We start from the raw sequence: 43197 nt of genomic DNA, 5'->3' as shown, positions 1-43197 counted from the left end.
TTTTTGCCAACGCGTTGAAATACATCATGCGACAAGACCCGGATGTCATCATGCTCGGCGAAATCCGTGATTGCGAAACCGCCACCACCGCCGTCCAGGCTGCGTTGACCGGTCACATGGTGATCAGCACGCTGCACACCAACGATGCCGTCGGTGCGGTTCAACGTCTCGCCGACCTCGGCGTGGACCACTTCAAGATTGCTGGTTCGCTACTGGGAAGTGTCGCTCAGCGGTTGCTTCGCTGCGTGTGCGAAAACTGCAAACGTGAGATACCCGCGAACCTTAATTTGCTCGACGTCCTCGACCCGGAAGGCAACGTGCCCCGCGACACGACGTTCTATCGTGGCGAAGGGTGCAAGCGTTGCCTCGGAAGCGGATTTGCCGGCCGGATGCCGATCTTTGAAATCATGCCGATCAACTCGGAGATTACCGCTGCGATCGAAGCCGGCGTTCCGCACTCCAAACTCGAGGATATGGCGCTCGCGGCAGGAATGATCCCTCTACGGCAAGCCGGAGTTGAAGCCGCGTTGGCCGGAAAGACATCTCTCGAAGAAGTCTACTTCAAGACCAGTGGTGACCGCCGGACGTCGGACTCCGACACCAAACTCGGAGGCCGTCGCGACAGCGATCCGAACGTTCAGGTCGAGTCGGCGGCCGGTTAACGCCCGCGGTCTGCGAAAGAAGACTATCCACTACTGCGTCTCTTCATCTAACTAGCTCATCTATCGATCATGACTTACTCGCCCGCCACGACGCGACACCCCGGCGTATCCCGATCGGCGACCGCAAAGCCCAATGGATTTGCGGCGTTTCTGCAGAAGCTCAACTCGATTGAGGTGGGTGGTCCGTCGCGCAAGTTAGCAAAGGGTTGCGAGCCAACTCGTATCGGCCCGGTACCACTGGCGCAGCTCCTGCGGATGTTGCTCATGCTGTTGCAAAACGGTTTGAGTCTTCCGAAGGCTCTCGGTTCACTCGCGATGGACCGGTCGAATCGAAAATACAGCAGCGTGTTGCTGAAGATGCGGGCGACCATTGTCGCCGGGGGGACCATCAGCGACGCGATGGCTCGCTACCCACGAACGTTCTCATCAATGCAGGTGCAGCAGATTCGTTTGGGGGAACGCAGCGGATCGCTCGAAACCGCGATGGCACGCGTGTGCGAGCAAATGGAGCGGAAGGTCGCGCTGCGAAAACGGATCATCAAAAAGGTCAGCTATCCGTTGCTGATTACCGTTGCCGGTTTCGGGCTGATGATTTTCATGTGCTTGGTCGTCGTTCCGGAGTTTGAAACGGTGTACAGCAGCAGCGGAGTGGATCTGCCGCCGGTTACTCGGTTCGTTACCGGAACGAGCCGCGTGTTGTTGCAGTGGGGATGGATCGCGTTGCCCCTGTTCGTCGTCATTGCCTCGTTGTGGGTTGCCGGTCGCAGACGCCCCAAAATCGCCACCGCGATGGATGCCGCACTGTTGAAAGTTCCGGTCGTCGGACCATGGCTCCGAGATGCCGCCGTTTTGCAATTCGTCGAAGCGACCGCAGCAATGGTGCAGTGCGGGTACAAGCCCGTCGATGCGATCGAGGTTTCAGCGGCATGCGTTCGCAACCGCTGTGTTCGTCAGGCCATCAATGAAATCAATCAAGGTGTTCGGCGAGGTGAAAAGCTCAGCGTCGAACTCGGCCGCTATGAGCAGTTCTTTCCCGCAACGCTGTGTCAGTTGATCGGCGTGGGTGAGCAGTCAGGCGAGTTTTCTCGTTCGCTCGAAGGTACCTGTCACCATTTGCGAGAACGGCTCGAGAGCCGGATTGATGCGACGGTCGGCATGCTCGAGCCGATTCTTACCATCTCGCTCGCGGCGTTGATCGGCGGCATGGTGCTGTCGATCTACACACCGATGTTCCACATGTTCGAAGTTCTGGAGTAGGCCACGATGCGAATCAACACAATGGCGAGTTGCCGGGCGGCGATTTGCCAGGCGGGAGCGTCCACCTCGACTCCTATCGCCGAGCGGCAGCACCGCTATCGATCGTCACGTCGTGGCATGAGTCTTCTCGAAGTGATCGCCGCGGTGATCGTGGCGTCGATGCTCGCGATCACGGGATTGATGTTTGTTCGCACTCAAGGCCAGGCCTCGGCCGAGCGGACTTGCATGGGGCACCGCTCCCGTTTGCAGCAAGACGCGGAACTGTATCAACGCGAGACGGGCAAATCACCCGACTCCAAACTCGAAGCGATCCGCAACGGAGACTACAGCGGCAATCGTTTGCCGCAATGCCCGATGCACGGCAACACCAGCACGCAAACCAACTACCGCTGGGACGGATCCAACGTGGTCTGCAAATACCATCCGGGGAGTTAACGCGTTGTTGGCGGCTTACTGTTGTGCGTAGATCTGCGCGACGTCGGCGGCCCAACTGTCCCAGTTTTCAGCGGCTGTTTCGAAGTCGACTTTCATCCAACGGATCGGAGTGTCGGGCAGAACCGCGGGTGGGAATTTGCTTTCTTTGCTGATCGGCATCTGGCTGCTCGGCCCCATGGCGAGGCGGTCTTCGGTTTGAGGCGTCATGAGATAATTCGCCAAACGGTGAGCGGCCACGGGGTGTGGTGCGTTCTTGAGAATCGCGAGAGTGTTGGGGATTCGTAATGTTCCCGGTTGGTCGGGTTGTTGATCAGGGAACACGATCTCGACCGGATAGCCGAGTTCTTTCTCAATCATCGCATCGTCGGTATCGGTCAGTCCCCAGGCAACACGGCCCGCCGATACGGCCTGGGCGACTTGCTTGTTACCTGAAAGGATCAACGCGTTGTCGGCGATTGTTTGCAGTTGTTCGAGGGCAACTTCGCGGCCGAGTCGATCACGAAGCACGGCCCAGTGAGTAGCCGTTGTGCCGAACAGCGGACGGGCCATCGCGCAGTTGTCTTTCCATTTTTCGTCTAGCAGTTCGGCGACGCTTTGCGGGAATTGCTCGGACGAGTCAATCAGTTTTGTGTTGACGATCAAGACTCGGGCTCGAGCGGCAAAGCCACACCACGTCGAATCGCTCGAAATCATGTCCCGCGGCCAATCCGTCGGGACGGGCCAATCATGCCGGGCGAGCAATCCTTCTTTCTGCAACCGGACTGTGTGCAGGATCTCGTTGTTCCAGAACAAATCGCAACGTGGTTGGTTTTGCTCGGTGAGGATCTGGTTTACCAGCCCTACCGTTTTCGTCGACTCGACATCGAACTTCCCAACGACCGATGTCTCGTAATCCACCGAGCGTTCGAAGGCCTCGAGGATCGGATAGGCGAATTCTTCATCGAGCGCCGAGTAAACAACCACATCCTCTTCCGTGCGAGGGACGCAGCCGCAGAACACGACTGTGAGTAACAACGAACACGTTATAAGCGTCGTGCCTTCAAAGCCCGTGTGAATGGTTTTGAGTCGGCGGGTGATCTGAGTCAATGAAAAAAGCATATTGTGTGTTAGGCGAGTTTTGGTCGTAGATGGGGACAGGCGTGTTCGTTATGTATTTTGCCAAGGCGGTGCGGCTTTGTTCAAGAACGCTTCGATCCCCTCGCCCGCCGATTCGGTCGTGCACGCCGTGGCGCTATCGGCTGCTGCGGCGGCGAGTTGAGTGAGCATCGTCTCGCCGATGCTTTCGTTGATCAAACGTTTGGTTGCTTGGATCGCCTGCGGTGAACCGTGTGTCGATTCCGTCGCCCATTTCTGAGCGGTTTGGATGAGTTGATTTGAATCGACGGGCGGTTGGCATAGCAGACCTGCATCGTTTGCCGCGTTCGCGGTCAACGCGTTTCCCGTGAGGCTCATTCTCGCGGACAATGACGTGCCGGCTCGGAACGAAAGCAATGCGGCCGTGATCCCGCCGACGAGACCGTGACGAACCGCACCCGCCGAGAAAGTTGCGTCGTCCGATGCGACGATCACGTCACAGGAAAGCGCAACGGCAAAGCCCGCTCCGATCGCGGGACCTCCTACCGCTGCGATCAACGGTTTGGGGAAACGCAGGAACGTTTCGCACAATTCGGAGAAGCGTCGCCAATACTCGAACCATTGCTGCAGTTGGTCCTGTTCCGGAAGAGAGCGAATTTCTTGCAATACGGACAGGTCCACACCGCTGCAGAACGTCGATCCTGACGAAGCGAGGATGACGGCGCGGACGTGCTGATTCTGATGCAACTCATCGAGGCCCTCGTGGAGATCGGCGATCAATCGAGGGCTCAACGCACCGTGCTTTTCGGGACGTTCGATGGTGAGGGTTGCTAAGGGACCATCGGTTTGGAGGGCGAGATGTTGCATGTCGAAAACGCGAAGATGGGGACTGTCTTGGAGCGAAGCGATCATTCTAACGCTTCGTTCCAAGGAACGCTTCGCGGTGTCCGGGAAACACTCCTCGAACGACTCCCACAACGCAGGGAGGTTTCGTTTTCGACGCGGCCAAATGGTGGGGCAGGACGTGGACGACCCTGTCTTTTAGCCCGCGTCGATCTGTTCGTTGAGCGTGCAGAGGTCGTACACGTAGCCGATGCCGAGCAGGCCTCCGGTGAGCAGGTAGATCACGCCGGTGACAATTTTACCCATGTAGAATCGATGGACTCCGAACACGCCGAGGAACACCAACAGCACCCACGCAACGCTATAGTCGGTGGCCGCAGGACGGTAACGTCGCTGGGCTTCCTCAGACATTGCGGGAATGAAGAAGAAGTCGATGATCCATCCGATCAGGAAGATCCCACCGGTGAAGAACCACAACGCTCCGGTGAGCGGTTTTCCGAAATAGAAGCGATGCGCACCGGTGAAACCGATCACCCAAAACAGGTATCCGAGTAACGCCGGGTGCGTCGGCTCCATGTTTCGCATCATGTCGACGTCCTGCGGATCGTCGTGAAAATATCGGGGTTGAGCGTAGGGATCAGGGTGCATGGATGAATAGGTTGCCATGAGATTCGAGAGTTTTTGCGGGTAATTCGGTTGTGTCGTCTACCCTCTAGGCGGGAAAATGGGTGAACCAGGGCGGCAGTTTTGGCATCAGTTGACGGGGAAGTTGCAGCTTGTGTGCCGATATTCACCAAAACGGTATGTTTTCGAGGCCGTTCTCTCGTTCTTATTCGTCTCTGCGGCTTTGATCTTGGCAGCCGTAACGAGGATAATCTCCGCTATTCATGCGATATGTCGAACTCCACTGCCGAAGCAACTTCTCGTTTCTCGAGGCTGCGTCGCATCCCGATGAATTGGTGCAGCGGGCAGCGGAGTTGGGGTATGCCGGATTAGCAATCACCGACCGTGAATCCATTGCGGGAGTCGTTCGAGGACACGCACCGGCCAAAGAGGCAGGATTGCAGTACATCGTCGGGACGGAAGTGCACCCGACGGATGCCCCACCGATGGTTTTGTGGCCAACGGATCGAGCGGCCTATGGACGGATGTGCCGCCTGCTGTCGATCGGCCGTATGCGATGCGAGAAAGGCAGATGCGAATTGTCGTTCGATGACATTGCCCAGTTCGCCGACGGGATTTTGGCCGGAGCGATTGTCGATCACGGGGGCGCACCAAATCGCGGGGCCGCACCAAACTCGAATGACGAGTCGCGAGGAGGCAAGAACAATCGAACACGCGCGTTTTTGCGGGGACCGTTTCGGGAGGTGTTCGGCGACCGGAACTACGTACTGGCATCGTTCCATCGAGGTGTCGATGACTGCGGGAAGGCGGCGTGGTTACGTGATCTGTCGATCGCGTGTGATGTGCCGTTGGTGGCCAGTGGTGACGTGCGATATCACACGGCACAGCGGATGCTGTTGCACGACTGCGTGACCGCGATCGCAGCAGGAGTAACAGTCGACCGGATCGCGGGCGAGCGGCTGGGCAATAGCCAACATCATCTGCGTACGCTCGACGAAATTCGTGAACTCTACCGAGAAGTACCCGATGCGGTTGCGCGAACGGTCGAGATCGCATCACGTTGCCGCTTTAGTCTCGACGATCTGCGCTACGAGTATCCGATCGAGATCGCGCCGGAAGGGATGTCGCCGATCGAGCATCTCAAACGTTTGACTTGGGAGGGTGCCCGCCAACGATGGCCCGACGGCGTGTCCGAGCGTGTGATCGAAATGCTGCGGCACGAAATCACTCTGATCGAAGAGTTGCACTACGAAGCCTACTTCCTGACTGTTTGGGACATGGTTCGTTTCGCCAGGTCTCGCAACATACTTTGCCAAGGCCGCGGGTCGGCGGCGAATTCGGCGGTGTGTTATTGTCTCGGCATCACGGCGGTGGATCCGACTCAAACGGATCTTTTGTTTGAACGGTTTATCAGTCGTGAGCGCAATGAGGCCCCCGACATCGATGTGGATTTCGAGCATCAACGTCGCGAAGAGGTGTTGCAGTATCTCTACGAAAAGTATGGCCGCGACCGGGCTGGGATGACGGCAACGGTGACGACGTATCGGGCGAAAAGTGCGATCCGTGAAGTCGGCAAGGCTCTCGGCGTCTCTCCGGATATCATTGACGCGGTTGCGAAGTTGGCGGGCAGTTTTGACCGCAACCCTGAATTGCCGGACCGATGTCGTGACGCGGGGATGGATCCGGACACGCCATTGGGCAAGCGGTTTTTGTTTCTGACGCAAACGTTGATCGGGTTTCCTCGCCATCTGTCGCAACATGTCGGCGGTATGGTCATGACAGCGGGAAATCTGTGTGAGTTGTGTGTCACCGAAAACGCGGCGATGCCGGGCCGCAGCGTGATCCAGTGGGACAAGGATGACCTGGATGAACTCGGTATTTTGAAAGTCGATGTGCTCGCGCTGGGGATGTTGTCCGCGCTGCGTCGGTGTTTTGAGTTAGTGCGAGTTCACCATGGTCGTGATCTTACCTTGTCGACTTTACCGGCGGATGATCAGCCGACGTATGACATGATCTGTGCAGCGGACACGATGGGTGTGTTCCAGATCGAAAGCCGGGCGCAGATGAGCATGCTGCCACGACTGCGTCCGCGGTGTTTTTATGATCTCGTGATCGAAGTCGCGATTGTTCGTCCGGGGCCGATTCAAGGCAACATGGTGCACCCGTTTCTAACGGCGCGGGAGAACCCGAAGGCTGCTGTTTATCCCAACGACGCGGTTCGCCGGGTTCTCGAAAAAACGTTGGGTGTTCCGATTTTTCAGGAACAAGCGATGCGTCTGGCGGTGGTCGCGGCGGGCTTCACGCCCGGCGAAGCCGATCAACTGCGACGCGCGATGGCGGCGTGGCGACGACCCGGAGTGATCGACCGGTTTCGGATCAAGTTGCTCGACGGAATGCGAGCCAACGGTATGTCCGATGATTTTGCCGAACAAGTGTTTCATCAGATCCGCGGATTCGGTGAATACGGATTTCCTGAGTCGCATGCGGCGAGTTTTGCGTTGTTGGTTTATGCGTCCTGTTATCTCAAACGTCATTACCCGGCGGCGTTTTGTGCGGCGTTGCTCGACAGTCAGCCGATGGGTTTTTATGCGCCCGCTCAATTAATTGCCGACGCGAAGAAGCATGGGGTTCGGGTTCACGGTGTGGATGTGAACCACAGCGATGTGAAAACCCGATTGGTTGAAGACCCGAATCGCCCGGGGCCTGCGATCCGGCTGGGTTTGCAGATGATTCGTGGGCTGCCCGCCGCAGTGTCGCAGCAAATCTGTCAGGTGCGAGAGGATGGTGGACCGTTCCGAGATCTAAACGATTTGACGGTGCGCGCGGGATTGTCTCGTTCCTCGATCGCGACTCTGGCTGATGCCGATGCGTTGGCTTCGATCGCCAACGACCGACGTGCCGCGGTGTGGCAGTCGCTCGCGACCGATGAGGCGAGTGCCTCGATGCCGTTGCTCGAGGGGCTGGCACCGGATAACAGTGTGCCCGACGAACTCGTTGCGATGTCGCCGATGGAGGAGGTTCACCGCGACTATCAAACCACGGGCCTCAGTTTGAAAGCGCATCCGGTTTCGTTCATACGCGATCACTTGAAGAAATTAGGATGTCGCGCCGCGAGTGATTTGCCAGACCTGCGTGACGGAAGGCACGTTCGCGTGGCCGGCATTGTGTTGATGCGGCAACGGCCCGCAACCGCGAAGGGAATCACATTCGTTACCATCGAAGACGAAACCGGGGCGATGAATCTGGTAATGTTTGCGGCGGTATGGGAACGGTTCTTCAAGATCGCGCGAGCCAGCAATGCTTGGTTGGTCGATGGAAAGTTAGAAAACCGGAAAGGTGTCATTCATGTGATTGTCGGACGAGTGGAAGATTTGAGTTCGATGATGGAAAACCTTTCCACCAAAACACGAGATTTTCGCTAGAGAAATTCATGAAGCTGATTGAACGTTATGGCTACCGAATCCTTCGCGAGGTTGTGACCGAGACGGGGTGCGAACAGATCGGTCGCGAAATCACATCGGTCTTGGACGCGAACGCGGAAGATCGCGTTGAGAATCGGGAAGGCAGCGTTGTCGGTGGTCGCAACTTGATCGAGCACGAGTCTTTGTGGATAGGTTGGATCGAGGACATCAGGATCTCGCGCATGATCCGCGAATACGTCGGCACGAACGCTTGTGTGGTGCGCGTGCTGTACTTTGATAAACCGCCTGGTCAGGGATGGGCGTTGTCTCTGCACCGGGACCGTACGATTGCGGTCCACGAACATCACGACCCGCCCGCACCGTTTGCCAAGCCGACTCGGAAGGCCGGCGTTGCCCACGTGGAGGCGACCGACGATGTGCTGTCGCGGATGCTGACGCTGCGTCTGCACCTCGATCCGATGAAGGCCGACAACGGGGCGCTGTTCGTGGTGCCACGTTCCCACGTCATCCCGTCGATTGCGTCCGATGATCGGGGAGAAGAAATGGAAATCGAAGCGATCGTAGAAGAACAGCCACAGACGATTTTTTGCCGAGCCGGAGACGTCTTTGCCATGCGTCCCTTGCTGAGCCACGGTTCTCACGCGACAGACCCCAAAACACGACTCCGTCGACGGGTCCTGCATCTCGAAATCGCCCCGGAAGACATCCTGCCGTCACCCTATCGATGGCACACCGCGAAGTTGCTTCACCTGAGCGATGCTGCCCCCGAATGAGGACAGGCGGCGTCTGACCGGCGAATCCGTCGGCTGGGGTGCGGGTGTGCACGTCATGGACGCGGCATCGGGTGAGACGTAATGACGGCGGTTTTCCTCGGTTTTTTTGGGGTACCGAGATGCTCGTCGATCGCCCGGGTGGCCTCGTTGTGGTTGTGGAGCGACAGATTTACTCGTCTGTCGAACCGGATTGGGGGCATCGCCGTACAGGTCCGGGTAAGATGGGAGCGACGTGTGTCCCGCGGTTTCCGATTCCTCCGCCGCTGAAAGGTTGACTTGCCGATGCAAGAAGATTTACTCGGCTATTTGCTTGGTGCTCTCGAGCCTGATGAGATGCGACGAGTGGAGCAGTGGTTGCGGGAGGATGCCGACGCGCGTCGGGAATTGGCGGAACTCGAGCAATTGCTCGAACGTTTAGAAGAAGCCGACGAGCCCGACGATGTTCCGCCGGCTGATCTCGTTTCACGCACTCTGGCGAATTTGCCACCACTTCCGCCGCCGGTCGATCCGGAAGACACCGCCGATGAGTTTTCGGGAAACGATGACTTTGCGGGGCTCGATGATACTGTCCGGTGGCAGACCGTGGACGAGTCTACCTACCACGCCGCCACGAACCGAAATCGTCCCGGAGGCCAGGCATCATCGGACCAGGCAGGATCGGACCAGGCAGAGTCGGACCAGGCAGAGTCGGACTACCGCGGGAAAACTGCTTACGGTGAATTGACGCTTAGCGAGTCGAACGAGAAAGGCAGAGATTCGTCTTGGACGCTTCGAGACTGGGGCGCGTCGATTACAGCGGCGGCGATCCTTGTGGCGATTTCGATTCCGCCACTTATCGAAGGTCGCTTCGCGGCACGCAAAGCAGCCTGCCAGGACCACCTGAGGCAACTCGGGGTGGCGATGACCTCCTTCGCGAATCGCAATGCTCAATCTCGTTTACCATCGGTTGCCCCGGACGGATACCAAGCGTTCGCAGGTGTTTATGCACCTCGATTGCATGAGGCCGGTTTGCTGAGCAGTCCTCTGACCACACTCTGCCCGTCGATCGATCGAGATCAACTCTTGGCGACGAGTTGGACGCCGGCTTTCTCGCCTGAGCTGAGTGAAGATGATGCCGGTGTTCCGACGATGGTCACGCTGCGAATGCTTGACGATGTGGAACGTGATCTGACGTTGGCGAGCGAAGAAGCGTTGCGAGATGAAGCGGCCACGAATCTGATGGTGCGTGCACTTGAGCGTTTGCGTTGGTTTCAAATGACCGCCGGCGGTCACTACGCGTACACCCTCGGCGTTCGTGATGGTGAGCATTTCACGTCGCCACGGTTTCAGGGCCGTTCGCAGTTTGCTGTCATGAGTGACGCGGCAATCACTCGTGCCAATGTTGCTCGCGATAATCATTCCAGCCAACCCGCCTACCGCATGACTCTCATGAGCCATGGTGGTCGCGGCATCAACGTCCTCTACGAAGACGGTCATGTTGGCTTCTTGCCGAGTGAATCACTCGACACGATCCCTGACAACCCTTTGATCAACCACGACGGATTGATCGAAGCCGGCGTCACGATTGATGATGCGACGCTCGCACCGAGTTGGCAGCCGCCTTTCATTCGGGCGAACCAACGCTGAGCGTTATCGATTCGCGGTGGTAGCACGTCCTGAATCACGCGACGCCACGGAAGCCGATTGGCTCGGCCCGGCCTGACGAAGCGCGTCGAGGACGGTCTTCTGAGAGACGAGGTCTCGCAACAGGATCGGCTTTTCAGGGCTTTGCCCAGGGTAGATCGCCAACAACGGAATCGACTTGCTCTGCAACTCTTCGAGCTTTGCTTTGATCTCTGGGTTTCGGTCGGTCCAGTCCGCGTACATCGCAACGGCATCGAGTTCGTCAACGAGTTCCGCCGTCGGTTTGGTGTCAATCGCGACCTTCAGGTTGACCAGGCAGTTCACACACCACTTCGCCGAGAAATCGACCAAGACTGTTTTGCCTTCTGACTGAAGTTCTTGCAGGCGGACTTCGTTGTACGGTTCCCAGACGATCTTCGTGTTCAATGCTTTCTGTTCTTCGGTCATTGGGCCGAGGAATTGGAAGGCGAGGATGGAGATCGCGACCGCTGCCGCAACACCGGATGTCCACGCGATGACTCGGCGTTGCAGGGTTTGCCATGAAGGGACTTTGCCGATGATCCAGCATCCGAACCACACACCGATCAAGGTGACAAACACCCATAGTTTGTCTTCGTCGTTGAACGAATAGAAGAAAAACGCAACCGTCGCCAGGAAGAGGAACGCTAGGAACTCTTTGAACGTCTCCATCCATGGTCCCGGTTTGGGCAACCAGGACATCAGGCTCGGCCAAATCCCCATGATGATGTAGGGGATCGCCATTCCGACGCCCACAACGAGAATGACCAGTGTTGATTGCAGTGGCGGCAATTGGCCACCGATGAGTGCAAAGATGCCTCCGAGGAACGGGCCACTGCACGGTGTCGACAATACCGTCGCGAACATCCCTTTGAAGAACGCACCGGTGTAGCCTTCCCGTTGTTGTAGGTCCTGGGCACCCTTGCTTGAAGCCATTCCAGGGGCCGGCAGTTCCCAGAATCCGAAATAGCTCAGTGCCATCGCGAACATCAGAACGATCAAGCCGATTCGAACCTCGAAGTGCGTGAAGAGTTCGCCCCACGCCATCGAGAACACCACCATCAGTAAAGCCAGGGCGACGTAGATCGCCATGATGCCGCCTGAATACGAGAAGTTCAAAAGGAACGCGCGTTTGCGATCCGATCCCGCTTGTTGGACAAAGCTCATCACCTTCAGTCCGACCACGGGAAGGACGCAGGGCATGAAGTTCAAGATGATGCCGCCAATGAACGCGAGTCCGAGGATGACCGGCAACGAGGTTGCTGTTTCAGCCGGTTCGCTCGCGTCGGCTGTTCCCGCGGCGTCGACGTCTGTTTGGGCCGGTTCGGCCAACGCGGGTTGGGCAACACCACCGTGATCGGAGTTGGTCCCCGCTGCGGCGAGTGAATTGGATGCTTGTTGTTGAGGTGTGCCGGTTTCCGGCAGGCTGTCTTCGGGAGCTTGGTTGGCAGCAGGCGATTCGTTTGCTGCGGGGCCAAGTGAACTCGTGGTGATTGGGGTGATCTCGTCGACCCATTTGGTATTGGCGGCGAGCGTTTTGATATCTTTCGACTTGGCTGACTTGAGCGTGATCGGCGAGGCGCGGTCTCCGTTGCTCGCGGTCGATTCGTTCGACGCGACGACGTTGATCGTTGCTTCGAACTGCAGTGCCATCGGCAAGAGACAGTTTTGTGCCGTGCAAGCCTGGTAGGCGATTCCGCCTTTCACCGTCTTGGCACCGGGTTGGGCATCGGTCGGGATTTCGAACGGCATCGTCCACACGACGTCGCCATCGTGATATTCGTTGACGAGACCGGGGATCGGTTCTTCTTTGATGATCTTAGAGGGAGTCTCGGGGGCCGCGATTCGCAGTCCAGACTTATCCGTCACGGCGAAGTTGGTCGACATCGGCTTGTCGCTGGCAACGCCCGGATAGATGTGATACTCGCTGTCAGGAATCGCGACGAAAACCAGTTTGCCCTGCGAGCCTGGCGCGACCGTGGGCGTGGTCACGTACGCCCGCCATGAGATCGCATAGTCATCGTCTTGGAACAACGGGATGTGTGATGCGTCATCCTTTGTTATTTCGCCAGCGACTTGATTGGCCAGCGTCGTCTGATCGCCTGAGTTACCTCCGAGTGCTTTCGCGATTCGCCCGGGTGTCGGTCCCGCGAGAGTCGCGGTGAGCGTTTCGTCGAGCGGTTGGCAGGCACCGCCGGTGATACATGAAAGAGCACTGATTTCGATTTCGACGGACTCCAGTGATTCCGCTGTCTGTCCCTCTTTCAGTTTCGCCTTTGCGAAGAAAGTGACTTCCCCGTCGTGTTCCTCAATCGTCAGTCCGCCGAACTCCTGAGAGACACTCTTCTTTGGAGAAGAATCGCTCTGCCAATCGCCGATCAGTTCCAACGTGTCCGGTCCTCGGAGCGTCAGCGTGGTGGGTAGCGGGCCACCTTTGGGCTGAGTGAGCGAGTAGATGTGCCACGGTTCCTGCAACTCAACCCGCACTTGCAAGACGACCACATCGGGTTGCCCATCGAGACTCGTGAAACTCGCCTCGACGCTCGCTGGTTCCTGTTGTCCAAAGCTCGCAACGTCGGATTGTCCGTAACGACCGAGGGAGAGATTCGGGAACAGATCGGCAACGCCGTCGTCCGCTGCGAAGACTGCACCTGGCATGCTGGTCGCGACAACAACCGCGAGTGTCGTCAACAGTGCTCCCGCCATGCCCGAGAGGCCCCGAAATCGGAGGCGTCTGGATGAACGCAGGTGCGAGGATCGTTTCAAGTTCGATTGAGTCATCTTCAGAGTCTTCAACGAGGTCAGATTCGTTTGCAAAGGGGAACAAACCGTTGCGTAATCAACGGAACAAGAATCCAAAAGCGGCCGAGAATCTTAACAGATTCGGCAGACTGACGCGATTAAATGAGTAATCCGGTCGCGGATTCGCAAAGCAGAGACAGGAAAGTGCCTATTTTCTGCAATCAGCCAGCTCGTCCAGTTGCCGAGCCCTCCGACTGAGTTGACGTCCATCAGTGTTGTCGCTAGTTCAAGCTCCCATTTTGAAAATGGGCGGACGTTGCGATATCCCGCCACCGCAGCGTCCAGGGGCGAGGCATCGGCGAGGCTCGATGGGTGTGCCTTATCCGCACACGTCGGGCAAAAGTCGCCTGCCCACCGCGCGAGGTCTGCGGCGGGGCTGTCGGCGTCGACGGCGTCGTAGTCCAACACGCCCCGAACATCCCTTGGGTCATCAACACTCGGTGGGCTGAAGAGAACATGGTCGCGGTGGACATCGCGGAGCACCCAGGACACCGGGTAACGTTGTGGGTGATGTTGGAACATTGCGGCGTGAGCTTTCAGGCGGCCGAGCAACTCCGGTGCTACGGTCTTCCAATTTCGCTGCAGCCAAGCGTTCGCTTCGACCAAGGATTCCGCCAGCTTGCGATGGTGTATTTGAGAGGCCGGATCGGGCGGGCTTCCCAAGGGGACTTGCCGTTTCAAACGATCCGCAATTTCGTCAACCGAGCATTCGTGTTTGGATAACTGTTCGATCGAACCAGACAGATGTTTCAGGCGTTGGATCCGATCGGCGATGCATCGTGGCAGGTGCGGGCGTGATAGCCCCGCGTTGTCTATTGCCGATGATTCACACTTGCCGAGCAACAACACCGCGTCGCCGTTATCAGTTGTTGATTCGTCAGCGAATGCGTTATGGACGTGCGCGATCGCTTCGCCGCCTTTGGCGATCAATTCCGATTCTGCGTCACGGGGTAAGGCGACACCTTCGACCCAACGAGAGAGTTCCCAGCGATGGCCATGTGATTCGATGGCGGTTGAGATATCGGCTGCACCGGAGGTAACGTTCGATGGCAATGGAGGCGTCAACAGATCGCATTGCAAAGACGCCGCAACGACTCGCCCGGCTATTTCTTCCGTCCGATCGTGCTTTGCCGAAAGGGGAATAGCTTTCAACGCCCATGTCGACGTGCATGCTCCACGGTTGTTTTGGATTCGGTAGACACGACCTCCGCTGAATCCGTGCGAAACCGGCGTGATGTGAAACGTGGACGCGTCGTGGAGTTTCACGCCGGTCGAGGCTGTCCAGTGGGACAGGACTGTGAGAAGTCTGTCATGCGTGAACATTTGAGATTCTGAAACTGCGGGTACGAGAGAGTCGGCGACCCCATCATAGTTTTGTCGAAGGTTTTGGTGAACCGATCGCGGTGTTGCGAATCCCCGGGGCGATCGCCGTAAATCCGGTCACGTCGGCGATGAGTCGGATCCAGGTGTCTCAACGAAATCGGTCCCCCACCGCCGAAGGATTGCGACTAAAATTATGCGGTCGCTGGGGCGAAAGCTGATTCGCCGCCGATTCGCGTTGCTTTTCTGTCCTCGTTGGGGTTTCGAGGTCTCGCGGGTTCCCAAAGAAACGGCGGATGCTTGCCTTGACGCGTCGACCGTCTCGTTAAACTGGATGGATATTTCTCGTTCCGCCTGAGGCGACTGCCCTCTGTTAGGTTTTTGCATTGTCTGTTGCAACGAGTCGATACCGGCCTGGCCAAGAAATTGTGCCGGGTTACACGTTAGTCCGACGGCTCGGAGCAGGGTTTTCGGGGCAGGTTTGGGTTGCGCGTGCGGCCGGTGGTACGGAGGTCGCGCTGAAGGTTGTCGAGCTGCACAAAATCGGGGGACGCAAAGAGCTCAAGGCACTGCGAACGATCCGTAACGTTCGCCATCCAAATTTGTGCCCGGTGCATAGTTTTTGGGTCCGCGATAGTTCCGGTCGCCTGCTGCGTGACGACGAGACGGAGACGTTGGACCCGGACAATGAACATCTGAAAACCAGTCCAGTACCGATCTCGAATCCATCGAGAGGATGGACTCCGGATTCACCTCCTGAGATCTCTCTGACCGAAACACAGGCTTTCGATGTCCGGGAGAATCTCGACGAATCCGAGTCGAGTGTGGAGTCTGCCGACACCACCGAGAAAGATCCGCTATACGAGACAATCGTTCCCGGCCAAGGGATCGTCCGCCCGGGTGACCCACACGACGAGTCCGCTGACGCTGCGGATAGCGATCCTGACATCGACCCGATGGCGACGCACGTCACCCTCAGTGGCCAACAGCCTTCCCGGCGCACGTCCTTCGCGATGGGAGGAGACGTTCAGCATACCGATCCGACACATGCGGAAGAGTTGATCATTGTGATGGGACTCGGCGATCGAACCTTGAATGATCGTCTGCAAGAGGTACGTCGCGAAAATAGGGTCAACAAGAATGCTGCCGTCGTCTGTGGTCTCGATGCGAAGGAAGCGATTCGGTATCTGCGATCATCCGCGCAGGCGATTGACGCGTTAACACAGCAGCACGGAATTCTGCACGGCGATATCAAGCCGCAGAATATCTTGCTCGTTGGTGGCGAGGCGCAGGTATGCGACTTCGGTTTGGCCAACAAGATCGAAGGCGATGTGCGGTTCACTAACCAGACGTTTGCATCCCCTGCCTATGGTGCCCCCGAGGTGCTTGACGGCCAAACGTACAGCAAGACCGGTGATCAGTATTCGTTGGCGGTGACGTATTTTGAACTGCGTACCGGGTTGTTGCCTTTTGACGCCACGACCGCGCTAAAGATCCTCAGCCAGAAAGCGAACGAAGCGTTCGATATGCAGAGTCTGCCTGCGCCGCAACGCAAGGTTCTCCGCAGGGCGATGAGGTCAGATCCCAATGCCCGTTATCGATCGTGTGTTGAATTCGTGGACGCACTCGCCGTTGCCGCGGGCGTTGACCAGCCGAGCGGTCTCAATCCGGTGTGGGTTGGCGTGGGTGGCGTGATCCTCGCGATTGTGATTGCCGGTGGAGTGGCTGCTTTCTTGCCATCTGCGGGGAAGTCGCCCGAGCAGATTTATGCGGAGGCCGATTCGGAATGGAAGAAGTACTCGCCGCAGCAAAGTTATTCGCAGTCTCGATACCCGCTAAAACGATGCCTGGACAAACTGACCGAAGGCATTGCGGCGGATTGGAAGACGTCGGAGAAGCAGCGTTTTTATAGCCTTGCTGTACAGTCTTCTTCGGCGTTGGCGGATGAAATCCTCGACGAACTCGAGACACCGCGTTTCGATGAAAAGGGACAGTTGCAATTGAGCAGCCTGATCTCCGACGATCTCGGCGGACTTCAGTCTGGGCTCGGTACCGGGAAAAATGCACTCGTCAAAGAAGGATCTCCCGAAGGCCAACTGCTGCAGACCGATCTTGATTTGGCGCGTTTAGAACTCGCTGCTTTGACGCGTGTTCCCGATCATCGCCCTGGCGATGATGTGGTGAGTCGAATCCGAGAAACGCTCACGACTTGGTTGGCCGGCGATTCCATTCCGGAGGTCGCGGAATCCGACGTGGTGACATCCACCGCCGTTGCGGTTGCACTCACCCATCATGTGGACGATCCCGCGGGCAGGCATTTCGTTCAGCCCGCGGCGCTCGGTGATATCATTCGCGCCGAGCAGGCGCTGCGTCAAAGCGATGGAACCGGCGTGCCGGTTTGGATGATGTCGCAGTGGAACATGATGCGTGACGGGGAGAACGGATTCCTGGCCCAAATCGAACAGGCGTTTCGTGAGCAATCAGTCGATTCGGAGGCATCGGAATTGATCGCCACGACGTGGCCTTCTATCTCTGTCGACGCTTCGATCACGCGGCTCAAACGCGATGCGGAGCAGAAGAATTGGCGGTCGTTTCTTGATCAATATCGTGAACTGCAGCGAGAGAAGTCACGCTCAACGATCGCAGATCCCGATCTCATGTTGCAGTTTGCCTTCATCGAAACGATGGCAGAGGGTTTGGGCGTCGAGAGTTTGGGCGTCGAGGGCATGGAAGGTGACGACGGGCTGGAGTTTCTCAATACCGCAAAGGAACAACTCGGTGCGATCTCGGCGTCGTGGCGCACGTCCATGCAGAACGCCATCATGAATTGGGTGGAGGAAATCGTTTCGCGGTCGAAGGCGAATCAAGCATCGCTCGCGGTCGCACAAGCCGAAGCCGTCTGGAAAACGGGGACAGCCATCGGAAAATATGTGGGGCTGCCGGCAACGGATGCCCTCGATGAATACGTTGTTGTTGCCGCGTTGAGTGACAATGCGACCACCGCGAGCGATAGTGAACTCGCAAAGGCGTCGGCCGACCGTCTCAGTCGGAAGCGACACCCGCTGAGCATGCTGTTTCGGTCCGAAACGAGTGCTTTTTCGGGCAGGCCGCTCGGACGCAGCGGCGGGATTCGGTTGAAACAGGTTCTCAGCCAAACCGATGTGTGTGACGATTTTCCGAACCAGATTCGTCCTGTCTTGAGAAACTACCAATTGATCCTCGCGGATTGGCATCAGGGCGAAGCCGGTGCCGTGCTCGATGGCATTGCCAAACTGCAGTCGCAAACGCGTCAAGCCCGCGAACGACTCGGACCGGCGCGGTGTCGCTGGATCGCTAAGACTCTCGTGAAGGCGGAATTCGATCGAATCGGAATTCGCAAAAACGATTTCTTCGTTGCCACGCTTCCCACGACGAGCAACGGCGACTTCACCGAGCACATTCGTTGGTGGTTGGAAAACGCGGGTGCATCGGCCAATGAAGCACGCGTGTCGGTTGATTTGCTGGCGACCTATTCGGCGGTCATCGAAAAACGATCTGCGAAGCTGTCTCCGAGTTTGCACAGTCGATTGGCCGATCTCATTGAAGTGAGTGAAGACGGTCGCACGGTCCAACCGTTGTCGGCGCAGGATCGACTGTTGTTGCGAGTTGCGTTTGAGATCGATCGGCCGGCAACACCTGACGGAACCGATGTGGGTTTGGAGGTTGATGTTGACCCTGTACGACGAATGGTTGGGGCGGCGGCTAGGATGCTGGACACCGATTTGGGTCTGCGCCGGCCAACGCAGGCTTGGGTGCGAAACGTCATCGCACCGACAACGCATCGAGTCATGTCGGTGGTTCGACGTTCTTCGGCCGAACCTGGCGGTTGGATGATCCCGCCGGAATTGAATAGCGATTCGCTTCATCGGTTCAGCCGGCATGCGAATCGTGCGGATGAGTTTACGACTCTCGGCGACGTGTTGGGAAGACTTTCTCAAAACGAACAGGACGAAGGAGTTAACGGCGCGTTGCTTCAGATCGACGCCTTGGAGTTTTTCGCGGCGGTTGCTGGCGATGACGGGGCGAGATCGGCGGACGATCGGTTTGCTTCCTGGATCGATGCGGCGGAATACTATCAGGAACAACTCGAACGCCGCGAAGAAACATGGACAGGAACCAATTTGCGGCAGTTTGCGACCTACATCAAACGTGCCGAACGCATTCGACCGTCGTCGAATCTGGTAGCGATTTTGAAATCGTTCGCGTTGTATCATCAATCGCGAATGCGTCTGGCGAATAACCAGATCGACCATCTCGATCTAGAAAAATCGGCGGATGCGTTAGGACGTGCGATTCGTCGTGCCAGTGACGAACCAGCCAGCAACGCGTTGTTTTGCGTTTGTTGGCGTCATGCCAACGTGTTGGTGAATCTGGCGTTCCTGCAACCGGTGTCGCAAAAGTATGAGACGTTGATGGCGGCGCGGACGAGCGCGTTGCGTGCGACCGAAATGATCGGTGAACTGCCGGCGACGACGTTGACCAATCCCGCCTACCTCGCACTCGGCAATGCATGCGAAGACCTCGCGTATTACTGCCGCTTTCTCGATGACGACACCCGCACACGATATTTCCAAGAAGCGATCGCCAACTTCAGCGAGGCGGTTGGGAAAACGGAGTGGGGAGAATCGATCCTGCCGCGTTTTAGTTTGGTGAGGTGTCGGCAGCGTTTCGTCGAGAGCGGCTTAGCAGGGACGGAACAGCTACGCACGGCGATGACGGATCTCGGCAAACCGGATCCGGAGGCGCCGAAGATCTTGCAGGTCGAATGGCTCGGTTGGCGAGCGAGACTCTTTGCCGAGCTCGGCGAACGTGATCAAGCCATACGAGACGTCGCCCGCGCCTATGAAATGCTCCCGCAGAGCGACACGTCGGACGGGATGAAGCACAAGCGGGAAGAAGTCGAATACATGTACGCGGATATCTTGGCGACGTCACAATCGCGTGCCGAACGTGAGCGTGCAGTCGAACTGTTGAACGCGGCATTGAAATCCAATGTGCCGGTCACCGCTTGGAAAGCGTTCGTCCTGAGATGCCGGATTTTTAATTCGATCGGCGAAGACGACCGACTCGCCGAGACGATTCTCGCGATGCCGGTTGAGAAACTGATCGAGCAGATCAAACGCGACCCCATCCTGGTGTCACAGCAACTCGCCGAGATTTCCTTCTACGTCAATCGATCCGGATCGACGATTTCGTTTGGCCGCCCACCAAGGCTCTCTCCCGGAATCGCGACGCGGTGTTTGAAACAGATCGCATCGGCCGTGAACACGGCCCGGCAGGAGGTGGACCAAGACGACTTGGTCGACTCGTACGCCGACCTGATCGTCGCCAATACGGAAACGATCGGTGAGGAGCGATTGTCACGGCGCGTTCAACTGCATCTCGCTGCACTCGACTCGGCGGTCAACGCGGGGATCGACCCGATCATCCGTTCGGATGCGTGGCGATGCGTGATTCGACAGTTTCTGCCTGTTTTTCGACCCAGTGCCGGGTTCAGCGAGGAGGCCAGGTCGCATTTGATTGCCGAGTTGCCGCTTATCTCATCCGCCGATCGGGAAAAGCTGCAAAACGTGATCGACAATCTGCAGCGTGCGGACACTCCGCCCACCGACGACGAGCGTTATGTCATGTCAACGGTCGAGCAGGTCATGCCTCAGATCAAACCGGTCGACTGATCAGATCGGTGGGCGAGCCCGCGTTGTCGCTGCACGCAAATCTTTTGCACTTTGCGTATCTTCTCTGGGTTCAGGGAAATCGCTGAAATCCCGTTGATTCTATTCATCGGTATAACCGGAATAACCGATCGGAAAAACGTGGGGGTGGGGATTGTCTCCCCTTATGAAAACAAACGGGCGGGATCGAAGCGAGCCCGTTGGCATTTTTGAATGGGTTCCGGGGGGGACCATCCGAATGCGACGACACAAATTAATTGCAGCGTTAATGATGGTAGCCGGTTCGGCGTCTGCGGCGAGCGCGGACGATCCCCGGTTTGATTTTCTCGAATTCGCCGAGAGCTTCGCGGTTCGCCAAGGCGGGACGATTGCGCTGATGCAGGGCATCGAAACCGGGTCTCGGGAAGTCAGCCAGCCGACGGACTTTTCCCCAACGAGCGACCGTCTAACGTCACTGCGTGGGGACGACGCGGGCGGCGGTCAGAGTCTCGACCTGAGCAACCTGAATGAAGTGCTCAAACCCGAATTGTCGAGTTCGTCAGCGTCGACGCTCAACACACCGGCGCAGGTCGAAGCGGTGGCCGAGATCACCGGTCGGGTTGATACCGGGATTGCGACCACAGCACCTCTCGAGGTGATCCCGGCCAGTACATTCAGTTTGGCCAGCCAGCCCGACGTTGCTGAAACGATCGCCGAAGCATCCACGGCACCGACCGTGAAGACGCAGCAGCGCAGTCCGATCGCGATGGATCCTCGAGTTCGCGGTTATCGTGGCGGTCAGGTCTACACGATGATGGACGGTGCGTTCTTGACGCCTGTTCGGTCGGACCTGGATGCGATTTTGACGAAAGTCGATCAGTCGTTGATCGGTTCGTCTCAGGTAATCAGCGGTCCATATGGTCTTCGATACGGAAGTGGTTTTTCGTTCATCAACGTGGACTCCCTGCCGACACCACGGTATGAGAACGGTGCCGAAAACCATCTGCGTCTAGGAACCCAGATTCGCCCCAACGGCGGTCAAACCTACAACACCGCTACGTTGATGGGTGGTGGTGACAAGAGTGGCTACTACGTCAACCTCGGCTATCGCAAAGGTTCGGATTATCAGGCCGGCAACGGGCTCGCGATTCCGTCGAGCTATGACGCGTTGAATTTGTTTTCTGCCTACGGACGTGATCTCGGCGAACACACCAGGATGGAGACGAAATTCAGTTTGCTCGATCAGGGGCAGACCGAATACGCGGCCCAGTTCTTTGACGTCGATTCGCTCAATCATTATGGGATCACCCATAGCTTTATTCATCACAACGATCAGACCGGGTTTGGTTGGCGGGTCGATGGTTGGATTAGCAACACCGAATTCAACGGCGATACGGATCTCTCCGGAAAACGTCGTGACGACTTCGCGGTTCTGCAACGCGTCGAGTCGGCGTTGTTGGTTGCCGCAGGTGGGTTGACCCCGAACGCGCGTTTTAACGGGGACGTTGACGGTGATCTCACCACAGCAGGTTTCCGTGCCGGGATGACGAGCGACCCGGGCAACGGATTCACCTGGGGTGCGGGAACGGACCTGCGATACGTGCAGCAGGAAATTGACGAGTATTACGATATCAGCGAGTTCAATCTGGGAACGACTACCTTCCAAACTGGATTGCCAACAGCGGAGATTGTGGATCCCGGTCTCTACGTGGAAGGGACCGCAGACCTTCAGCCATTTTGGACGATGGCGGTGGGCGGACGGATCGCGTTTGCGTCAACCAATGCGGACGGCGACGATCTACAAACGCCGTCGAACTTCAAAGACGTTGGTGGCAACATCAATCGGGATCTCGATACATCAGACACGTTGCTCTCGGCATACGTGACCAACGACATCGAGTTAACCGATCACTGCAGCGCGCGGGTCGGTGTGGGGTATGCGGAGCGGCTACCTGATCTGACGGATCGGTACAGCGATGGTTTGTTTCTCGCGGTGGTGCAGAGTGGTTTCAGCCGGGTGATCGGAAACCCCGAATTGGACAAAGAACGCAACACGCAGTTCGACGTGCGGTTCGACGTGGACTACGAGAACGTTCGCGGACGGACGAGTTTCTTCTATTCGTGGATTGCTGACTACAATACGTACGCGGCGAACGCGATTCTCGATCCATCGGGGGCCCGCTTGCTGCAGGCGGTTAATACGGATCAGGCAACACTTTATGGTTTCGAGAGCTACCTCGAGGCGGACCTCACCGAGGGTTTGCAGTCGTTTGCGAGTCTTGCGTACCTCGAAGGTACCGATGAGGAAATCGATCAGCCGCTCCCCGGGATCTTTCCTCTCGAGGGACGAGTGGGGCTGCGTCTGAGCGATACTCAGCCCGAGAATCGATGGGGTTTGGAGTGGGGATGGCGAATCGTGGACGAACAGGATCGCTTGGCGTTTCTGCGTGCCGTCGGTGCGGGGCTCGACCCGATCCAGATGGAGTCGTTCACACCGAGTTTTGTGACATCGTATCTGCGAGGATATGTGCGGCCGAATGACCGTGTCAGTATCACTCTCGGTGCGCAGAACCTTTTCGACCGGACGTATTACGAACACCTGAATCTGCGGTTGCCAGAGGCGGACGGATTCGAAGAAACGATCGTGCTCTCACCCGGGATCACTCCTTATTTAGGCGTCGAAATCGACTACTAGGAATCGGTCGAGTGTCATCGACCGCATGGGGAAAATCTAGGGTCGCGGATCTTGTTAAAGATCCCGCTGCATGAGGATCTTTAACAAGATCCACTACCGCTTACTCAAGAGCCAACCTGCGTCGGAATAGCAGAGCATTTGGTTACTTGATGTGACTGTTCCCTGTAGCTGCATTTGTCAGAATTCAGGCTACCTCATCTCCCAAAATGCTCTCGATCACATTGCGTGGCAGGCACGCAGTTCTTCACGATATCTTGGATCGTGAAATCCGGGGACGTCCGATTCTCTTGAGGGCGTGACCTGCTCTAAACTATCGCAGTCAAAATCTTCTGCGTTGTGAACCGAGTTCGATGGACAGGCGTCCGGTCACCATCGTTCATGTCCTCTTTGTCTGGAAATACGATGAACCTGATTGTTGTTGTTTCGATTCTGCTCGCGGGTGCCGGCGTCAATGATTGGCCGGGCTTTTTGGGTGCCGGGGCTCAATCGCGTTCTGCCGAATCATTACCGTTGACATGGTCGCCGACCGAAAACGTCGCATGGATGGCGGAGATCCGTGGGCATGGTCAGTCGAGTCCAATTGTCTGGAATGATCGAGCATTTGTTACCAGCGTCGAAGGCCCAGAAAAGGATATTTTCTACACGACGTGTATTGATGTTCACAACGGCGAGGTGACGTGGCAAGGTTCGTTGCCGAATTCGTTTCCGGTAGCTAACAGTTACTACGTCAGTCGAGCGGCGCCGACGCCCGTCGTCGATGATGAACGCGTGATCGCTTTTTTCGAAAGCGGGGATTGTGTGGCCTACGATCATCAGGGTACGCAGCAATGGGTGCGTTCTCTCGGAAAAGACGATGGCCCTTTCGTTGCCGAATTCGGACTCGGGGCTTCGCCATGTCAAAACGATTCGTCGGTTTTTATTCTGCTCGAGCACGACGGACCGAGTTGCCTGGTTGCTCTCGATAAGGTGACAGGCGAGACAAAATGGAAGGCCGACCGCGACCCGCGACGCAGTTGGAGTTCACCGACTGTCGTGAAGGTTGGGGACACCCAACAAGTTGTCGTCAGCTCGGCGGGAACGATCGACGGGTACGATGCGGAAACGGGCGATCTGCTGTGGTCGTTCGATGACGTTGGTGGCAACACGGGAACCAGCCCGATGGATTTTGGCGATGGCCGGTTCTTGGTCGGGGCTTCTCCGGGACGCAACGGCGAGAATGCCGGATCGGCGGCCGGATCGAACGGGTTGATGAAAATCGAACGTGATGGCGAGCAGTGGAAATTGACTCGCCAATGGGTCGCCGAGAAAGCAACCCCGACGTGGGCATCGCCGATCATTCACAACGGTTTGGCCTACTGGGTGAACCGGGCCGGAGTCGTCTATTGCTTCGACGCCGCGACGGGGGAATCGGTTTACTCAAAGCGAATGGCGGAGTCCTGTTGGGCGACACCGTACGGCGTGGGTGACCGTGTGTATTTCTTCGGAAAAGACGGAACAGTGACGGTGCTCGCGGCCGGACGTGAGTATCAAGTGCTCGCCGAGAACGAAACGTGGACTGACGAAACTCTTCCCAAGGAAGAACTCTTGGCGGAGGAGTCGAGTGATGAACGCAGACGTGGCGTTGCGATGTTCAGCAAGCCGACGTTGTACGGTGCCGCGGTTACGCAGGACGCATTCTTGCTACGCGTCGGCAACGCCTTGATTTGCGTGCGTTGATTCGTTTGAATCGACCCGCCTTCGTTAACGCGGTGTGTTATTTCTTTTGAACGATCGTGTTGGATAGGGTTCCGATGTCCGCGATGCAGATGTCGACGACGTCACCGGGGTGAAGCGTGAATTCGTTGGTGGGCACAATGCCCGTGCCCGTCATTAGGAACGCACCGTTTGCAAACGTATTGTCACGCCCGAGCCATCCGACGAGGTCCTCGAAGTCTCTCGCCATTTCTGCTGCTGAAGTGGATTGATTGAAGACAACGCGTTCATCCCGCCGGATGGTAAGATCGACGGTGATTTGATCGGCGGGCGGGAGTTGATCGTAGAGTTTGATCCACGGTCCCACCCCAGCGCATTGGTCGTAGCACTTCGCCTGGGGCAGGTAGAGCGGGTTTTCGCCTTCGATATCTCGAGAACTCATGTCGTTGCCGATTGTGAGGCCGACGATCTGGAGCTTTGGCGACAAGACGAGAGCGATTTCAGGTTCGGGGACGTTCCACTTCGCGTCAGCACGAATTCGCAACGGTTGTTGATGGCCGCTGACCCGTGACGGAGTGGCTTTGAAGAACAACTCCGGTCGATCGGCTTGGTAGACCCGGTCATAGCAAGACGCGGCCGCTTCGGATTCTTCCATTCGGGCGGTTTGGCTTCGACGATAGGTGACCCCGGCGGCCCAGACCTCTTGCTGGTCGATCGGCGGCAACCATTGTGTTTGCTCGTTGATCGCGATCGGGGCTCCTCGCGAGAGTGACTCGGCGGCCGCGATCGGGCGATCGGCAGCGAGGATATCCGAGAGCGTTGCGATGCGCTCGGTCATCCGGAGCGGGATGAGTTGGTCGCTTTCCACTAAGACGACACGTTGCTGCGACGATGAGTCGATGATCTTGGTGATATTCATCGCCGCATTGTAGCCAAGGGCGAGTGGACGTTGGGCGACGAGTGGATTTTGGCAGCCAACAGCACGGACGCTCGTGGGAACGCCTGCGTTGCTACGCAGTGACAGGCTACGACACAGTGACAAGTTGCTACGCAGTGACAATTGCTACGCGAGAGCGAATCGTTTCGCTACTCTTGTTTGCCTTCTGATTTCGGATGAAGCGTTTCGACGAGGAAGTCGGTCATCATCTGGCGGAGATGCATTGCCGTGCCTTCACCTTCGGAAATCGAGTGTGAACGATTGGGATAGGCGAACATCCGGAATTGCTTGCCCAGCGCGACGAGGCGGTTGATCAGCCGTTCGGTTGATCCGTAGTGGACGTTGTCGTCGCCCGTGCCGTGGATAATCAACAGAGGATCGTCGAGACCGTCGGCATGGGTGATCGGTGATCCGTCGACGAAGCGTTGGCGGTCATCTTCAACCACTCCCATGTAGCGTTCTTGATAGATCGTGTCGTAGTCAAACTGGTCCGGGACGGGAGCGACGGCGATGCCCGCGGCGTAGAGTTCGGGGTATCGGAACAGACTGTTGAGAGTCGTCGAGCCACCACCGCTCCATCCCCACACGCCAACACGGGCTGGGTCGAGTACTGGAAAACGTTCGAGCAAACGACGAGCCCCCGCGGCTTGGTCGACTGGTGTCAGGATGCCAATTTTCCCGTAAATGCTTTGTCGAAACGCGCGTCCGCGTGGTGATGCGGTGCCGCGGTTGTCGATCGTCGCGACGGCGAATCCGAGCTGCGTGAGATAGCGGTGCCACAGATAGGTTTGTCCACCGTAGGAATCTTTGACGGTTTGCCCGGCGGGTTCGCCGTACACATGCAGTACGAGAGGAACAGATTGGGCAGGCGTTGTTTGGCCGTCGTTCTCGTCCGTGACGGGCAGCATGATCCAGGCATCGAGCGATGTTTCTTCATCGATAACCAACGAGACGAATTTCTCGTCGACCGGTTTCAGCTCTTCGATCGCTTGTTTCACCGTTGCATTGTCAACGAACGTTTCGATCACATCGCGAGCTTGCAGGTTAACCAACCGTTTGACCGGAGGTGTTGAAAAGTCGGAAAACGTCTCGAGCGCATAATCCGTCGAGTCGCTGATCGCGTATTGGAATGTGCCGTTGGTCGCCGGTGAAAAGCGTTGTGGTTCGGCAACAGGATTGGGTGTTAAACCGTCACAGACATACAGTCCTCGTGACGCCGCGTCGGTGGGTGATGCGGTGAAGTAGCACTTTCCCGTTGTCGCATCGACGGCGTCGAGTTCGATCACATCCCACTTTCCCAATGTGATCGGCGAAAGTGAAACCCCGTTTCGGCATCCTGTTTCATCGAGCTCTCCTCCCTCGGGGATCGTGCCGGTGATGTAGGCGGCGTCGATCGTCAGACGATAGAGATGTTGCCACTGGGAGCGTTCGCTCAGCCATGCCACGCTCAGGCTAGCCGGATTCGAATCGCCGGGTGATTGTGACGACGGGAGTGGATGTAACTTGGCTTGGTGCCGAACCCATCCAGGGCTGCTCTCGCGTAGGAGCACCACTCCTTTGCCTGTTGACGCGTCGACCATCCAAAGCCGGTTTTCGTTTTGACGTCGCGGGAGCTGCTGCACTAATAATCGGTCATTGGCCCCCGGGGTGTTTTCCGGGAGCCACTGCATCGCGGCGAGATAATGGTTTCGCGGGTCGCCTTCGATTTGCATCCATGTGGTCGTTTGAGAACCGACATCGAAGACGCCCACGCGCGCGGACGCGTTGGTCTGGCCGACTTTCGGATACGCGAACTGTTTGACGCTCGGATAACGTTCGGAGGTGTTGTCGATCAGCGAATGAACAGGGACGTCCGTTTCATCCAATTGCCAAAATGCGATCTTGCTGCCGTCGGGGCTGAAGCGAAATCCGCGACGCAGTCGTAGCTCTTCTTCATAGACCCAGTCGAAAGTGCCATGAATGAGTTTGGGGTTGTCGCTGGCGGCGACGACCTGGATTTCGCCGGTGGCGGTGTTTTCGAGATAGAGGTCTCGATCCCGCACGTAGGCAACGAAATCGCCACTCGGCGAAAAGGTGGCAAACATCAATGATTGGGAACGTGCGGCGTCGCCGCCGAGTTTCCGCCACGTTTTTGATAACATGTCGAGGACCCAGTAGTCGCCTCGCGTGTTGGTGCGCCAGACGCGAACCGAATTGCTCATCACGAGCAAATAGCGATGGTCGTGTGACCAAGCGTAATCGTCGACCGAGATGCGTTCGCCCGAAGGCAGTTGGAATTGATCGGCCGCAACCGCAACGGTTTCTTCGCCATCGGGAATCGACAACCGGACGATTTCAGAACCTCCCGCATCGGTTTCACGCAGCCACCAGATGACGTTTTCGGACTCGTCCCAACGCATCGGTTTGGATTCGAGACGAAAGTCAGACCCGTGAAAAATTCGGGAAACGCAGAGCCGCTCCCGGTCACTCGCGCACGGTGGTGGCGGTGCTTCGCTGTCGGCAACGGGCGTGTGGGCAGAGACTGTTGAGGCGATTGAGAACAATGCCAGGGCCAGAGTCCACGCGGCCGTTTGGCTCAACGCGATTCGGATCCGGGAACGAGAGGCACGTGCCGAGTCAGGTAGGGGTTGAGTCATGTTGGGGTAGGTTACAGAAGGGAATCAACGTAGGCGGGGAAGCCCGTCATGTCCTCAGGCGGTTCACCCGGACCGATGACGAGGGGACCGGCATCCGGGTCGCTCGCGAGCAATCCGTGACTTCCGCGAACAAGCGTGGCGTCGAGTGGAATCACATCCATTTTGTATCGCATTCCGATTTTCTTTTGCAGCAACCTCGCGGCGGCACGCAACCGGCTCGTCATGAATAGTTCACAAGGGTCGTACCCAGGTTTGCGATGGATGTCGACGGTGCGAGCGAAATCGGGCGCGTCGTGGTCGTCGTTCCAATAGTAGTAAGTGAACCAGGAGTCGGCTTCCGCTAACACGATCAATTCACCGCTACGGGGGTGATCCATTTGCAACTCGCCCGGAAGGGTAACCGCGGCGACACCGGGGACTTCTCGCAGCAGTTTGGCAACGGTTTCGATGTTCTGTGGCTGCCGGACGTAGACGTGCGCGACTTGATGATCGGCGACGGCAACGGCCTCGCAATCGGGAACCAAGAGGGATTCGCCGAATGGCCCCATTCGTGTGCGTAGGAATCCGTGTTGGCGCAGGACGCGGTTGAGATGGACCGGGCGGTTCGCCGGAACGAGTCCGTATTCGCTGACGACGACGACGTTGGCGTCGATATCGGCGGCGGCATCAATGACTCGTCCTGCCGCCGCATCGACTTCGGCGACCCGGGCCGGGTCGATGGTTGTCGAGACGTTGGAAGTCGTAATCGAGGTGCGGCAGATAGCAGAGCGTGAGTTGAGGTTGTTTCTCTCGCATCACCAGTGCGGTCGCGTCGGCGATCCAGTTGCTCGATGCGATTCCCGATCCGGGCCCCCAAAACGCGAAGAAGGGAAACGGTCCGAGTTTGCCGGTCAGGTCACAGCCGGTCCAGTCCAACACATCAAACGCTTTACTGCCGTCGCATCCGTAATGAGGTTTGGGTGTCGCGCCGTAGCGAGCCTTGGTGGATTGGTTGAACCACCAAAACATCTTGGCGGTTTCGTACTTTTCGTAGAACAGGTCACCCTGAATGAGATGTCGCGATTGCTGCCAGAAGCGAACCTCCTGGGTGTCGCGGTAGAGCCATCCGTTGCCGACGATTCCGTGATCACGCGGTGGTTTGCCCGTGTACATCGTCGCTTGGCTGGTCGCGGTAACGGCCGGCACGGGGCTGGTCCACGGTCGGGCGGCACCGACTTGGGAGAGTCGTGGCGCATGTGCAAGCAGTCTAGGGGTGAGGCCGACGACGTTGAGGATGCAAACTTTCGACAACTGTTGAATCTTTTCTGTTTTCGAGGGAAGGTATGGGGCCAACACGATGCTGCAAGGTCTTTCCACGCGATCATCAGTAACATTCGCTACGCGTTTTCGCTGGAAAGTCAGTATCCTATCGTCAGGGCTCGTTACTGTGTCCGTCAGGTCAGCCACCTGATAATGGTCGGACGCATCGTCGACCCACACAGCGAGCTTCTTAACGCCGCTCAACCTAGCCTGCATTCCTGGGAATCTTCATGCACTCGCCGACATTGAAACTTCTTTGCCCGCTCCGCACGTTACTGCTGATGGCGGCTGTGCTGATGATCGGGGCCAACTCCGCATGGGCTCAGTCGGAGGAAGCTGAAGTCGCTGTGTCGGAACCAGCGGTTGTTTCGGATGCACCCGCTGTTGAATCTGAGTTGCCAAAAGGCTTCGATGCGCAGGTGGATGAGTTGTTTAAACCGGTTGCCGACACATGGGGCGGGATAGTCTTCTTTACCGTGCCGGTTCCAGGGTTGGAAAACCCGCTTCCGTTCGTGCTGATCTTGTTAGTGCTCGGTGCCGCGTTCTTCACCATCGTGTTCGGATTTATCAATGTGCGTTTGCTGCCGCTAGCGATCCAAGTGGTCAGCGGCAAGTACGATGCGATCGAGAAGGAAGGGCAGGATATTCCCAAACATGTCGAGGTTTATGAGGTCGATGGTGACCTTGTCGACACGATCCGTGATGAAGGCGAGGGCGAGGTATCGCACTTCCAAGCCTTGGCAACCGCCGTTTCCGGAACCGTCGGTCTAGGAAATATCGCTGGTGTCGCCGTGGCCGTCGCAACGGGAGGACCCGGCGCGACGTTTTGGATGATTGTCTGTGGCCTGTTGGGGATGTCGACCAAATTCGTGGAGTGCACTTTGGGGGTTCGGTATCGCGATGTGGATGCCGATGGCACGGTTCACGGCGGTCCGATGTACTATCTCAACCGAGGGTTCGCCGACATCGGATTGCAACCGCTCGGGAAAGTGATGGCGATCTTATTTTCGATTTTCTGCGTGGGTGGATCGTTTGGCGGAGGGAATGCATTTCAGGCTAACCAGGCCGCTCAACAAATTCAGTCGTTGATGGGGCTCTCTACCAATGGTTCGTCGGGAACGATCATCGGTTTGGTGATGGCCGCGCTCGTAGCCTTGGTGATCGTCGGCGGGATCAAACGTATCGCGAAGGTGACCGAGAAAGTGGTACCGCTAATGGCGGTAATGTACTGCCTGGCGGCGATCGTGATCATTCTGATGAACATCAGCAAGGTGCCGTGGGCGATCGGCGAGATCGTCTCGGGGGCGTTCACCCCTACCGCCGGATTAGGCGGGTTGATGGGCGTGTTGATCCAAGGGTTTCAGCGGGCGGCATTCTCTAATGAGGCCGGTGCCGGATCCGCCCCGATCGCTCACTCGGCAGTCAAGACGAAGTATCCTGCCTCCGAAGGAATCGTCGCTCTATTGGAACCGTTCATTGATACCGTTGTGATCTGCACGATGACGGCCATCGTGATTGTGTTGTTCAACTCCGAAGCCTCATTCGTTTGGGGAGCGGTGGAGTCGAAAACCGTAACGATTGATGGGGCGGCACTGGGCGGCGTCGACCTCACCTCTGCCGCGTTTGATAGTGTGTTGCCTGGGTTCCGCTACCTGCTGACGGTCGCGATCATTCTGTTTGCGTTCTCGACCATGGTGTCGTGGTCGTACTACGGACTGCAGTCGTGGAAATACCTGTTTGGTCGTAGCTACGCGGCGGATTTGTCTTACAAATTCCTGTTCTGTGTTGTGATCGTGATCGGATCAGCCGTGTCGCTCGGTTCGGTGATCGATTTCTCCGACGCGATGATCTTCGCGATGGTGTTCCCCAACATGATCGGACTGTTTTTGCTGTTTCCGAAAGTCAAGGAAGAACTGTCGGCTTATCTAGAGGCCTGCGGCAAAAAGTGAGGCGGATCGTCGCACAAAATTTTCACGGCTGCTTTTTTTTCGGTGAGTTTTTGGCGGTGAGTTGTTTTTGAATGAGCAGGCGTTGGATCGCCCGCTCGCCGCATCGCAAATTCCCGAATCGCTGCCGGACCGTTGGCGATCTACCAAATGTGTCACGTCGAGTGGTGCATCACGATCCAGAATGAGGGTTTCAGGTCGTAGCGAAAGTCGCCAATGGGCTGTTGATTATGTACCAGCCCGCTGCGCTACGGTTTGCCGATAAATCGTTTAACGGGCAACCAAAGGCGATCTACTTGCCACTGCGCGTCGCCTACGGCTACCGGTTAAACGAAAACGCCACAACCCGGTGCTTCATTGAACGGTATTGCGGTTAAACGAAAGCAGGTTGACTGTTGAATAAATCAACAGCCCGGCTAGCGAGGGATATGCACAAACACTCGCTGGCGAATCGGGCGAATATCCTACCGGCCTCGGGGTTTCCCGTTGAATCAACAGCCTGCCAAGATTTTCGGCTGTTCACGAGCCGTCCCGAAAGTTTTGGCGAGTTTCGCTACCCGGGAAATTTGGCCGTGCCAGAACACTCGGCGGGATCTGAGTCAGATCAGGTCACTCGCGTGCGGCCGATGCGCCCACCCGCTAAGCCCACACCGCGGCAGCCTGGGCACTAAAAAAGCCAGCCGTGTCATCAACAGGCTGGCTTTCATTGGGGGCTCGAAAAGTGGTTAGACGCGGGCTCGAACCGCGGACACCGGCCTTTTCAGGGCCGTGCTCTACCAACTGAGCTATCTAACCAGAATAAAACGTTGCCGCTAACAGATAACCTAGGGTGTGAACCGGTGCTCTGCGTGGCTTTTTTGTTCAACAGATGAGAAAACTACGCTATCATGTGGGTTCGCGTCAATCGGCCCCGACGAACTCTTTTCCAAAAAACAAATCTCATATGGGTAAGGCTGCTTCCCCCGGTCCAGATTCTAGCCAAGTTGCGGTTCTCGACGCCGAAGAACCCGCGGATGTGACAACGCCTGGAAAAAGCGAAAAAAAGGCTGAGGAGCTGACTCCGGTCCAGGCAAAACGACTCGAAGAACGTGAGAAGTTGCGCACGAGCAAGTTCGATGCGGTGTCTTCCTTTTTCATGGCCACGATTTTGTTCCTCGGGACATTCGTGTTCATGTTGTTTGTCGTTTGGTTGACAATGCGGATGCCGGAACGGGTCAAACCGATCGCCCCGATCATCGAGAACGCTGCCGGACGTGCGGACAACGCGGAAGGTTTCGAGCGAGATTTCGAACCGCCCGGGGCCGAAGAGGTCGAAGAACTCATGGAGCCGACCCTGCAGGACACCATCGAGGCGGTCACCGACGCAGTCAGCAGCGTCGCCGCATCGCTCGACACGATGAACACCAATGCCACCGCGAGCACCTCGGGGACCGGGAAGGGTGACAGCCGTCCACCGGGTCCCGAGGGCGAAGGCGAAGACATCGTGCCACGGTTCGAGCGTTGGCAACTGAACTTCTCCGCAAAGGGCATCAAACCCTACGCCCAGCAATTAGATTTTTATGAAATCGAACTGGGATCAGTTGGAGGGGGTGTCCAGGGCGTGGACTACGCGACTAATTTGTCGACTCGACCGAAATCACGTCATAGCGACGACAGTGCGGGCGAGAAGCGGCTGTATTTCATGTGGGCGACGGCCAGTCCGTTGAAAGACTTTGATATCCAACTGCTGACCCAAGCCGGTGTGAAAACCAGCGGTCGAAGTATCCTGAAGTTCATCCCACCCAATCTCGAAAACCAGTTGGCGCATATCGAACTAGAGTATGCGGCGAGCAAAGGGCACAAAAGTGTCACCGAAATCGCCAAAACCGTGTTCGTCAGCAAGCCTGAAGGTAGCGGATACGCGTTCGAAGTCACCGAACAACGTTATCGCAAATAGCGTTAGAAACTTACCGCTGCCGATCACTCTTCTGAATCACCTCCCAACCCAATAGGAACCGACCTTGTCTTTCTTTGCCGCGGCCGACCTCTATACATTAATTTCGAATTCAACCTACGGGGCGCTGGCCATTGTCGCCCTGTGGGGGCTCTACCAGATTGTGATCGTTTGGACCCGTGTGGCGCAGAAGCGATTCAAAACCGAGGAAGAGCAAGACCAGTTCATGGATGACTGTGAACAAATGCTCAAGACCGGTGACTTCGAGGGGGTCGAAGAATACTGCGAAGGGGACACACGCGCTATTCCTCAGATGATGCATATGGCGATCGATAACCGTGCCGAAGGTTTCCGCCGTGCGCGTCAGATCATGATGGACCGTTTTCAGCGTGACGTGATGAGCGACCTGGAGTATCGCCTGAGTTGGGTCAGCACCGTGATTAAGAGTGCCCCGATGATCGGGCTGTTCGGGACGGTATTTGGGATGATGGGAGCGTTTAAGACGCTCGCGACAGCCGAGAGCGTCGAACCGTCGGCGCTCGCCGGTGACATTCAGGTCGCTTTGGTGACGACGGCGAGCGGTTTGGCGATCGCGATCCCGTTGATGATTCTGATTGCCAATGTGAACATTCGGATCGCGAAGATGGAAGACCTCGTCGGCTCGGGACTGACTCGTTTCTTCGAAGCGTTCAAAGCCGGTCTCGCGGTCGAAGCCTCACGTCCGGCGGCACCCGCGGAGGCGACCGCGGAACCCGCTTATGCCGAAACGGTCTAGCCGCGCGAGAGCCCGTTGGGCGTGTCTCGCGATAGCCTCGTCAATGTGTTTGACGCCAGTCAACGAGACACAAATCAACGCGACTTCTGACAGCGAGACGCCAGACAAACGGCGGAGATCTTTTCGGGAAAACGCCGCGTAAACAAACTGCGAATGTGCCGCAGATCCAAGTTTGACAAGAGTAGAAAAGGGGACACCGTACCGATCGAAGGCCTGACGAATTGGTAAACCGCCCATCCGAGAGGGCGGTATCGGAGGAGCTAGGACAGGAGAGCCATGGCAGGAGAGCCAAGCCAGGACGTAAATCATGCCAGGACGCGAACCATCACGGGCCGTGAGCCATGCCAGATCGATGCGGTGACGAAAGCTGATCAATGAGAGTGACCAAACATGAGCGATGAACTACTCGACGTCGAAGACGCAGACGACGATGCCATGCCTCCGCGTTCCAAACGCGAAGAAGAGGAGATGGACATCACGCCGATGATTGATATCACGTTCCTGCTGCTGATTTTCTTCGTGGTGGCGTCCAAAATGGACCCCACGCAGACGGGGAATATTCCCGACGCTGACAACGGCTTGGCGATCTCGGCCAAGGATTCCGCGGTGATCTTTATCGAACCCGGTGGTGGTGATTCCCCGGCGATTCTCAAACGCCGCGACCAAAGCGAATTCAGTAAAGACGAAGAGGCACAGGCCAACGAGATCATCGAATACGTGACGAACGAACTCGAAAAATCGATCAGTAAGAACAAAGATCAGGTGATGCTGCTCGGCGACGGGGATGTCAAAGTCTCCGAAGTAACCCGCGTTCAAAAAATCCTCGGTGACGAGTTTACCGATATGGAGTTCACCTACATCGCGGTGAAAGAACAATAGGATGCGGGAGCAGTAACATGTCGATCAAAGTTGAATGCGATTCGTGTGGGATGCAGCGTCAGGTCAACGAACGTTTGGCCGGACGCACGATCCGTTGCCCCGGTTGCGAAAAGCCGCTGACGATTCCTGCCTTGGCGACTCCGGTGGTGGAGGCCGAAGCGGTTGGTGAAGAGATAACGTCTGTTCCTGTTTCGGACGCGTCGTCCCCGACTGATGGCGCCGGAAAGGTGTTCGAGGTGCAGGCCGTGTCGGTGCCCGACAATGAGGCGGCCGCTTCGGTCAATGGTGACTCCTCCGTTGCAGTCTCGGGCCAATCGGCAGCGGTGTCGCTCGCGGCAGGCGGCGGGAATGGGAACGGCGGCAACGCCGGAACGACTGGTGTGGCGACGGGCAATCCTCCGCCCTCGACTCACCACGCCGAACACGCCCCGTCGGCGTTGTTGCTCGACGATTCCGATGAAGACGGAGTGCCCCCGCGGAAGAAACGCGACGACGGCGAACTCGACATGACGCCGATGGTGGACGTGACGTTCTTGCTGCTGATTTTTTTCATGGTCACGGCGAGTTTCAGTCTGCAAAAGTCGATTCAAATGCCTCGGCAAAATTCGGATCTGCCGAGTATGTCCAACGTGGAAGAAGAAACCGAGGAACTCGATCCGATCGAACTGGAGATCGAGGAGAACGGTGGGTTTTTGGTGTTGGCTCCCGAGTGGGAACGCGAGACACCGGGCAAACACAATCTGATCAACGCGCTTCGTGAAGCCCTCGCGGGCAACAAGGACGGCATGCGATTGGACATCAAGGTTCACGAGAACGCGAAACTGCAAATGCTCGTCGACGCAATGGATGCCGGGACGATCGCCGGGTTTACGGAAATTCAGGTCGCCGAAGTCGACGGGTTTGATTGACCCACGCCGGTTGCGGCGGTTCAGTCGCCCGGGGGTTCCCTGTCAAAATCACACAACTACTTATCTCAGGTTGCTCGGCCGATCCGGTCGGCAACGATACGCAAATAGCTCTCTCCATGCTTGCAAACGAACTGATTGATCGCCTCGAACGTCGCGGTCTGCTCGATCAAGAAATTATCGAAGCCCTGCGTGAACAATTGACCGAAGGTGGCGCTCGGGTGACGCCCGAAGCGGTCGCGAAGTTGCTCGTCGATAACGGGCAACTGACTCGGTTTCAAGCCTCGAAGCTGATCGGCGAACTCCGCAGCAGCGATTACGACGACGGAGAAGTCGTGGAGGTCGTCGATGCCGAAGATGACCTGACGGCATTGCCCGGCGAAGAGAATGTGGACATCGTCGAAGACGTGTTTGATGCCGAACCGGTCGAGGTGGACGCCGTCGAAGCGATGCCGGTTGAGGCGGTCGAGGCAGTGCCGGTCGAAGCGGTGCCCGTCGAAGCCGTACCCGCCGGTGCGACGCCCGATCGGCCGCAACGCAAAAAGCCGCCAGGCCGCATCAAGCCGCCCGAGCATAAGTCGGTTTGGGACTCGTTCAAAATCTACGGCTACCTGGGCATCATCGGGTTCTTGGTGATCGCCGGTTACGGGTTTTATTTCATCCTCACCAAAGCCAACATCGATGACGTGATCGAGGCGGCGAACAAACAGTACGACGCGCAGAGTTATCAGCCGGCCCAAGACGCGTATCTCAATTTCTTGACCCAGTTCGGACAGGACAGTCAGTACTCGTCCGAAGCACGTGTAAAGATCGCGATGTGCGAAATTTACCGCAGTGCCGACATGACCGACCCCACCAAGGGCCTCGAGAAAGCCAAGGAGGTGCTGCCGCGTATCGTCGACGAAGAGGCTATGAACGGGGAGCGGGGAAACCTCGCCGCGCTCTTGGTCGACATTGCTGAGAACATCGCCGAGGAAGCATCCAAGGCGACCGAGACCTCGGAGAAGCAACGTCTGCTTGATCGGCTCGATGAACAGTGGACGTTGATCGATGACCCGAACTACATGATGGCATCGATGAAGACGACCCTCGAAGGTCGGTTGTTGGAAGTGACCGAAGCACGCAACCGCGTCAAACGGGATATCGACCGCAACATCCGTTTGGATGAAACCGAAGCGGCGATGAAGAGCGCACTGGCGGCCAAGAATACCAAGGAAGCCTACGACCTTCGCAAGTCGTTGCTGCGTGATTTCCCGGAACTCGCCGTCGACCCACGTCTGACGGTGTTGATCGAAGAAGCCAGCGATATTCAACAGACACTCGTGACGCTTTCACGTGAGAAGCCCGAGCCCACGACGGCGCCGATCGACGAAGGTTCGCTGCGTTCGATCGTGCTGACAACACGCCGCGGCGACCCCGTTCCCGGACTCAATGATGACATCTATTACCTCCGCGCCGGCGGGAGCGTCCTCGCGTTTTCGGCGTACGACGGAAGGCTGTTGTGGCGGAAGTTCACCGGCTACGGCGAAGACCACACGCCGATCCGGCTCGATGACGGTCGGTCGGTGCTGCTGAGTGACCTGACGTCCAATGAGGTTCGTAACTGTCGCGGGAGTGACGGAGAGTTGCAGTGGCGGACAAAGATCGGAGAGCGTTTTGTCGAACCGGTTGCCGGACGCGACACCATTCTGATCTCGGCGTACTCAGGCAAATTGTTGTCGCTCGATGTGGATTCGGGGGACACCAATTGGGCGACGGACATGCCGCAAACGATCAGCACCGCAGCCGGGATCGATGATCAACTCAAACGGATTTATCTGCCGGGCGACCACAGCAACCTGTACGTGCTCGATTCACGAACCGGGAAGAGTCTCGAGAGTTTCTATATCGGGCATGAGGAAGGCACGATCGCGGTCGCACCGGTGTCGTTGCTCGGACACCTCTTCGTGATCGAAAACGCGGGCGCCGATTATGCGAACGTGCATGTTCTGCGGATGGATAAACAGGGCGGCGGTTTGAAGGTGGCTCAACAACCGTTTCGATTGACCGGAAACGTGATCGTTCCTCCGGTGATTCAGAAACGACGAATGATTGTGTTGACTGATCGGGGACAGGTCGCGGTTTACGATATCGAGCCGACCGCCGAAGGTGAGCAGGTTTCTCTGATCGCTGAACAGGTCGCCTCGTATGACAAACCGACACTGACACACATGGCGGTCGGACGCAGCCAGATGTGGATCACCGGAACACGACTCGGACGCTACGAGTTGCAGATCAACACCGGACGCGTGGTTTATGACTGGGGTAAAGAAGAAGGCGACTCGTTCATCGGCCAACCGTTGGGACTCGAAGACGCGTTGATTCATGCTCGACGACTGCGTGGCACGTCGGCGATTCGCGTCACCTGTGCAGAACCCAAGACCGGTAACGAACTGTGGCGGACCGACGTCGGAACTCCGATATCGATGTTGGAAAGAAATGAGGCCGGGATCCACGCCGTGACGAGCCAAGGTGCTCTGTTCCAACTCGATCGCGAATCGCTCAACAGCGGTTCGACGCAAGGACCGATTGAGAATCCAGGTGCGGATTCGATCTCGATGAAGTTCACCGATCCGATTCGTGTCGACGATGTTCGTCGGATTTTGCTCAACGAATCGCAGGCCGGTGAAGCGATGTTGTATGACCCGACGCGACGTAAAGAAAAACTGCGGAAGATCACGTATCGTCTGACCGGTCCCAAGCCGACCGGTGTCGGGATTTTCAGCGGCGGCGGTTTGTTGCTGCCACTGGATTCTGGACGCGTGGTGCTGATGAACTGGGAAACGGGTGCACCGAAAGGAGCGCCATTCCAACCTGCGAGCGATCCGACGAAAAAGGTGAGGTGGAGCACCCCGGTACGACTCAGCAGCGACCCGGACCAAATCTTGATTGCCGATACACGCAAGAAGCTCTACCGTTTGCGAGTGGGTGATCAAATTCGAGAGTTGTCCAGTGTCGATTTGCCGGCACCTTTCTTGGGCAAAACGATCGGCGTGGACGGCGCATTCGTCGGAGGCGTCAGCGGTCCAGCGGCAGACTTCTTGGTCGGCCACGAAGAAGAAGGGCTCGAGGAAACGTTTAAGAAACTGCTCGACGGAAGGATCGAATGGGGGCCGTCGTTGGCGACGACCGAGGGCGGCGAACAATTCGCGTTGTTGATGACGAACGATTCGGTGCTGCGAGGTTTCCGGTCCGACGGGACGCAGGTGTTCCAGACCGCGATGCCAATGAAAGGTCTGCCGATTGATGACGTGGTTTCGATCCAGGGACGATGGATTCTGACCGGAGTGGACGGTTGGCTCGTTGCGATCGAGCCATCCACCGGTGATGTGGTGGGCACCATCGAACTCGGACAACCACTCTCGGCGAGCCCGTTGCCGTTGGGTGAAAAGCTGTTGGTCCCTGGTGCCGAAGGCGTCGTCTACATTACCAACATTCCAGGTGAGAACTGATCGAACATGCGTAGCTCACTGAGAATGATCACACGATGTGCGGTAGCGGTTGGTTTAGCGATAGCGTCTTCTGTGGCGTTGCCGTTACCGACAACGCGTGCCGAGATCATCAATTATGCCGAGAAGGGTCGACCGGAAGATCCCGGTTTGGAACTTCTGCAAGAAGACCCGCACGACATCATTTTGTTCAAAGAATCGGCCGGTGGCGGTTGGGTCAAAACGCGGTTGCTCGATCTGCCCGGTCGGTCGATGCCGTCGCAGCCCAAGGGGCAGTTGAAGTTCCACATCCAAGGCATCGAACTGAAACAGTTTGTTGCCAAATGGGATGATGTCGAGTTCATCGACTTTTGGGAGAAACGGCTCGAACGTGAAACCGCCGACCGAATCAAGTCGGGCGATTTCACGGGCGCGTATCCGTTTCTCGCTGTCCTGATTCGCGATTATCCCAACCGTCCGAACCTGCGAACGTTGCGATCGGAGTTCTTGCTTCGGGATGCGCTGAGTCGGTTTAAGAAGGGCGAGATCGGTCCGGCGCTCGCCATGTTGGAAGAGCTGCATCGCTATGCACCGGAGTACAAATCGCAGGCGGTGTTGACCGGTATCGGAATGATGACCGATCGGTTAATGCAAAAGCTGATGGAAGAGAAGAAACTCGAGTTGGCGCAGAAGCTTCTCGCTCGATTGGAAAAAGACTATCTCGGCAAGTCACTCTCATCGATCAAGAAGTGGAACGAGACGTTTTTGAAGATGGCTCAGGAACGCCAGGCGAAAGCGATTGCGGCGTTGAAAGCGGAAGACTTCCGTGCCGCCCGTCGACTTTCGCGAGAGAGCATCTATCTCAAACCAACGATCGAAAACGGCAAAGAACTCGTTCGTAAGATCGATCAGATTTATCCGTTGGTGAACGTCGGCGTTTTGCAAACGGCGAAAGATCCAGATCCGACGAGGCTCGATAACTGGGCCGCGCGGCGGGCCGGTCGGTTGCTGTACCGCGTCCTGTTTGAGATGAAGGGCGCCGGACCGGAAGGCGGTGAGTACGAGTTCCTCTTCGGGGAAACCGAGCAAAGTCCCGATCGATTGAATTTCTCCATGTTCTTGGAACCGGAGAACTTGGAACCGCCACTCAATGCTGTTGACGGTTTCTACATCGCCGACCGTTTGGCGGCGCGTGTGCTACCGGAGTCGGATGTGTACTTCTCTCCGTGGGCGGCTGCACTCGAAGCGATCGGGTTGGACGGGCCCAAACAGATTGATTGTATTTTGCGACGGCCAAACGTTTTGCCGTCGGCGTTGATCCAAATGACCGTCGATGGCAGTTGGTTCGGCGGGAAACCGGGCGAGCCGACCGGTGACTATCGCCGCGATGTCGTGGAAGGCGACGTGGTGCGTTACACCCTCGTCGGTGAACAACGAACCGCAACGCAGCCGCGTGAAATCGTCGAGATCCGCACCGAGAGCGCGGCCGATGGAGTTGCGAAGTTGCTCAAAGGGGAGGTCGACGTTCTCGACCAATTGTTCCCCGCCGACGCGGTCCGTTTGGAAGGCAATCGCAAAGTTCGCGTCGCACAGTATCCACTGCCGAGTGTTCACATGTTGGTTCCGTGCAGCGATCACACCTTCCTGGCCGAACGAACGTTCCGTCGGGCTCTGGTCTACGGAACGAACCGCGAAGACATTCTCAACGGGGAACTGCTCGAGAGCCTTGAGGTTCCCGGATGTCGTGTTTTGTCGGGACCGTTTCCCGCCGGGATCGAGATGAATGATCCGCTCGGTTACGCATACGATCAATCGATCGCGCCGCGTCGCTATGAGCCGCGGTTGGCGAAGCTTCTGATGACGATGAACGCCAATCAACTCGGTGCGATTGCCGATCGAAAAAAGGAAGAGCCGCCGAAGCTCGAACCGATCCGCTTGGCTTACCCGCCGGAGAATCTGTCTCGCAGTGCCTGTGAGGCGATCAAGAGCCAGTGGGAGTTGTTGGATCTCGAAGTCGAGTTGGTCGAGTTGCCTGTTGGCGAAGCGTTTCCGAAACCGGGAACGGCCGATCTGGCCTACGTTGCCGCTGCGGTTTGGGAACCGATCATCGATGCCCGTCGGGTTCTCGGACCGAAAGGAATGGCGGGCAGCACGGACCAGTTGATCGGGTTGGGTTTGCGTCGGCTCGAGGAATCTAAAAACTGGAAGGACGCCCGCGATCGCTTGCTCGATTTGCACTTTATCTCACACCACGAGTTGCCCGTGATTCCGTTGTGGCAACTGGTTGATTCGTATGCATACAACCGTAACCTGCTCGGCGTCGGGTCGGAGATCGTTTCGTTGTATCAGAACGCGCAAAAATGGAGGCTCACGCAATGACGTTCTCGAGTCCTTTGGAGTGTCGCACCGGAGCCTGCAGCATCGCGTCTCGTCGCGCTTGGCAGAATCGATCTGTCGGCGTGGTAATGGCGGGTGCCTTGGTCTTTGCATTCATGGTTTGGTCGAGTATCGGTTTCGCTGCAGTTCCCGTCGTTGATTCGACGGGGACCGAGACGGGAGACACCGTGCCCGCCGAACCGGGAGCCGGGAACACAACCGAATCGTTGCCGGTGGAGACATCCGGCGGTTCCGGGCAGGACGCGTCGTCTTCGGCAGGATCAACGGCCAGTGATCCGATGGCAGAGATCGAGGAACGCCCCGAGGAGCCACCCCCGTTTGATTATTCACCGTATCGTGTGTTGATTTGGATCTCGTCAGACAACCCACGCATTGACGCCGACCTGATCCGAGACGACCTGTTGGATTTCCTCGACCGTGATTTTTATTCGGTGTGGCGCACGGTGGTTGCGGACGCTCCATCGGCGGTGGCGTCGATCGCACGTCGAGATCTCGGGTCGATCACGTTCGCTTCGATTGCGGCCTCGGATCCGGTGATCGCGTTGAAAAAGGGCCACCCGCATTCTTTGCGGATTCACTTTGCTTCCGATGCCGGGCGTTTCCTCGATGAGATTCCGGGAACGCAGGGACGCATTCAGGAAATCCTCAGACGCATCGAACAAAACCCGGAGTCCAAAACGACCCCGGCGAAATTTGCGTGGAAAGATAAATTGCGAGCCATCGACGGCGATGCCGTTACGTTGCAGAAGATGTGGAAGGACGAATCGACCGAAGCCATCTTGGTGTCTCGGGGTGTGGCCGACACGTTGGACGAACCGCGTGCGAAGTTGATCGTTCCACCTCTCGATGGACAGGTCGTCGACGCGATTGAACAGTTTGACAAGATCTACATTGCTCGACTGGAAACCAAAGGTTCGCCGCCGAACGTGCAGGTCATCGAATTGGATACCCTGATACGGCACTTTGGTGTCGTGATGCAGCGACCAATGGTCTCTACCAGCCATCTGGCCGAGTCGGTCGGCGGTGCGATTCGCGATGTCTTCTCGCCGGTTGTGCGGATCGACGAGGCCGGCCAGAAGAACGCGACCGGTTT

At 57.2% G+C, this 43197-nt stretch carries 25 protein-coding genes, 1 tRNA gene and 1 pseudogene; 17 read left to right on the top strand and 10 right to left on the bottom strand.

The annotated features are described in order from the left end of the window. The 3 genes from RSSM_RS19910 to RSSM_RS31820 all read left to right on the top strand — a co-directional run. The coding region (locus tag RSSM_RS19910; protein ID WP_044303093.1) for a GspE/PulE family protein at positions 1-662 on the top strand (662 nt) is incomplete at its 5' end. Between the two features lie 69 nt (positions 663-731). Next, complete coding sequence (locus RSSM_RS19905; protein ID WP_008682826.1) at positions 732-1919, top strand: type II secretion system F family protein; 1188 nt, start codon at positions 732-734, stop codon at positions 1917-1919. A 6-nt stretch (positions 1920-1925) separates the two neighbouring features. After that, positions 1926-2354 carry a type II secretion system protein gene (locus tag RSSM_RS31820; protein WP_008682824.1) on the top strand — a complete coding sequence of 143 codons (429 nt, stop codon included), beginning with the start codon at positions 1926-1928 and terminating at the stop codon, positions 2352-2354. A 15-nt stretch (positions 2355-2369) separates the two neighbouring features. On the opposite strand, the gene RSSM_RS19895 is transcribed toward RSSM_RS31820, so the two are convergent. From RSSM_RS19895 to RSSM_RS19885, 3 genes are all read right to left on the bottom strand, one after another. After that, positions 2370-3452: an extracellular solute-binding protein gene (locus tag RSSM_RS19895; RefSeq protein WP_008682823.1), complete on the bottom strand. Its 1083-nt coding sequence runs from the start codon at positions 3450-3452 to the stop codon at positions 2370-2372. A 48-nt stretch (positions 3453-3500) separates the two neighbouring features. After that, positions 3501-4340, bottom strand: a complete 840-nt coding sequence (locus RSSM_RS19890; protein WP_008682821.1) for an enoyl-CoA hydratase/isomerase family protein — start codon at positions 4338-4340, stop codon at positions 3501-3503. Between the two features lie 129 nt (positions 4341-4469). Next, positions 4470-4937, bottom strand: a complete 468-nt coding sequence (locus RSSM_RS19885; RefSeq protein ID WP_008682819.1) for an NINE protein — start codon at positions 4935-4937, stop codon at positions 4470-4472. A gap of 221 nt (positions 4938-5158) precedes the next feature. Here RSSM_RS19885 and RSSM_RS19880 point away from each other — a divergent pair, with 221 nt between their 5' ends. From RSSM_RS19880 to RSSM_RS19870, 3 genes are all read left to right on the top strand, one after another. Continuing rightward, a complete protein-coding gene (locus RSSM_RS19880) occupies positions 5159-8317 on the top strand; it encodes an error-prone DNA polymerase (protein WP_008682814.1) in 3159 nt (1052 codons plus the stop codon). 8 nt (positions 8318-8325) lie between these two features. Beyond that, positions 8326-9090, top strand: a complete 765-nt coding sequence (locus tag RSSM_RS19875) for a phytanoyl-CoA dioxygenase family protein (RefSeq protein ID WP_008682812.1) — start codon at positions 8326-8328, stop codon at positions 9088-9090. A 282-nt stretch (positions 9091-9372) separates the two neighbouring features. Beyond that, the gene (locus tag RSSM_RS19870; protein WP_008682808.1) at positions 9373-10716 is read left to right on the top strand and encodes an anti-sigma factor family protein; all 1344 of its coding nucleotides are present in this window, start codon (positions 9373-9375) and stop codon (positions 10714-10716) included. 3 nt (positions 10717-10719) lie between these two features. Here RSSM_RS19870 and RSSM_RS19865 read toward each other — a convergent pair whose 3' ends face one another. After that, complete coding sequence (locus RSSM_RS19865) at positions 10720-13512, bottom strand: cytochrome c biogenesis protein CcdA (RefSeq protein WP_236621254.1); 2793 nt, start codon at positions 13510-13512, stop codon at positions 10720-10722. Between the two features lie 93 nt (positions 13513-13605). Beyond that, positions 13606-14856, bottom strand: coding sequence for a phosphotransferase (locus tag RSSM_RS19860; RefSeq protein WP_044303092.1), 1251 nt, complete (start codon positions 14854-14856; stop codon positions 13606-13608). Between the two features lie 383 nt (positions 14857-15239). On the opposite strand from RSSM_RS19860, the gene RSSM_RS19855 reads away from it, so the two are divergent. The 3 genes from RSSM_RS19855 (at position 15240) to RSSM_RS19845 (ending at position 24954) form a co-directional block, all read left to right on the top strand. Continuing rightward, positions 15240-20567 (top strand): protein kinase domain-containing protein, encoded by a 5328-nt coding sequence (locus RSSM_RS19855; RefSeq protein ID WP_236621253.1) that lies wholly within the window; start codon positions 15240-15242, stop codon positions 20565-20567. Positions 20568-20802: 235 nt separating this feature from the next. Next, positions 20803-23238, top strand: a complete 2436-nt coding sequence (locus RSSM_RS19850; protein ID WP_144059972.1) for a TonB-dependent receptor — start codon at positions 20803-20805, stop codon at positions 23236-23238. Positions 23239-23616: 378 nt separating this feature from the next. Continuing rightward, complete coding sequence (locus RSSM_RS19845; RefSeq protein ID WP_008682793.1) at positions 23617-24954, top strand: outer membrane protein assembly factor BamB family protein; 1338 nt, start codon at positions 23617-23619, stop codon at positions 24952-24954. A 37-nt stretch (positions 24955-24991) separates the two neighbouring features. Here RSSM_RS19845 and RSSM_RS19840 read toward each other — a convergent pair whose 3' ends face one another. The 4 genes from RSSM_RS19840 to RSSM_RS35210 all read right to left on the bottom strand — a co-directional run bounded on the left by RSSM_RS19840 (position 24992) and on the right by RSSM_RS35210 (position 29793). Then, on the bottom strand, positions 24992-25849 hold the full coding sequence (locus RSSM_RS19840) for a fumarylacetoacetate hydrolase family protein (RefSeq protein ID WP_008682791.1): 858 nt from the start codon (positions 25847-25849) through the stop codon (positions 24992-24994). Positions 25850-26016: 167 nt separating this feature from the next. Then, positions 26017-28503: a S9 family peptidase gene (locus tag RSSM_RS19835; protein ID WP_008682789.1), complete on the bottom strand. Its 2487-nt coding sequence runs from the start codon at positions 28501-28503 to the stop codon at positions 26017-26019. An 11-nt stretch (positions 28504-28514) separates the two neighbouring features. After that, a complete protein-coding gene (locus RSSM_RS35215; RefSeq protein ID WP_261340259.1) occupies positions 28515-29156 on the bottom strand; it encodes an alkaline phosphatase family protein in 642 nt (213 codons plus the stop codon). Between the two features lie 13 nt (positions 29157-29169). Then, positions 29170-29793, bottom strand: coding sequence for an alkaline phosphatase family protein (locus RSSM_RS35210; protein ID WP_261340258.1), 624 nt, complete (start codon positions 29791-29793; stop codon positions 29170-29172). A gap of 290 nt (positions 29794-30083) precedes the next feature. On the opposite strand from RSSM_RS35210, the gene RSSM_RS19825 reads away from it, so the two are divergent. Continuing rightward, positions 30084-31751, top strand: a complete 1668-nt coding sequence (locus RSSM_RS19825) for an alanine/glycine:cation symporter family protein (RefSeq protein ID WP_044303090.1) — start codon at positions 30084-30086, stop codon at positions 31749-31751. Between the two features lie 719 nt (positions 31752-32470). Here RSSM_RS19825 and RSSM_RS19820 read toward each other — a convergent pair. Beyond that, positions 32471-32543, bottom strand: a tRNA-Phe gene (locus RSSM_RS19820). A 148-nt stretch (positions 32544-32691) separates the two neighbouring features. On the opposite strand from RSSM_RS19820, the gene RSSM_RS19815 reads away from it, so the two are divergent. The 7 genes and pseudogenes from RSSM_RS19815 to RSSM_RS19785 all read left to right on the top strand — a co-directional run. Next, positions 32692-33684 (top strand): hypothetical protein, encoded by a 993-nt coding sequence (locus RSSM_RS19815; protein ID WP_008682774.1) that lies wholly within the window; start codon positions 32692-32694, stop codon positions 33682-33684. Between the two features lie 64 nt (positions 33685-33748). Further along, positions 33749-34456, top strand: coding sequence for a MotA/TolQ/ExbB proton channel family protein (locus RSSM_RS19810; protein WP_008682771.1), 708 nt, complete (start codon positions 33749-33751; stop codon positions 34454-34456). A 390-nt stretch (positions 34457-34846) separates the two neighbouring features. Next, complete coding sequence (locus tag RSSM_RS19805) at positions 34847-35335, top strand: ExbD/TolR family protein (protein WP_008682769.1); 489 nt, start codon at positions 34847-34849, stop codon at positions 35333-35335. 17 nt (positions 35336-35352) lie between these two features. After that, positions 35353-36243 (top strand): ExbD/TolR family protein, encoded by an 891-nt coding sequence (locus RSSM_RS19800; protein ID WP_008682768.1) that lies wholly within the window; start codon positions 35353-35355, stop codon positions 36241-36243. Between the two features lie 116 nt (positions 36244-36359). Further along, positions 36360-39731 (top strand): outer membrane protein assembly factor BamB family protein, encoded by a 3372-nt coding sequence (locus RSSM_RS19795; protein ID WP_008682766.1) that lies wholly within the window; start codon positions 36360-36362, stop codon positions 39729-39731. A 6-nt stretch (positions 39732-39737) separates the two neighbouring features. Beyond that, positions 39738-42086, top strand: coding sequence for an ABC transporter substrate-binding protein (locus RSSM_RS19790; RefSeq protein WP_044303089.1), 2349 nt, complete (start codon positions 39738-39740; stop codon positions 42084-42086). Continuing rightward, positions 42083-43197: pseudogene (locus tag RSSM_RS19785) on the top strand (hypothetical protein); the annotation flags it as partial. The gene RSSM_RS19790 and the pseudogene RSSM_RS19785, both read left to right, overlap by 4 nt.

This window comes from Aporhodopirellula sallentina SM41 (genome assembly GCF_000346505.1).
Lineage (GTDB): Bacteria > Planctomycetota > Planctomycetia > Pirellulales > Pirellulaceae > Rhodopirellula > Rhodopirellula sallentina.
This window is presented reverse-complemented; position numbering and strand designations above follow the sequence as displayed.

What these genes read in the sequence shown, in the direction of transcription:
- RSSM_RS19850 (WP_144059972.1), top strand. Translation starts at nt 20,803, where the DNA reads ATGCGACGACACAAATTAATTGCAGCGTTAATGATGGTAGCCGGTTCG.
- RSSM_RS19790 (WP_044303089.1), top strand. Translation starts at nt 39,738, where the DNA reads ATGCGTAGCTCACTGAGAATGATCACACGATGTGCGGTAGCGGTTGGT.
- RSSM_RS19880 (WP_008682814.1), top strand. Translation starts at nt 5,159, where the DNA reads ATGCGATATGTCGAACTCCACTGCCGAAGCAACTTCTCGTTTCTCGAG.
- RSSM_RS19795 (WP_008682766.1), top strand. Translation starts at nt 36,360, where the DNA reads ATGCTTGCAAACGAACTGATTGATCGCCTCGAACGTCGCGGTCTGCTC.
- RSSM_RS19800 (WP_008682768.1), top strand. Translation starts at nt 35,353, where the DNA reads ATGTCGATCAAAGTTGAATGCGATTCGTGTGGGATGCAGCGTCAGGTC.
- RSSM_RS19895 (WP_008682823.1), bottom strand. Translation starts at nt 3,452, where the DNA reads ATGCTTTTTTCATTGACTCAGATCACCCGCCGACTCAAAACCATTCAC.
- RSSM_RS19885 (WP_008682819.1), bottom strand. Translation starts at nt 4,937, where the DNA reads ATGGCAACCTATTCATCCATGCACCCTGATCCCTACGCTCAACCCCGA.
- RSSM_RS19835 (WP_008682789.1), bottom strand. Translation starts at nt 28,503, where the DNA reads ATGACTCAACCCCTACCTGACTCGGCACGTGCCTCTCGTTCCCGGATC.
- RSSM_RS19840 (WP_008682791.1), bottom strand. Translation starts at nt 25,849, where the DNA reads ATGAATATCACCAAGATCATCGACTCATCGTCGCAGCAACGTGTCGTC.
- RSSM_RS19870 (WP_008682808.1), top strand. Translation starts at nt 9,373, where the DNA reads ATGCAAGAAGATTTACTCGGCTATTTGCTTGGTGCTCTCGAGCCTGAT.
- RSSM_RS19875 (WP_008682812.1), top strand. Translation starts at nt 8,326, where the DNA reads ATGAAGCTGATTGAACGTTATGGCTACCGAATCCTTCGCGAGGTTGTG.
- RSSM_RS19845 (WP_008682793.1), top strand. Translation starts at nt 23,617, where the DNA reads ATGTCCTCTTTGTCTGGAAATACGATGAACCTGATTGTTGTTGTTTCG.
- RSSM_RS19805 (WP_008682769.1), top strand. Translation starts at nt 34,847, where the DNA reads ATGAGCGATGAACTACTCGACGTCGAAGACGCAGACGACGATGCCATG.
- RSSM_RS19825 (WP_044303090.1), top strand. Translation starts at nt 30,084, where the DNA reads ATGGCGGCTGTGCTGATGATCGGGGCCAACTCCGCATGGGCTCAGTCG.
- RSSM_RS31820 (WP_008682824.1), top strand. Translation starts at nt 1,926, where the DNA reads ATGCGAATCAACACAATGGCGAGTTGCCGGGCGGCGATTTGCCAGGCG.
- RSSM_RS19865 (WP_236621254.1), bottom strand. Translation starts at nt 13,512, where the DNA reads ATGACTCAATCGAACTTGAAACGATCCTCGCACCTGCGTTCATCCAGA.
- RSSM_RS19890 (WP_008682821.1), bottom strand. Translation starts at nt 4,340, where the DNA reads ATGATCGCTTCGCTCCAAGACAGTCCCCATCTTCGCGTTTTCGACATG.
- RSSM_RS19860 (WP_044303092.1), bottom strand. Translation starts at nt 14,856, where the DNA reads ATGTTCACGCATGACAGACTTCTCACAGTCCTGTCCCACTGGACAGCC.
- RSSM_RS19815 (WP_008682774.1), top strand. Translation starts at nt 32,692, where the DNA reads ATGGGTAAGGCTGCTTCCCCCGGTCCAGATTCTAGCCAAGTTGCGGTT.
- RSSM_RS19905 (WP_008682826.1), top strand. Translation starts at nt 732, where the DNA reads ATGACTTACTCGCCCGCCACGACGCGACACCCCGGCGTATCCCGATCG.